The sequence below is a fragment of the Povalibacter sp. genome, assembly GCF_036735925.1.
Lineage (GTDB): Bacteria > Pseudomonadota > Gammaproteobacteria > Steroidobacterales > Steroidobacteraceae > Steroidobacter.
The window spans coordinates 1-50,260 of the sequence record NZ_DAINNK010000038.1 but is presented as its reverse complement, the minus strand read 5'-3'; the positions used below and the strand labels follow the sequence as shown (position 1 = coordinate 50,260).

The window sequence follows — 50,260 nt, the reverse complement described above, 5'->3', positions numbered from 1 at the left end:
CAGAAATTTTCTTTCCCCGTGCTCCCCGTGTTCCCATTCTTCCCCCGTGGAAATTTCTTCTTCCTCCGACCTCTGTGCCCTCTGTGTGAAATCCGAACTCTTCAGATCCCCGCCATGCTCGGCGCACACGATTTCAGGACGCATGAATTCGGCGATTCGGTGCTGCTCGAAAGCAGGCGAATGCGCAATCGCGGGCCTGCGCCGCCGGCCCCGCGTCTTCGATCTCCACGCGCAACCTGAGAGCGAGACAGGAAAAAATTCCCGGGTGCTGCAGCGCGTGACGCGCATCGCCGGCATCGCAGACCCGGCGCGCGATTTCAAGTAGTCGACGGCGCGGCCGGGGTCCGTATACTCGGCCGCTTTTGCGCAGGCCGTCATCTCATGTGGTTCAAGAATCTCATCATCTATCGCCTGCCCGACGGCTGGACCATGCCGCTGGTCGAACTCGAAAGCCGGCTGTCGAATCGTCCGCTGCAGCCCTGCAACAGCTTCGAGATGTTCAGTCGCGGCTGGGTGCATTCGAGCGTGGCGCAGCGCTACGTGCATCACACCAACGGCCAGTACCTGATCGCGCTCGGTGTCGAACAGAAGCTGCTGCCGTCGTCGATCATCAAGCAGGTCGCCGTCGAACGCGCCGAAGAACTGGCGCAGCAGCAGGGATTTCCGGTCGGTCGCCGCCAGATGCGCGAACTGAAGGAAAAGGTGACGGAAGAACTGCGTGCGCGCGCACTGTCACGTCGTCGCATCACGCGTGCGTGGATCGATACCGTCAACGGCTGGTTCATCGTCGACGCGGCCGGCGGCGCGCGCGCCGACGAACTGGTCGAGACGCTGCGCGACACGCTCGGCAGCCTGCCGGTGCAGTTCATGGAAACGCAGCTCGTGCCGCATTCGTCGATGGGCGCCTGGCTCGCGCTCGGCGATGCCCCGCTGCGCTTCGTGCTCGATCACGACCTCGAACTGCAGACGGCCGACAAGACCAAGGCCACCGTGCGCTACGTGCGCCATCCGCTCGAAGGCAAGGAAATCCAGGAGCACGTCGCCGGCGGAAAGTACGTCACGCGCCTCGGCCTCACCTGGAACGATCGCGTCTCCTTCGTGCTGACGGACAAGCTGCAGGTGAAGCGGGTCGAGTTCCTGGAGATCGTGAAGGACAAGTCCGAGAACGAGGGCATCGCGCCGGAGGAACAGTTCGACATCGACTTCCTGCTCATGACCGGCGAACTGTCGCAGCTGCTGACCGATCTGCGCGAGGCGCTGGGCGGCGAGCCGAAGGAACAGAAGCAGGCGGCGTGAGAATTTCTTCCTGTGGGGCCGGCTTCAGCCGGCCTTTTTCCGACCGTCAGGCTAAAGCCTGACCTACAGTCAGACAGCCGGCTTCAGCCGGCCCCACAGTCGGAAGTCATGTGCCGCTCGGTGTCCAGTCCGCCGGCGGCTCCACCGGCTGCTGACCCCAGCGCAGCACGGCGAGGTACACATCCTGTTCGCGGCGCAGGTTGGCCATCAGCTTGATGAGCTCGCGCGAGAATTTTTCCCGATTCTCCTGAATCGCGATGATCTGGCCCGCGGTGTCGCGCTGGTAGCGGGAGCGGCGGATGTCGCGGGCGACCGCAGCTGCGTCCGGCGAACCAGGCGCGGCGAGACTTTCGCGAATGCCAAAACCGAAGCTTTCGGCCACATAGCTGTCGCCGCGCAGCAGGACGTCGGCAATCGCACGGCAGCGCTGTGCGGCGATGGGATTGCTGCCGCGTTCGCGGATGCAGGCGTCGCCCAGGGGGCGGAACACCGGGAGCGACACGGCGGACAGCCAGCCGATGGTGTCATTGAGACTGCTGGTGACCAGGTCCGGCGTCGTCGGGCCGAGCTGTGCGGCCGTGTCGGCGCTCAGCACCACGGCAATGCGTGAGACCAGCGCGTTCCAGTAGATGTCGAAGCGTTCGCTGCGACTCATCGCGTCCAGGACTTCGTTGGCGGCCGCCACGTCGTTGCTGCGCCGCGCACGGTCGAGTGCGCCGAGCCAGGCAGCGGCATTCTTCGGATCGACGCGTCGCAGCCGCGCTTCCGCGGATTCCGGCTGGCAACCCGCGACCCGCGCGCACAGTTGCACATACAACCAGGCGATGTCCGGACGGTCCGGCGCCTTGTCGAGCGCGGCCTTGACCAATGGCAATGCCTGAACCACATCGAAGTGCCCCTGCTGTCGCCGGACGGCGTCAGCCAGCAGCACGTCGGCCGGTTCCGCAGGCTTCCTGGTGCGGGCGGGTTCCTGCGGCGGCGTCGCGCCGCAGGCGACGAGCCCCAGCATCAGGGCGATCCCGAGCAGGCGTGAAGGAATATGTCTGATGTGCATGACGCCGTTCAGTCTAGCAGCGCGCCATTCACTTGGAGTTCACTCGTTCGGATCGATGATGCGCTCGAACCCCGCACTGTCGAAAAGCGTTGAGTCTGCAGCGATACAATCCGGTGAACCATGCGTAGCCTGCTGCTCCTGTGCCTGCTGTCACTGTCCTGCGCGTCCCTTGCCGAAGAGGTGGCGGACGCGCCGGGCCGCGTTGCGCGACTCGGCCTGATCGAGGGTGAGGTGACGCTGGCGCCGGCCGGCACGGAGGAGTGGGCCGAAGCCGTTCTGAACCGGCCGCTCACCAATGGCGATCGCCTGTTCGTCGAGAACGGCGGCCGCGCCGAACTGCAGGTGGGCTCCTCGAAGATCCATCTCGATCAGGGTACCGGCCTGTCCATCATCGAACTCGACGATGACGTGATGCGGCTGGAGCTGTCCGAAGGCAGTGCGGTCGTGCGCGTCCTGCGTCGCCGCGACAACGAACGCATCGAAGTCGAGACACCGAACGCCACCGTCGATCTGCGGCATCCGGGCGAATACCGCATCGATGCGAATCCCGCCGGCGACCGTACCGTCGTTGCCGTGCGCAGCGGCGGCAGCGAAGTGATTGCGGACGGCAAGTCCTGGCGCGTCGATGACGGTGAAGAAGGTACCTTCACCGGCACCGGCCAGCTCGGCGCGAGCATCGTGCCGCTCGGTGCGCGCACCGCGTTCGAAGACTGGGCCAATGATCGCAACCGCGTCGCCGAGAATTCCGAATCGGCGCGCTACGTCTCGAACGAAGTCATCGGCTACGAAGATCTCGACCGCCACGGCCGCTGGATCAACGAGCCGACGTACGGTTACGTGTGGACGCCGAGCTACGTCGCCGCCGGCTGGGCGCCGTATCGCTACGGCCGCTGGGTGTGGGTGTCGCCGTGGGGCTGGAGCTGGGTCGACAACTCACCGTGGGGTTTCGCGCCGTTCCACTATGGCCGCTGGGCCTACGTCAGCAGCCGCTGGTGCTGGGTTCCCGGTCCGCGCCACATCCGCCCGGTATATGCGCCGGCACTCGTGGCCTGGGCGGGCAGCCCCGGCGTGAGCGTGTCCGTCGGCATCGGCCCGGGCGTCGGCTGGTTCCCGCTCGGTCCGCGCGAAGTCTATGTGCCGGGCTATCGCTACTCGCGCCGCTATCTCAACAACGTCAACGTGTCGAACACGGTGATCGTCAACAACACGTTCATCACCCATGTCTACAACGGCCGCAATCGCCATTTCGACTATCGCTACGGGCGCGATCCGCGCGCCGTGACGATCGTCGATCGCGATCGTTTCCGCGGCGGCGGCAATCTCGACGGCCACTGGTCGCGCGTCGATCAGAACGATCTGCGTCGCTGGCATCACGATCCGCGTCCGCCGGCGCTCGCGCCGAATCGCGACAGCGTGTTCGCGGCGCGTACGCTCGGTCGCATTCCGGGCAGCGCCGATCACGTCGTGCGTCAGACATTCGATCAGCGCAATCGCGCTGCCGACACGCGGCGTCCGGCGCGGATTTCCTTCGACGCCGAACAGCGCGCCATCGAAGCAAATGGCGGTCGCCCGATTCCGCGTTCGCAGCTGCGAGCCGGCGCGACCGGCAATCTCGCCGCACCGGGTCGATTGCAGACGCGACCGGACGGCGACGGTCCGCGCGAACAGCAGTGGCGCGCAGATCGCCAGCGCGCCGGCAGTACCGCGAATCCCGCTGCAGTCGATCGTACGCAGCAGCCACGGCCCGAGCGCAGCGACCTGCGCCGCGAACGCGAGGCGGCCATCGATGCGCGTGATCAGTGGCGCAGCTCCGATCGCCCCGCGGTGACGCGACGCGAAACGCCGCAGCGCACGGAAGTGCCCGCCGTGAATTCATTGCAGCAGGGCAGTGCCCCGGCGCGTTCCGTCGAGCGCACGCGCGAACAGCCCCGGCAATGGCGCGGCAATGACGCGCAGGACCGCCTCAGGCGCAATGCCGAACCGCGTGAGCAGCCGCGCTCGTGGCAGTCATCGGGCGATGCCCAGCCGCGCCAGCGCAGCGAATCGCGTGAACCACCGCGAGCACAGCCGCAGCCGCGCGTCGAACAGCCGCGTTCCCAGCAGCGGCAGGAACAGCCGAGCTTGAATCGCGGCAATCAGGAACGTGCCAGCCGGCCGCAGGCCGGCAACGACAACAATGCCGGCCGGTCTTCGCGCCCGGAGTCGGGCGGACGCCCGAATTTCCGTCAGCAGGAACGCTGATCGCCGCCCTGTTCTGCCTGTGGGGCCGGCTTCAGCCGGCCTCCGAAGAAGAGCCGGCTGAAGCCGGCCCCACAAGTGACGGTTCCTTCACCGGTCCGGCCCCGCCGTTTGCCGGTGTTGGCTGGCCTGCACACCTCCCCGCTCGTAAGGTGGCTCCCATGGCGCAGACTGTCTGCCCGGAGTCCTATCTCTTGAGTCCTTCGAAACATCCGTCCCGACGCTCGCCGCTGGCGACGGGCCTATTGCTGATCGTGCTGGGCGGCATGCTGCTGGCCTTCAATCTGGGCTGGAGCCTGCCGCGGTTCATCTGGGATTACTGGCCCGTGGCGCTGATGGTGCCCGGCCTGATCGCGATCGTGGCGCCGTCGCGGCACCTGACCCGCAGCGGCGGCATCTGGCTGCTCGCCACCGGCATCTACTGCCAGATCGGCGTCAGCGATCTGTTCAATCTCGGCTGGTTCAGCGCCTGGCCCATTTTCGTCATCGCCTATGGCGTGGATCTGGTGATCGGCGGAAGTTGCGGGTCGGCCGAGTGCGGCAATCGTGAAGATCGGGTGTCGCATGAAGGATGAATCCTCACGTCGCGATCCGCTGTTCACGACCCGCCTGCTGGTCGGGCTGTGGATCATCGCGCTCGGGCTCGTCTTCCTCGCCGGCAACCTCGGCTGGATCGATACGCGTCACGCGTTCCGGCTGATCTGGCCGATGGTGTTCGTGCTGGTCGGGGCGAGCATGGTGATCCGGCCCACCAACAAGCGCATGAACGGCGTCGGCTGGGTTTTCATCTTCATCGGCTCGTGGATCTTCATCGACAAGCTCGGCTGGATCGATCTCAACTTCTGGCAGGTCGCCTTTCCGCTCGGGCTGCTGGCGCTCGGCGGCACGCTGGTATGGCGCGCCTTCGCCGCGCGCTCCGGCGCCGAGGCGACACCGGTGGTCGACGATCATGCCGAATACATCCGTTGCTTCGCCGTGATGTCGGGTACCGAACTGCGCCCCGTGTCGCGGCCGTTCCGCGGCGCCGATCTCAGCGCCGTGATGGCCGGCATCAAGATCGATCTCGCCGACGCGCGCATGGAAGGCGATGTCGCCACCATCGAAGTGTTCGCCTTCTGGGGCGGCATGGAAATCTACGTGCCGCCGGACTGGACCGTCACCAGCAAGGTCGCCACGCTCATGGGCGGCTTCGTCGACAAGCGCCGGCCCACCAGCACCGTGCCGACGAAGACCCTGATCATCACGGGCTTCATCGTCATGAGCGGCATCGAAGTGAAGAACTAGGCCGCGCGCCGCCATGCATCCCATTCTCATCAGCCGCGGCAGGATGCTGGGATACCTCGCGGTGTGGATCGCCTTCGGTCTGCAGCTGTCCGGCGTGATGTTCTTCGGCGGCGGTGCCGGCGCGCGCTGGTCGGTGCTGTTTGCGGTGCCGCTCGCGGTATTGCTCGGCCTGCAGTCGCTGTCGTTCTGGTACCTGGTGCAGCTCATGCCGCCCGATCGCACGCCGGCGACGCGCATGGCGTGGATGTGGACCGTGGCCGGCCTGATTTCGCTGGCGATCTGGCTGACGATGGCCTACGGCTGGGCGCAGTTCCTGCTGCCGCCCGGCGAGGAATATCCCGCCAGCGCGATGGGCGCGGTGCCCGTGATGATCTTCGCCGGCGGCGTCGCCATCGTGCTCGCCATTCTCGGCCACTATCTTTTATGGGCATTCCAGCGCTCGCGCGAAGCCGAACGCCAGGCGCTGGAATCGCAGGTGCTGGCGCGCGAGGCCGAACTGCGATCGCTGCGTGCGCAGCTCGATCCGCACTTCCTGTTCAACAGCCTGAACTCGGTGGCCGCGCTCATCGGCAACGACACGGCGGCCGCGCGCCACATGTGTTTCCTGATGGCGCAGTTCTTTCGCAAGAGCCTGACGCTCGGACGCGAGCAGGCGATTCCGCTCGCCGAGGAAATCTCGCTGGCGGAAACGTTCCTGGCCATCGAGCGCGTGCGCTTCGGCGAGCGGCTGCGCACGAACTTCAACATCGCCGACGACGTGCGCGAAATCTCCGTGCCGCCGCTGATGCTGCAGCCGCTGGTCGAGAACGCCGTGCATCACGGCGTCGCGCACATGCTCGAAGGCGGTGAAGTGACGGTGCACGCGCGGCGTCGCGACCGCTTCATCGAGCTGATCGTCGAGAATCCCTGCGATCCGGACCGGCCGCCCTCGCGCAGCACCGGCGTCGGCCTGGTGAACGTGCGCTCGCGCGTCGAGAAGCTGTGCGGCCATCGCGCCAGCGTCGACGTCGACGCGGGTGAAACCCACTTTCGCGTGTCCATCCTGCTGCCCGCCGCGGCAGCCGCAAGTTGAGGAGTCAAGCCGTGCGAGTCATGGTCGTCGACGATGAAACCCTGGCGCGATCGCTGATGATCGAGCATCTGACCAAGATGCCGAACGTCGAAGTGATCGGTCAGGCGGCCAACGGTTTCGAAGCCGTGAAGCTGTGCGAGGAACTGAACCCCGAACTCATCTTCCTGGACATCCAGATGCCGAAGCTGTCGGGCTTCGAAGTGCTGGAACTGCTGGCCGACAAGGCGCCCGCGGTGATCTTCTGCACGGCGTTCGACGAGTACGCGCTGCGCGCGTTCGAAGTCCACGCCGTCGACTATCTGCTCAAGCCCGTCGAGCCGGCCCGGCTCGTGGCGGCGGTGGAACGCGCCGGCGAACGCCTGCGGACGCGTGCGCCGCAACCGTCTGCGTCCGAGCTGTCCGTGGCCGCACGTCCGCCCGGCAAGACGCTGGAGCGCGTGCTGATCCGCCACGAGGGCCGCGTGCACGTGCTGCCGGTGGAGAAGATCGACTACATCGAGGCACAGGACGATTACCTGTCGTTCGCGTCCAGCGGCAACCATCTGCGCAAGCAGCAGACCATGAGCGACATGGAGTCGCAGCTCGATCCGACGCGTTTCGTGCGCATCCATCGCTCGTTCATCCTGAACATCGAGCGCCTCGCGCGCATTGATCTGTACGGCAAGGACAGCTGGCTCGCGATCCTCGCCGACGGCAAGAAACTGCCGATGTCGCGCACGGGCCATGCGAAGTTGAAGGAGTTGATTGGTTGAAGGTCACGAGAGTCACGAGAGTCACGAAAGTCACGAAAGTGACGAGGATTTTCATGGACTGCAGGATCTTCCGACCTTCGTGACCTTCATGACCTTCGTGACTTCCCTCACCCATTCCGGAGGAATCATGTCCGAATTCAAATCCGAAGAATTCCAGTTCAGCGGCGAGACGCTGCTCGGCAAGATCAGGGAGATCATCCACGCCGGCAACGTGCGGCGCGTGATCATCAAGAACGAGGAAGGCCGCGTGCTGATCGACATGCCGCTGACGCTCGGCGTGGTCGGCACGCTGCTCGCGCCGCAGCTCGCCGCGCTCGGCGCCATCGCGGCGCTGGTGCTCAAGGGCACCATCGTGATCGAAAAGGACGTGACGCCCGACAAGGAGCCGACGCCGGGACCGTGATGGACCTGCGCAGTCCGCTCGTCGCGCTGCTGGCGATCTGCGCCGGTACGGCGAGCGCCGGATCGTGCATGAGCGAACGCGGCATGCGCCAGCAGTTGAATGCACTGGCGCGGCCGCAGGGCGAACGGATCGTCGCCGCGCTCGACCGCATCGACGGCACGGATCGCCAGTTGCTGGCGCTGCGCTCCTATCTGCGCCTTCGCTCGCTCGATGACCGCTGGAGCTGGACGCAGGCGCAGATCGATGCGTATCGCGAGTCCGACGAATATCGCGCGCTGCTCGCCGAGATCGAGAAGATCAGCGCGCGTTTCGCGGCCGACAATCCCGGCTACACGCTCTATGCCAATACCGAGGTACGCAGCCTCGACACCCAGATCGAGCGCTGGAACGAGAATCGCAGCGTCGGCGCGATCGCGGCCGATCTGTATGCCGCCGTGTGCGACAGCGGCGCGACCAGGCCGCAGGCGTTGCGCAGCTTCCTGCTCGAATGGCAGCCCGAATTCCCGGCGCCGCTGGCGGCGCCCGGTCTGTCGCCGCACGGGCGTGCGCGCGCCATCGATTTCCAGGTCCAGCAGGGCGCGCGGCTGGTGGCCGGGACGAGTACGGCGGCGATCGAAGGCGAGTGGGTGGCCGGCGGCTGGGCGCAGAAGCTGCAGGCGGCGATTGCGGCGGCCAGTTCGAAATTCCACGGGCCGCTGGCCTCGCCGAACGAGCCGTGGCATTACGAATACCGGCCGTAAGGGCGCTGTGTTTCCCTGCTCTCCCTGTAGGTCAGGCTGTAGGTCAGGCTTTAGCCTGACTCCTGAAAGGCCGGCTAAAGCCGGCCCCACAGTAAGAGTCCGAAACCGCTAGAATCGCGCGCCTTTCATCGGCCGACCGCCGTCGCCGAACCCTTCCCGAGGTTTTTCATGTCCGCCCAATCCCCCGCTGACGGTGCGAGCCCGGTCAGTTTCAATGACCTTTCCCTGAGCGCCGCCGTCGTAGCCGCGCTCAACGACGTCGGCTACGAGTCGCCGTCGCCGATCCAGGCCGCGACCATTCCCCACATCCTGAGCGGCGTCGACGTCGTCGGTCAGGCGCAGACCGGCACCGGCAAGACGGCCGCGTTCGCGCTGCCGATCCTGTCGAAAATCGATCTCGAACTGCGCGAGCCGCAGGCGCTGGTGCTGGTGCCGACGCGCGAGCTGGCGATCCAGGTGGCCGAAGCCTTCCAGCGCTATGCCACGCACATGCCGGGCTTTCATGTGCTGCCGATCTATGGCGGCCAGAGCTACACGCCGCAGCTGCACAGCCTGCGGCGCGGCGTGCATGTCGTCGTCGGCACGCCGGGCCGCGTGATGGATCACCTGAAGCGCGAAACGCTGAAGCTGCAGTCCGTGCGCTACTTCGTGCTCGACGAAGCCGATGAAATGCTGCGCATGGGTTTCATCGACGACGTCGAATGGATTCTCGGCCAGGCGCCGCAGTCGCGTCAGATCGCCCTGTTCTCCGCGACCATGCCGGCCGAGGTGCGGCGCATCGCGCAGAACCATCTGCGCAAGCCGGCGGAAGTGACCATCCGCAGCAAGACGAGCACGGCCAGCAGCATCCGCCAGCGCTTCTGGATGGTGAGCGGCGTGCACAAGCTCGACGCGCTGACGCGCATTCTCGAAGCCGAAACCTTCGACGCGATGATCGTCTTCGCGCGCACCAAGCAGGCGACCACGGAACTGGCGGAACGCCTCGAAGCGCGCGGTTTCGCCGTCGAGGCACTGAACGGCGATATCCCGCAGAACCTGCGCGAACGCACGATCTCACGACTCAAGGCAGGCCAGATCGATATCGTGGTCGCCACCGACGTCGCGGCGCGCGGTCTGGACGTCGATCGCATCAGTCACGTCGTGAACTTCGACGTGCCGTACGACCCGGAATCCTACGTGCACCGCATCGGCCGCACCGGACGCGCCGGACGCAGCGGCGAGGCGATCCTGTTCATCGCGCCGCGCGAACGCAACATGCTGCGCGTGATCGAACGCACGACGCGCCAGCCCATCACACAGATGCAGTTGCCGACGGTCGAAGACGTGAACGAACAGCGCGTCATTCGCTTCAATCAGCGCATCACGGATGCGCTCGCTGCCGGCGAGGCCAATGCCTTTCGCGGACTGATCGAGCGCTACGAACAGGAACACAATGTGCCCGCCATCGAGATTGCGGCCGCGCTGGCCAGCATGGCGCAGGGCAAGACGCCGCTGCTGCTGGACGCGCCGCAGCGGGAGAAGCGGGACGAGCGGGAGTCGGCAGGGAAGGTCGAGCGCAAACGCGAATCCGCTGCAGTCGACCATTCGCCGCCGCCAGCCGATCGCCCCGAACGCCGCAGTCGCGACGAGCGTCCGGCGCGCCGCGAGTTCGAACCCGACGGCGAGCGCCTACAGCACGGCAAACGCGAGCGTCACGACGATTCGGACCTGCAGACCTATCGCGTCGAAGTCGGCGCGGTCCACGGTATCAAACCGTCCAACATCGTCGGCGCCATCGCCAATGAAGCTGGCCTCGAAGGCAAGTTCATCGGGCGCGTGGTGATCCGCGAGGATCACAGCTTCGTCGATCTGCCCGGCGGCATGCCCAAGGAGATTTTCCGCGCGCTGCAGAAGGTGCGGGTCGGCGGCCAGCAGTTGCAGATCAGCCTGGCGCTGAAGACGCAGTCGGATCGGTTGAAGCGCGAGCGCGAGTTCGTGCCGGGGAAGAAGCCGGTCGGGAAAAAACCGGGCGGCAAGAAAAAGCCGCACAAGGATCACAAGCGGCGCAAGCCGTAGCGGTCTACTCTTTAATCTCTCCTGTGGGGCCGGCTTTAGCCGGCCTCTGGGAGTCAGGCTAAAGCCTGACCTACAGGAAGAGGCAGCTGCGCTATTCCGCAGTCGCGGATCCTGCAACGCATCTTATTCGTTGAGTTCTCGTCATTCCCGGAGAATCCCATGCCGATGCGAGTCACTGCGAACCCCTGGACCGCCCTGCTGACGACGATGGTGCTCAGCGGTTGCGCGACGTCGTCGGCGCCGGCCGTGCGCGTCGACAGCATCGAAGGCACATTGCCGAACTGCCAGAGCTTCGCGTGGAATCCGTCGCCGGGAACCGACGCAGCATCGTTCACGGATCAGCGCGTGCAGGGCATCGTGATGCAGACGCTGGAGGCCAAGGGCTACACCCAGTCGGCGGACAAGCCCGACTGCCGCATCGCCTATCACCTGTCGACCCATGAGAACCCGCAGTCGAAGCCGCGCGTCGGCGTCGGCATGGGCGGCGGGTCCGGCGGCGTGGGCGGCGGTGTCGGCATCAGCCTGCCGATCGGCAAGAAGAAAGCGCAGAGCGGCACATTCACGCTCGACGTCATCGATGCCAACAAGAACGCGCAGGTGTGGAGCGGCTCGATCGACGCCAGTTTCGATTCGGCTGAACTGAGCGACGCCGACGCCAGGGCGGTCGTCGAGCAGGTGCTGGCGAAATACCCGGACCGCAAGTAGCGCGGCACGGCGACGTCGTCCGGAATCGTCCGGCACGTCGCGAATCTGCGAATTGACACCTCCGCCGGGCCGGCTCACCGTGGCCGCCGGTTGACGTCGCAACGGCCGTCCGTCCGGACGGCAGGAATGACACTGGAGGTTGCTCATGAATGCGCGCATCGGTGCCGCCTTCCTCGCCCTCGTTCTGTCGCTGTCCGCCGTGTCGGCGCGGGCCGAACCCGGCGACTACAACGCCTTCCAGACCCTGCTGAACCTCGCCTTCCCGCCGGGACCCGACAATCCCGTGACGGCGGCGCAGCAGCAGGGCATTTATCCGCTGAAGCCGAATCCCGCGGGCTTTGCCGACGGCTTCAATCGCGGTGCGTACTACCAGTGGCAGACCGTGAAGCTCGCGGCATCCACGCAGGCGGTGTGCGGCAACGGTTCGCAGTACAAGTTCTTCGTGAATCGCGTTCCCAACACGCGCAACACGCTCATCTACATGGAAGGCGGCGGCGCCTGCTGGGACTACGCGAGCTGCAGCGGCCAGTCGGGCATCCGCGGTGCACGCAATCCCAACGGCATTCCCGACGACTACATGAGCCTGGTGAATCCGGGCAGCAGCCTCGTGAGTCCCTTCGTCGTGCGGCTGCATCCCTGGACGTCCGTGAAGACCCGGAACTGGAACCTGGTGTACGTGCCGTACTGCACGGGCGACGTGTACGGCGGCGATCGGGTCGCGGTGTACGGCGATCCATCGGGACAGAACCAGCCGCTCATCTGGCATCACAACGGCGTGCGCAACGTGCGCGCCGTGGTCGCCTGGCTCAAGAACAATCTGCCGCGTCCGACCCAGATGCTGTCGACGGGCTGCAGCGCCGGCGGCACGGGCAGTCTCGACAACTATCCGCATCTGCGCCGCGATCTCGCGCCGACGCGCGGCTTCCTGATCGACGATTCCGGCCCGCTGTTCTTCGCGCCGGAGGGTGCGGATGCGCAGCAGTATCCGTCCGTACGGCTGCACGCGGCGATCCGCCAGGTCTGGGGACTCGATCAGGGACCGCTGCCCTATCTCGAATCGCTGCTGCCCGGTTTCACGCGCGCAAATCTGGGTACCTTCTATGCCGCGCTCGCCGCCAAGCAGCCGACCGATCGGCTCGGTCACGCGCACTTCTGGCAGGACCTCAACTATTCCTCGTACTCGTACGAACGCTTCTTCCCCGAGATCCAGCAGGCGCCGGATCTGGCGACGAAGCAGGCGCTGATCCATGCGAAGTGGGCGACGGACACGACGCGCCTGAAGCAGGCACTGGATACGTTGCCGAACTTCGGCGGCTACTTCCCGCAATATCGCGCGCTGAATGAAAGTCACTGCACGACCATCGTCGACTTCGAGAACGGCGACGTGCAGGAACGCGGCCTGGAGCTCAGCAACTTCATCGACAGCGTGCTCGAAGGCAATGGCCCGGTGCTCGATGCGTCCGAGTCGAGCGATGCGGCCGATCGCGCCAAGCCGCTGAACCTGATCTATGCGCTGGTGGACGGCCTGCTGTGAAACCGAAGCGCGCATGGATGATTGCGGCGGCCACGGGCGCCGCGTCGTTGGCCATCCTCTACTGGCAGGTGCACACGCGTCAGGCGATGACGACGCCGGCCAGCGTACCGGCCACGCAGGAGCTTCCGGTGGCGACGATCGAAGACACGGTCGCGCCGGGCATCGCCGCCGCGGCGGCGGTACCGGACGAACAGCAGGCACGCCTCGCATTCCATGCGCGGACGCGGACATTCTTCGCGCAAGCCGCGGCGCTACCTGCGGAGGAACGCGCCGCGCGTGCGAAAGAGATCGAAGCGGATGTCGAGGAGTACGAACGTCGCGGCGAACTGTCTGCGGGCGAAGCGTTGCTGCTGAAGATCGCGCTGATCCGCGAATCCGTCGCCGAGGCGACACGGCAGACCCAGCAGATCGCCGCGCTCGAAGAACGCTACCGGGTCGATACCGAACGCCGCCAGGCCGCCTACGCCGCGCAGCGCGATCCGATGTTCGAACTCTACAAACTACGTGAGAGCGCCATCGTCACGAACGTGATGGCGATGAGCGAGATTCCCGGGGGACTCAGTCGCGATGAATACCTGCGGCAGCGGCTGCAGTCCGAGCGCGAACTGCTGCTGGGCGGCGGCTGAGTTCAACCCCGGCTGATGTACCAGACGACGATGCCGGCCAGGACCAGGCCGATGAGGAGCTTCGGCCATGACAGGCTGGCGAGCGAAGTCGTCGTTCCGGCGGGGACGTCGCGCTTGCCATGGATCATGGTCGCGATGAGGTTCTGGCGGCGGAACAGCAGGTAGTACAGCACGGCGATGATGTGCAGCCCGATGAGCCCGAGCAGCACGTTGAACAGCGTCTCGTGAATGTCGGCGCAGGCACGGCCGGTGTCGAAGCTCACGAGATGCGACAGCGGGCCCGATTCGATGCCGTCGACATCCACCGCGAACAGCCCGAGCGTCACCTGCGCAATCAGCAGCAACAGCAGCAGGATCACGCTCAGCGCGCCGAGCGGATTGTGGCCCGGCCGGGCAGCGCCTGACGCATCCCGCACGTACGACCAGACTGCCCGCGGACCTTTGACGAAGTTCGCGAAGCGCGCCGTTTCGCTGCCGAAGAATCCCCAGTAGACGCGGAACACCAGCAGTCCCAGCAGCGCATAGCCGCTGTAGCGATGCCACTCGAGGTTGTTGTTCTCCGCGGTCCACCACGACAGCGCGACCAGCGCGACCATCAGCCAGTGAACGAGGCGGATCGGCGCGTCCCAGATGCGGACGCGGGTGAGCGGGGAATCAGGCATGGCGGAATTGGGTCGTCAGGATGAGGGTTTCACACGGAGACTACGGAGACCGGAAGAGAGAAGAAGAATTTTCCACGGGGGACACGGGGAACACGGGGTCTCAGAGAACAAGAGTTTTCTTTCCCCGTGCTCCCCGTGTCCCCATTCTTGCCCCGTGGAAATTCTTCTTGATCGCTGGCTCCGTGATCTCCGTGTGAAATGCCTTTGTCAATCTTCCGGCGTACGGAAGTTGTCGTGGCAGTTCTTGCAGGCCTTGCCGACCTCGCCGAACTGGGCACGTACTGCGGCGACGTCGCCGGCGGCGGCGACCGTGTTGAGCTTGCCCGCCTGTTCCTGGAACAGTTTCTGCGCGGCGTTGAAGTCCTGGGGCTTGCTCCAGATCTCGGCCTTGGCGCGGGTCTTCACGCCCTCTTTCGGACCGGAGTCCGCGGGGAACCAGTTGAACTGTTCGTTGGCCGCGTTGTTCACGACGACGGCCGCATTCTTGATCGCTGCCGCATCGGGCGCGTTGGCCCGGGTCTGGTCGCGGATGACTTTGAAGGCGTCGCCGAGCTTGTGATATTCGTCGTGACGAACCTTGTAGATGCCGGTGGCGTGATCGTCGTGGGCGAGGATGACGCCGAGCGGCGCTGCGACCGCAGCGGTGGCAATCGTCAGCAGGATTCTGCTTCTGAGGCTATTCGACATGGGGGTGTCCGTGGCTTGGGAAGACCGGCCTAGTGTCGACGCAAGCCGCGGATCACCGCAAGCACAAGCGGGTAACGAACCGCAAACGCAGGCGCGCCGTCCCGGAGGGCCGCTTGGCGTATCTTTTCATTCGGGCCGCAAGCAAACGCCGCTGCGACCGTCGGCGCCGGCAGGCATACTTGCCGGCGCCCGGCATCCGATATCGACAACACAGCAGCGCGATGCCCGCTGCGCGACCAACCGATGGGGAACTTCGCATGCGCAAGCTACGTGTAATGGCCTTGGCCGCCGCCGCAATCCTGATCGCGGCCTGCTCGTCCACGCCGTCCAAGCCCAAGGGTCCCGATCTGTCGGGCAACTGGGTGCTGACGACCGAAAGCCCGATGGGCGCACAGGATGCCGACATGACGGTCGCCCAGAGCGGCACCGCCCTGAGCGGCAAGGTGTCGAGCCAGATGGGCTCGGTCGACTACACCGGCACGCTCGAAGGCACGGCGGTGGCCTTCGGCTTCTCGATCGACGTCCAGGGCACCGACCTGCGCATCGATTACACCGGCACCGTCGAAGGCGACACCATGAAGGGCAAGGCCGTGTTCGGCTCCTACGGCGAAGGCACCTTCACGGCGAAGCGCAAGACCTGAGACCGGATTCGGAAGAGAAGAGATTTTCCACGGGGGACACGGGGACCACGGGGATCCAAGAGAGAGAAAATTTTTCTTCCCTGTGTTCCCCGTGTGTCCCCCCTTCCTGCCCCGTGGAAACTCTTCTTCTCCGGCCTCCGGGTGAAACCTTCTCATTCTCCCAGCAGATCGCCGCGAGGCGGCAGCCACGGTGGCAGCGGCGACGAACAGTGCGCCGCATCTTTCTTCAGTTCGATTTCAGCAAATCCCAGCGCCGGTTCGCGGTCGTAACGCAGGTCGCCCACAATCCAGGTGTTCTCGCGCCGCAGCGCCCACGGCACGCGGGCGAAGTGCATCAGGGCGGCGGCGTCGCAGTCGCGAACCGCGAGTGCAGGCAGTTCCGTGCGGCGCATGACCACCTCGCCATGCCAGATCACCGCGGGCGAATCGTTGCCGACCACGCGCGTCATCGGCGCGGTGACATTGCTGAGCAGTTCGTGGCCGGGACAGCGCGCGGCCGGCAGCACCTGCGGCCACAATGACCAGGTGCCGCGCCGGATCACGTAACGGTCCGCGTCGGTCATCGGCAGCATCACGTCCCAGCACACGGGGTTGGCGGGGAATGGTGTGAGCACGTAGTCGAGCACCGTCATCTGCGGCAGCGCTTCCGATACGAAACGACGCACCTGCGTTTCGGCGGCATTGCGACTCAAGGCAAACGTCGCGGTGATCGACAGCCACAGGGCAATGCCGGCGAGCAGCGCCGTGACGGGTTTCGTCCTGCGCGCGATACCGAGCATCGCCAGCGCCAGTCCGGTCGCGAGCACGGCGAAGCCGATCGGCACCAGGCCGCTGCCGAAGCAGGCGGCCAGCGCGGCAGCCAGCAGGGCACCGACCAGCACGCGCGCCAGCGTCGTGCGCAGGATGAAGATCAACGGCGCGGCGGCCGTCCACAGCAGCGGTTCCCAGATGAAGATCGTGTCGCCGTACAGCCAGCGGTTGTCGACCGGCCAGAACGGATGCACGCCGTAGTTGTTGGCGAAATCCATCGTGATGTGCAGCAGCAGTGCGAGCAGCGCCGCGGCGGCGACATGCCAGCGATCGCGTGTCATCAGCGGCCAGTGTCGCCAGCGACACCAGGCCTCGCAGACCAGGTACAGCAATGCCGCGGCGAGGAACGCGCCGATCACGGTATGCGTGTGGCCGCGATGCTCGAGCAGATATTCGAGCTTGTCGCCGCTGATCGCCGACGACAGGAAATCGAGATCGGGCACGTTGCTGCCCACGGCCATCAGCGTCACGAGCAGATTGCGTCGTTGCGGCTGCGACAGTCCCGACGGACTGGGCGACGTCGTGCGTGCCAGGGTTTCGCCGACCAGGACGCCGGCGAGCGTATGAGTGAGATTGTCCAAGCGGCGATTCAGGCGATGAAGTAGGCGAGCACGAAGATGCCGAGCATGGTGAAGGCGATGGCGATCTTGGCGAGCGTGCCGAAGATCAGGCCGATCCAGGTCGCCACGCCGACGCGGCCGGCCTGGTCGAGTCGTCCGTGGACCGTGAGTTCGGCGATCAACGCACCGACGAACGGTCCGAAGATCAGGCCGGGAATGCCGAAGAACAGGCCGACCACGGTGCCGAGCAATGCACCCGTGATCGCCCGTTTGCTCGCGCCGACGTGCCGTGCACCCAGCGCCGAAGCGGCGAACTCGACGATGACGGACAGCAGCGTGAGAAAACCGAGGATGCACAGCGTGACCCAGCCGATGCGCTGGAAGTCATCGATGGCCGCTGCGACCACCATGCCGGCGAACATCAGGGGAATGCCCGGCAATGCCGGCAGCACGATGCCGAGCGCACCGACCAGCATCAGCAGCAGGGCGAGCGTCCAGAGCGCGGCGTTGGTCATGCCGCGACGTTAGCAAAAAAGAAGCGCTCTTGGTTTTCCCCTCCTCCGCGTAGCGGGGGAGGGTTGGGGTGGGGGTTTCTTCAGAGTGCGCACGATGCCGTGAGCGCGCCCACGGCCATCGCTTGGCTTCGTCCCCGGACTGTTGCATCGTTGGGCCGATCCAGTGAGGAGTTCATCATGCGCATTGCAGTCATCATTCTCGCGTCGCTGCTGTCGCTGTCCGCGACTGCCGCGGAATTGCTGGTCCTGAACAAGGGCGATGCGACGCTGTCGTTCGTCGATCCGGCGAGCGGCGTCACGGCGAAGACGATCGCCACGGGCGACGGCCCGCACGAAGTCGAGCTGTCGGACGATGGCAGGCTCGCGTTCGTCAGCAACTACGGAGCAAACGTCGCTGGCAACACGCTGTCGGTGATCGACGTGCCCGGCCGCGTCGAGATCAGGCGAGTGGATCTCGGCGAACTGCGCCGCCCGCACGGCCTGTCGTTCTCCGCGGGTCACGTGTACTTCACATCGGAGGCGAGCAGGCGCATTGCGCGGTTCGATCCAGCAGCGAAACGCGTCGACTGGCAGTTCGACACGGCTCAGGAAGGTACGCACATGGTGCTGGCTGCGCGCGATGGCACGAAGCTGTTTGCGAGCAACATGGGGTCCGACAGCATTGGCATCGTTGCGCGCGATGCGAAGGACGAGTGGCAGCAGACACTGGTATCGGTCGGCGCCGGCCCCGAAGGGCTCGACGAGTCGCCCGACGGCAGGCAGCTCTGGACGGCGCATTCGCGCGATGGCCATGTGTCCGTGATCGACGTGGCGAGCGCGAAGGTCGTTCACACGTTCGATGCCGGAACGAAGCGTTCGAACCGGCTCAAGTTCACGCGCGACGGTGCGCTGGTGCTGATCTCCGATCTCGGCGCGGGCGAACTGGTCGTCATCGATGTCGCCAGCCGCACGCAGCGCGCACGACTGCCGCTGGGCCTGGCGCCGACCGGCATTCTCATTGCACCGGATGGCAAGGAGGCATACGTCGCCGTGTCGGGCGCCAATCGCATCGCGGTGGTGGATCTGGGCGCGCTGAAAGTCAGTCGCACGATCGAGACGGGAAAGAGTCCAGACGGGATGGCGTGGCGCGAGCGCTAAGGATCCCTTCTGCGCACGGCCACCACCTCGAACGTCACGTGCAGCCGATCCTGCACCGTCAATGCACCGAGCGCCGCCGAGAAGGGCTTGATGCCGAAGTCGGACTGCAGCAGATCGAGCTTGCCGCGCACCGTGACGCGGTCGGCTTCGATGCTGATGGCAGGTTGCAGCGACACCTCGCGACTGACATCGCGGATCGTGACTTGCGCCGTGACCTGCGCGTTCGCCGCCGAGCCCGCGATGTTCACGGACTTCAAGCTGATGGTCGGATAGCGCCCGGCATCCAGCACTTCGGCGCGCAGCATGTTCCGGCGCGTGCCGTCGCGATCGGCCTCCGGGACATCGGGCGGAAAATCGCTGCCTGCGGCGCGACGTGCCTCGGGATCGTCGACGATCATCCGTGCGACGGGGAAGGACACGTCGAAACCGGACTTCGTCGTCATGGCATGTACCCAGAGGCGACCCTGCAGTCCGCGCACGCTCATCACGTGATTGTGGCCGAGCCGCGCCAGCGCGCCGCCGCGATAGACCAGGACGTGCAGCGTGGATGTCTCGGGATCGACGTCGTAGACGGTGGCGTCGCGTACTTCGGCGGGCGCCGTCGGCGCCGCGGGCGCGCGTTCCGGCGGACGCACGGGCTTCGGGCACGCGGTGAGCAGCCCGGCGCTCGCCAGGAGCAGCAGTGCGCGGGTAATCATTCTCGTCGACATGGGGATCGCTCCGTCTGGCTGTTGCGGCACAATGCCGTACACTTCCGCCCGCCTTTCCTCGGCACAGGTCGCGCATCATGCAACTCAGGAACAGCACCGAACGTTATGGCGCCGTGGCGCAGCTGCTGCACTGGTCGATCGTCGTGCTCATCATCACGCAGTTCGTGCTCGCGAACCAAGCGGGCGCGCTGTCGCTCGGCCCGGCCAAGATCGCGGTACTGGCCCAGCACAAGTCGGTCGGCATGACGATCTTCGCGCTGGCCGTGGTGCGCCTGCTGTGGCGCTGGGTCAATCCCGTGCCGCCGCTGCCGGCGCAGACGCCGCGCTGGCAGAACGTCGCGGCGCATCTGTCGCACTGGGCGCTGTACGCGCTCATCCTGATCACGCCGCTGCTCGGCTGGACGATGTCGTCGGCGCGCAATTTTCCGGTGAGCTGGTTCGGGCTGTTCACGCTGCCGGACCTGATCCAGCCGGATCGCGCGAAGTACGACCTGCTGCACGAGGCGCATGAAATCTGCGCGCTCACGATGGCGGCGATCGCCGTCCTGCACGCCGCCGCGGCGCTCAAGCATCATTTCTTCGATCGCGACAATGTCCTGCGTCGCATGCTGCCGGTCCGCCTCAAGGCGGATCGGTCCTGAATTTTCTCCGCAAGAGACTGCGTACCATGATCCGACGTCTGCAATACCTCTCCCTGGCGCTCACGCTCGTGCTCGGCCTCGCCTGGGCCGCCACGCAATGGACGATGCAACCGAAAGACAGCACGCTGACGTTCGTCGGTACGCAGGCGGGTGCGCAGTTCCAGGGGGCGTTCGACAAATTCACCGCCGACATCCGCTTCGATCCCAAGGATCTGGCTGCGAGCCGCTTCGATGTGAAGATCGATACCGGGTCGGTGAACACGAAGGACCGCGATCGCGATGACATCATCCGCGGCCCCGACCTTTTCGGTTCGAAGCAGTGGCCAACGGCGCACTACGTGGCGGAGAAATTCACCGACAAGGGTTCGGGAAAATACTCCGCCACCGGCCAGCTGACCCTGCGCGATGCCACGAAGCCAGTACCCATCGATTTCACGTTCGAGATCAAGGACGGCAATGCGTGGCTCAAGGGACAGGCAACACTCAAGCGCCTGGATTTCGGCGTGGGGCAGGGAGAATGGAAGGACACCCGGACCGTGGCGAACGAAGTGCAGATCCGCTTTGCGCTGCTGCTGAAGCAGTGACGTCGCGCGCATCGCCGCGGTCGATGCAGGTCTCATGAATCCCGTACGCTTCACGCAGCCGGACGACTGTGTCGAAGCGACGCTGAGCCGCGTCGGCAGGCACATCGTCATGGGCCTGCCGGTGGCGATCGGCAAGCCCAATCCGCTGGTCAATGCTTTCGTGCGGCGCGCCGTCGGCGATCCCGGCATTCGTCTCACGATCGTCACGGCGCTGTCGCTGCGCGTACCGCGCTGGCACGGCGATCTGGAGCGCCGGCTGCTGCAGCCGTTGACGCAGCGCATCTTCGGCAACACTCCCGAACTGGAATACGTGCGGCTGATCGAGCAGGGCCGGCTGCCGCCGAACATCGAGGTCATCGAGTTCTATCTCGAACCCGGCGCCTGGCTCGGCAACGAACATCTGCAGCGCCACTACCTGAGTTCCAACTACACGCACGTGGCGCGCGATGCCCTGCGTCGCGGCATGAATGTCGTGGCGCAGATCGTGGCGGCGCCACCGGCGGATGAGATGCCCGCGGGCGTGCTGAGTCTCGGTTCGAATCCCGACCTGACGGCGGACCTGCTGCCGCAGATCGCATCGATGCGTGCCAGCGGCCAGCCGTTCGCGCTCATCGGACAGGTGCATCGCGAGCTGCCGTTCATGTACGGCGATGCGCTGGTCGCTTCCGACACGTTCGATTTTCTGGTGGAAGACCCGGCTGCGGACTATCCGCTGTTTGCGCCGCCCAACCTGCCGATCGGGCTCACCGAGCATGTGATCGCGCTGCATGTGAGCACGCTGCTGCGCGACGGCGGCACGCTGCAGCTCGGCATCGGCGAACTGGGCGATGCCATCGTCTACGCGACGCAGCTGCGTCATCGCCAGCCGGCGGTGTATCGCGAAGTGCTGGAGAGCACCGGCATTCTCGAGAAGCATCGGCGCCTGATCGAAACCGAAGGCGGCACGGCGCCGTTCGAGCGCGGCCTGTACGGCTGTTCGGAAATGCTGGTCGACGGCTTTCTCGATCTGTATCGCAGCGGCATCCTCAGGCGTCGCGTGTATCCGAGCGCGCGCATCCAGCGGCTGCTCGACGAAGGACACATCGACGAGACGGTCAGCCGGCGCACGCTGGATGCCCTGAGCGCTGCCGGCATGAACCGCATGTCCTACGTGGATTTCAACGAACTGCGCGAGGTCGGCGTGTTTCGCGACGACGTGCAGTACGAGCGCGGCATGCTGATCGCGCCCGACGGCGCGCTGTTGCCCGCCGGCTTCGACGATCCGGCGCATCGCGAAAGCATCGCGCGGCAATGCCTCGGCGAGCGCCTGCGCAATGGCGTGCTGGTGGATGCGGGATTCTTCTTCGGGCCGAAAGCGTTCTACGCCGGTCTGCGCGAACTGCCCGCGGAACAGCGACGGCTGTTCGCGATGCGCGGCATCAGCTTCGTCAACGAACTCTACGGCCACGAATGGGAACTCAAGACGGCGCAGCGCCGGCATGCGCGCTTCGTCAACACGACCATGATGGTGACGGGACTCGGCGCCGCCGTATCCGATGCACTGGAGGATGGACGCGTCGTCAGCGGCGTGGGCGGCCAGTACAACTTCGTCGCCATGGCGCATGCGCTGGCCGAGGCGCGCTCGATCCTGTGCCTGCGGTCGACGCGCGTGTCGAAAGGCAAGGTCACGTCCAACATCGTCTGGAACTACGGCCATACGACCATCCCGCGGCATCTGCGCGACATCGTCGTCACCGAGTACGGCATTGCCGACCTGCGCGGCCGCACGGATGAAGAGATCGTGCAGGCGCTCGTCGCCGTCATGGATGCGCGCTTCCAGGACGACTTCGTCGCCGCAGCACACCGCGCGAAAAAGCTGCCGGCCGACTATCGCATCCCTGCGCAGGCTCGCGACAACCGTCCTGACATTCTCGCGGCGCGTTTTGCGCGTTGGCGCGACGCGGGCCTGTTCGCGTCGCTGCCGTATGGTTCGGATTTCACCGGCGAGGAACGGGTGCTGATGAAGGCACTGAAGGGCCTGGCAGCGCAGGCAGCGACCTGGGCGGGTCGACTGCGCATTGCGACGGCGATGCTGGCCTCGCCCGACGTACCCGAATTCCGGCCGCTGCTCGAACGCATGGCCCTGGCCGCACCGTCATCCTTTCGCGAACGCATCGGCCGGCGCCTGGTCGCGGCGGCCCTGCGGCTCGATGGTTCTCTGCTGTAGGTCAGGCTTCAGCCTGACTTCCGAAAAAGAGGCCGGCTAAAGCCGGCCCCACAGGAAGAAAAACGGCAGCAATCAGTTCGAGTCGGCTTCCCGCTTTTCCGGGCAACCTTTTCCCGCGCCGCCGCGTCCAACGGCCATCCACGTTCTCTCGCAGAAGGACGCCCCGATGAACAGGCTCATTCCCGCCGTCGCCCTCGCGCTCGGTTCCATCGCCCTCGCACACGCCGATGACTGCCGGCACAGCGCCGAACGGTCGGCCGTTGCGGACGCGGCCGGCATTACCAAGGTCGTCATCGGCGCCGGCGCAGGCGATCTCAAGGTCCGCGGTGCGCCCGCGGCAAGCCGCATCCAGGCCAGCGGTCACGCCTGCGCATCGAACGACGACCTGCTGGCGAAGATCCAGATCGACAGCCGCCGCGAAGGCGACACGCTGTACCTCAAGACGCTGATGCCCGACCTGGAGGACGGCAGCTTCCTGTTCAACGCCTACGCGAGGCTCGACCTGTCAGTGCAGGTGCCCGACACCGTCGCGATCGAACTGGAGGATTCCAGCGGCGACCTCGAACTCAGCCGCGTGAAATCCGCCGTCGTCGCCGACAGCTCCGGTGATATCGAGATCAGGGACATCGCCGGCGATCTGGACGTGAGCGACAGTTCCGGCGACATCGAGATCGACCGCGTCGCTGGCAATCTGCGCGTGAAGGACAGCTCGGGCGACATGGAGATCGAAGAAATCCAGGGTCAGGTCGAGATTCCCATCGACAGCTCGGGTGATATCAGCATTACCCAGGCTGGCAGCGTACACATCCATCAGGACTCGTCGGGCGGCATCGTGATCCGCCGCGTCAATCGCGACGTGCGCATCGACACCGACAGTTCCGGCGACATCGACGTCGCCGAAGTCGGCGGCAACTTCAGCGTCGGCGCCGACGGCAGCGGCAGCATCCGTCAGGCGAAGGTGCTCGGCAGGGTGGAGTTGCCGGAGCGGTAGAACGAGATCGGAAGCGGAGAATGGCCGCAAAAAGGCGCAAAGATCTCAAAGCAAGAATAGAAAAGCTCTGATCCGACTTTGCGATCCTTGCGCCTTTTTGCGGCCATTCTCCTTTCCGGTCTTTGCGGTTACTCCTGTCTCGCCCCGACGATCTCATCCGCGATCTCACCCGCGCCGTACACCTCGCGCAGTGCCGTGATGATGATGCGGGGATGGACGGACACGGCGCGGTTGTTGCGTTCGTCGTACCAGTAGCTGCCGGCGATGGAGTGGATGTTGCCGTCGAAGGCGAGGCCGACGACGCGGCCGCGGGCGTCGACCAGCGGGCTGCCGGAGTTGCCGCCGACGATGTCGTTGGTCGTCACGTAGTTGAAGGGTGTGCTCGGATCGAGCTTGTCGCGCGCGTCGAGCCAGGCCTGCGGCAGGCGGAAAGGATCCTTGCCGGTGGTGCGTTCGTACAGGCGCGCCAGCGTCGTGAAAGGCGCGATGTCTTCGCCTTTCTCCTTCCAGCCCTGCACGGCGCCGTAGCTCACGCGCAGCGTGAAGTTGGCATCGGGATAGATGTTCGTGCCGAGCGCGGCGAAGCGTGCTTTCGCGATGCGCTCCTGGCCCGAGGCGATCGGCGCCTGGACTTCGTCTTCGAAGACCTTGCGCAGCGCGCGCGCTTCGGGATCGATGCTGCGGGCGAGCGCGATCATCGGATCGGTCGAGGCATTCACGGCTGCCGTGCCGCCTTCCCACAGCGCCTTGCGGACGGCCGGGTCGGCGAGCTTCGATTCGGTGAGCAGTTTCTGCGCCAAGGAATCGGGCGATTCGCTGCTCAGGAGCTGGCGCACTACGGGATCGTCCGGTCCGAGATTTTCCCGCAGCTTGTCGAGCGAGAACGACAGCGACACCTGCTCGAAGTCGCTGTGTACCGGCGTCGCTGCGAGAAGACTCGCCTCGATCTTCGGCAGATTCGAGGCCGCGTATTCGCGCAGGCGCAGTTCATTGGGCTTGTCGCGTTCCGCCGCGCCGCGCACCAGCTGGCGCGCGTACATGAAGAGCTTGCTGCTGAAGCCGGCGCCGCTCTCCAGATAGAGGTAGCGATCGTAGATGTCGCGATAGCGGTTTTCGGCCGTATCGATGTCGGTCCATGCGGAGGCCATCGCGGGGCCGGCCTGTGCCTTGAGCTGTTCCTCCTGCCTGCGTTTGGTGTCGAACAGCGCATCGTCGAGCAGGGCCTGCTGGAAGCCGCGATAGACCTTCAGCGAGTTCTCGACGTGCAGCAGCGAATCCTGGCTGATGCGCGCCGGCTCCGCGCCGGTCTTGGCCCATTGCAACAGACGACCGCGATACTCCGTGTTGCGGATCACGTAGGCGGGCACCGAAGTGTCGCGCTGGAACTGCAGTTGCGACACGGTGTACAGCCGGTTGGTGTTGCCGGGATGGCCGACCACGAACACCGGCTCGCCTGCCGACGGACCTTCGGCACGCCAGGTCAGATGTTCTGGCGTGCGCGCCGGCTTGCCGTTCTCGTAAACGCGCAGCAGGCTGAAATCCAGGCACCAGCGCGGGAAATTGAAGTTGTCGGGATCGCCGCCGAACGCGGCGATGGCGTCGTGCGGCGCGAACACGATGCGCACGTCGTCATAACGCTTGTACTTGTACAGGTAGTACTGGCCGCCCTGGTAGAGCGTCACCGATTCGCAGGCCAGGGGACCGGTGCCGCGATTCTTCTTCGCCGCCGCCGTGCACTCGGCTTCCAGCTTGCTGAGCGTCTGCTTGCGCACTTCGTTGGCTTTCGAATCGGCGAGGCCGGCGGTCGCCGCATTCACCTTGTCGGTGACGTTCTCGGTGTCGATGAGGACCGACAGCATTTCGGTCGGACACTTGCGCTCGTCGCTGCGGCGCTGCGCATGGAAGCCGTCGCCGATGAGGTCGCTTTGCGGTGTCGACAGTTCCGCAAGGCATTCGACCACGCAGTGATGGTTGGTCATCACCAGGCCATCGCCGGAAATGAACGATCCGGTGCAGCCGCTTTCGTGCCGGGTCGTGGCGCGCTGGACTTTTTTCAGCCAGGCATCGTCGATGTCGACGTTGTACTTCTGCTTCACCGCGGCCTTCGGGAAATTGAAGGTCGTCCACATGCCTTCGTCGGCATGGGCGATGCCCGTTGCCATCAGGAGGCTGAAAAGGATCTTGAGCCGGTGCATGCAGTGCTCCGCTGGATGAAAGAAGGTCGGGCCGCAGCGCGGCCGACGTATCGGCATAGAAGAAATCAGAATTCCGATTGCATCAATAGCAGCCGGGTTCCTTCCGGCGCTTCCAGGATGGCGTTGGTCGCGTCATCGAGGCTGTCGGGCATTTCGTCGAGCAGCGTGAAGCCGCGTTCGCGCAGGCGCGCGAGCTTTTCGCGCATGTCCGGATCTTCGAAGCTCAGCACCGGCTGGCGCAAGGCGCGGGTGCGGTACAGGCCGAGATTGAGCAAATCGCTGGTCACCGGCGTGCGGGGAAACGGTAGCGGCTCTTCATCCATGGCGACGAAGCCGAGCGGTTCCCAGAAGGCGCGCGCCGCGCTCGCATCGCGCACCGGTACGCCGAACTCGGTGAAATAGCCGCATTCGCTCGCGGCGAGTGCGGCCGGATCCGGCGGCGAAAACGTGCGGGCTTCGATGAGATGAATGCACAGTCCGGACGGATCTTCGAACGCCGCCTGGTTGAAGACGTCGTTGCCCAGGCGCTCCTGATCGAACGAGATTCCCGCGGCGCGCAGCGGTTCGAGGCTCCGCGCCAGCCGCGGCAGCACGAAGGTCAGCGCCGGCGAACGGATGAAGCCGCCGTGCAGGCCGATGAACAGGCGGCCGTCGGTGACCACGGCATAGGGATACGGCCAGGTCTCGCTGACGCTGGCCTGCATGAAGCCGAGCGATTCGTAGAACTCCAGCGACGCCTGGATGTCCGGCGCGTGCAGGCTGATTTCCAGGAAGCGTCCGAGCATCAGGCCGCCTGCCAGCCTTGCGCATTGCGTGCGATCAGTCCGGCGAGCGCGGCCACGTGCGGATCGGTCGCGTTCAGCGCAGGAATGTAGTCGTACGACTCGCCGCCGTTTTCCAGGAACAGCGCGCGATTGCGAATGGCGATTTCTTCCAGCGTTTCCAGGCAGTCGGTGGCGAAGCCGGGGCAGATCACGCTGATGCGTTTGCGGGAGCCTGTTGCGTACTGCACGAGCAGTTCGTCAGTGTAGGGGCGCAGCCACTCCTCTCGCCCGACCTGCGACTGGAAAGCGATGCTCCATTCGTCGCTCGCCAGTCCCAATGCCTGGGCCAGGAGTCGTGCCGTCTCGAGCGATTGCCGATGGTACGGATCGCCGGCCTCGACGTAGCGGCGCGGGATGCCGTGAAACGACAGCAGCAGATGCTGCTGTCCCTGCGTCTGCCAGTGTCGACGGACGCTGTCGGCGAGCGCCTCGATGTAGCCGGGATCGGCGTGATAGTCGGCAATGAAGCGCAGCGCCGGCACGTCGCGAAATCGTCCGAGCGCGCGGCTGACGCGATCGAACACCGACGCCGTCGTCGTCCCCGAATACTGCGGATACAGCGGCAGCACGATGAGCCGGCGTACGCCTTCGCGATGCAGCTTCCCGAGGCTGTCGGCGATCGACGGCGAGCCGTAGCTCATGCCCAGTTCGACCGCGACATCCGTCTGCAGGCGCGCTGCCAGTTCGCCGCGCAGGCGCTGCGTCAGTGCAGTGCTGTGGATCAGCAGCGGCGAGCCCTGCGGCGTCCAGATCTGTTGATACGCATGGGCACTGCGCCGCGGCCGGATGCGCAGGATGACCCCGTGCAATGCCAGCCACCACAGCCAGCGCGGCGCCTCCACGACTCGCGGATCCCAGAGGAATTCGGCAAGAAAGCGCCGGACGGCACCGGGCGCCGACGAATCGGGCGTGCCGAGGTTGACCAGCAGGACCCCAAGGCGGGACGACGATCCGGGTTCGGGGACGGGTTGGCCGAGGTAGTGGGGCATGAAGGGCACGCTGGGGAAGGCGCCGCTAGTCTGTCCGAAGGCGAGTGCTTTTGGAAAGTTCTCTCAAGCAAAACAAGGGTCTGCGAACGATAGCGGCGCATCGACGGCGCGCCCGGAAAAATTTTGCTCGAGGGAGTGAGGGAATCCCCCCGGTTTCGTCGCTTATGCCAGTAAGGGACAGCATGCAAGTGAGTCTGGAATGTCTCACAGGGACCCCGGAGGGGTCGGGGCATGCAAACGGGCTAGGATGCCCTTCGAATTTTCTGGTGCCAGCTGGCGGACGCTCCCGATTCGTACTGCCCCTCCCCGGGATCGCAGTGTCCACCGGCAGGCATGTTGCCGACTCAATGCTGTGAGTCGGCAGCTGCCTCGGATGGCGGTCGGTCGTGATCCGGATGCGCTACCGCCCAAGCGCCTTCCGGAGCGTGCCGACCGCCTCCACTTTCCTGCGACGAAAAATCAGCGTTCGAGAATCGCCGTCACGCCCATGCCGCCGGCCGTGCAGATGGAGATCAGGCCGCGTCCGTTGCCGCGCTGTTCGAGCTGCTTGGCCAGTGTGGCGATGATGCGCGCGCCGGTGGCGCCGAACGGATGACCGATCGCGACGCTGCCGCCCTTCAGGTTCAGTTTGCTGCGATCGATGCTGCCGAGCGGCTCGGCGAGGCCCAGCCGTTCGCGACAGAACTCCGCCGATTCCCACGCCTTCAGCGTGCACAGCACCTGCGCTTCGAACGCTTCGTGGATTTCATAGATGTCGAAGTCCTGCAGCCGGATGCCGGCGTCCGCGAGCATGCGCGGCACGGCATAAGCCGGCGCCATCAGCAGTCCTTCCTTGTGGACGAAGTCGACGGCCGCGACCTTGCCGTAGGTGAGATACGCCTGGATCGGCAGTCCGCGACGCTTTGCCCAGTCTTCACTCGCGAGCAGTACGGCCGCTGCGCCGTCGGTCATCGGCGTCGAATTGCCCGCCGTCAGCGTGCCGTTGCGATCGAATGACGGCTTGAGCTTCGCCAGCTTTTCCAGCGACGTATCGCTGCGGATGTTGTTGTCGCGCTTGAGCCCCTGGTATTCGATGACCAGGTCGTCGTAGAACCCCGCGCTGTATGCCGCTGCGGCCTTCTGATGACTCTGCAACGCGAGTTCATCCTGCGCCTCGCGCGGGATCTGCCAGGTCTTCGCCATCAGTTCGCAGCTCTGGCCCATCGACAGTCCCGTGCGCGGTTCCATGACACCGGGCAATTGCGGTTTGAAATGCTTCGGACGCAGGCCGAACCACGGACCGAGCCGCTCGCCGAAGCGCTTGCCGCGGGCGCTCGCGAGCAGCAGCTTGCGATAGGAATCCGGATACACGATCGGCACGTCGCTCGCCGTATCGACACCGGCCGCGATCGCCGAATCGATCTGTCCTGCCGCGATCTTGAGTCCCAGCACGATGGCCGTTTCGAGACTGGTGCCGCAGGCGCGCTGCAGATCGAAGGCCGGCGTTTCCGGCGCGAGTCCGCTGCCCAGCACGGCTTCGCGCGTCAGATTGAAATCGCGCGAGTGCTTGAGCACTGCGCCCGCGCCGACATCGCCGAGCGTCTGGCCCTGCAGCTGGAAGCGCTCGACCAGTCCGCTCAACGTGGCCGTGAGCATGTCCTGGTTGCTGGCTTCGGCATACACACCCATCGAGCGGGCGAAGGGAATGCGCACGCCGCCGATGATGGCGACGCGCCGCGGCGAAGATCCGACGATCATGGCTGCCTCGCTGTGAGAGAATTCGAGCCGTTCATTTCGCGCCTGTCAGAGGATGCCGCGCCCCCGCGGCGCGGTCAAAGCAGTTTCCCCGTATGTCGTCCATGGTTTCGCGCACACAGATTGCCGCGGACGCCGGCGCTATTGCGCGTTTCGGCGGGCCGTTGCTCGTCAACAATCTCGCGCTCGCCGGCATGGGTTTCGCCGACACGGTGATGGCCGGGCAACTCGGCGCGCGCGATCTCGCCGGGCTCGCCATCGGCACGGCCTGGTACAACCTGTTCATGTTCATGGGACTGGGGGCGCTGATGGCGATTTCACCCGTCGTCGCGCATGCCTATGGCGCGGCCGACAACGCCGCGGTGACGCGCGCCGCGCGACAGTCCTGGTGGGTGGTGCTCGCGCTGTCGGTGCTGCTGGTGCTCGGCATGTGGCAGGCGGGCTGGGCGCTGCCGGCGCTGAACATCGCGCCGGAAATCCTGCCGGTGGCGATCGGCTACGCCGAAGCGATCAGCTGGGGACTGCCGGGGATGATGGGTTTCCTGGCGCTGCGCTTCACGAGCGAGGGCCTCGGTCACACGCGCCCGATCATGTACATCGCCGTCGCTGCGCTGATCTTCAACGTGTTCGCGAACTGGGTGTTCATGTACGGCAAGCTCGGCATGCCGGCGCTGGGTGCGATCGGCTGCGGCGTGGCCTCGGCGCTGGCGATGTGGCTGATGTTTGCGGCGATGCTCGTCTATGTGCATCGGCATCCCGTGTATCGGCCCTTCGATCTTTTCCGCCGCATCGATCGGCCCGACTCGCATGTCATCGGCCAGCTGCTGCGTCTCGGCATCCCGATTTCAGGCAGCATTCTCGCGGAAGGCGGACTCTTCGTTGCCGCGGCCTTGCTGATGGGCGCCATGGGCGCCGTCACCGCCGGTGCGCATCAGGTCGCACTCAACTTCGCCGCCTTCATGTTCATGATGCCGCTGTCGATCAGCTCGGCGACCACCATTCATGTGGGACACACGCTCGGACGCGGCGATGTGGCCCGTGCGCGGGCCGCGGGATTCGTCGGCATCGGCATGTGTGTGGCCGTGATGACCGTGTCAGCGTGCGGCATCGTGCTGTGGAACGATCAGATCGCGGCGATGTACACCCGCGACGAAGCGGTGCGTTCGCTGGCGGCATCGTTGCTGTTTGCCGCGGCCGTCTTCCAGATTTCCGACGGCGTGCAGGTCGGCACGGCTGGTGCGCTGCGCGGCTTCAAGGACACCGCCGTGCCCATGGCGTTGTGCTGGTTCTCGTACTGGGCCGTGGGATTCTCGCTTGCGTATGTCCTCGGCGTGGTGCGCGGTCTCGGTCCGTTCTTTGTGTGGGTCGGACTGATTGCAGGGCTGTCGGTCTGCGCCGTGCTGCTGCTGACGCGCTATCGCTGGGTCAGTCGGCGCGCGGTCTATTCGGCGTCGGGCGCGCGATAGCCATAGCCGAGCGTTTCGATTTCCTCGACGAGCCCATCGACGAACCGCACGCGTCGCATCAGCTTGTAGGGACCGAAGTTGTAGGTCCAGATTTCCACCAGCACTTCGACCATCGCCTCGCCGAAATAATACTCGCGGCCGCCGACATAGTAGGTCGGACGGCGCAGGATGGACCGCGACTGCACGTCGCTCGGTTCGCCGCACAGGTCGCGCACCGCGGTCTGCGTGTCGCCTTCGCGAATGAGGCGGCTGCCGCAGCGCATCGCGTCGGCCGCCGCCGGGTGGGCGCAGAGCAGGAGAAGTGCGGACGACACGATCACGAACAGGCGCATGCGGAAATCCTGGAACCGGTGCGCTGAATTGCGGATGAACTTCAGGCGGCGGAGTCGAGCCGGCCTTCGATGCAGTTGCGATACAGCCGCTCGAATCCTTCGATGTCCATCGCCAGCGGATTGCCGCCGGTCGACGGATCGTTGAATGCCTGCGGCGCGAAGACAGCGGCGTGTTCAGCACGAACGCCGAGATCGGCGAGGGTCGGCGGAATGCCGATCGTCTGGCGCAGTTCGAGGATCCAGTCCATCACGCCGTCAAAAGAGTGCTGGCGCAGTCCGAGGAAGGCGGCGAGCCGCACCATTTTTTCCTCTAGCGCGGCCCGGTTCCACGCCAGCACGTACGGCATCACGACCGCATTCGTGAGTCCATGATGCGTATTGAGATTGGCCGAGCACGGATGACTCAGGCTGTGCATCGCGCCGAGGCCTTTCTGGAAGGCGGTCGCGCCCATCGTGGAGGCGACCATCATGTGAGAACGCGCTTCAAGATTGCCGCCGTCCTTCACCGCAACGGGCAACCATTCCCTGATCAGGCGCATGCCTTCCAGCGCGATGCCTTCGGCCATCGGGTGATAGAAGGGCGAACAGTACGCTTCGAGGTTGTGCGACAGCGCGTCCATGCCGACGGCCGCCGTGACGTGCGGCGGCAGCGCGAGCGTCAGCGCCGGATCAGCGATCACGAGCGCCGGCTGCATCTTCGGATGGAAGATGATCTTCTTGGTGTGATCGCGCACGTCCGTGATGACCGAAGCGCGCCCGACTTCCGATCCCGTGCCCGAGGTCGTCGGCACTGCAACGGTGGGTGCGATGCCCGCTACGTTGACGCGCGTGTACCAGTCCTCGCGATCCTCGAAATCCCAGATCGGCCGCGACTGCCCCGACATCAGTGCAATCGCCTTGCCCGCATCGAGCGCGCTGCCGCCACCGAACGCAATGACACCGTCATAGCCGCGCTGCTTGTACAGCTCGACACCGGCAGTGACATTCGCCTCCACGGGATTCGCCTGTACCGACGAAAACACATCGCACGGCAGCCCCGCTTGCCGGCATGACTCGACCGCATCCGCGATCATCGGCAGCGCCGCGAGGCCCGGATCCGTGACCAGCAACGGCTTGCGAATGCCGAGTGTCTTGCACGCATCCGGCAGTTCAGCGATGCGCCCGGCGCCGAAGCGGATGAGCGTGGGGTAGTTCCAGTTGCCGCGTAGCGTCATGGCGAGATCCGTGAAAAGCAAAGAATGGCCGCAAAAAGGCGCAAAGGTCGCAAATCATTCGTTCCGGACTTTGTGTCCTTTGCGCTTTTTTGCGGCCAATTTCTCTTCATGTTTTCGTCCGCAGATGAAACGACTTCGGGCGCGTCAGATGTTCATAGCCGACGACGGACAGCGTGGCGCCGCGGCCGGAGTCCTTCACGCCGACCCAGGCGAGGGCGGGGTCGAGGTAGTCGCAGCGGTTCATGAACCAGGTGCCGGTCTCGATGCGGTTGCCGATCGACAGCGCCGCTTCCTCGTCCGCCGTCCAGATCGCGGCCGTGAGGCCGTAGACCGTGTCGTTCATCAATGCGACGGCATCTTCGTCGGAGTCCACGCGCATGATGCCGGCGACCGGGCCGAAGATTTCTTCCTTCATGACCGGCATGGAGTGATCGACGTCGAGCAGGATCTGCGGCGCCAGGTACGGCGTGCCGGCCTTGCTGGCCGCGAACTCCGATTCCTCGATGATCGGTGTTGCGCCCGCGCTGACGGAAGCGGCGATCTGTTTCCTGATCGCGTCGGCAGCGGCGGTGCGCACGACCGGTCCGAGCGTCGTCTGCGCATCGAGCGGATTGCCGAGCGCGTACTTGCGGGTCAGCTCCACGTAGCCTTCGACGAATGGCCCGTAAACTTTCTCGTGCACGTAGATGCGTTGCAGTCCGCAGCATGACTGGCCGCTGTTGAAATACGCGCCGTCGACCACGTTCTCGATCGCATGCGCGATATCGGCGTCGTGACGCACGTACACGGGATCGCAGCCGCCGAGTTCGAGTCCGGTGCCGACGAAGCGGTCGGACGCTGCGCGCTGTACCGCGTGCCCGCCGGCGACCGAGCCGGTGAAGGCCACGAAATCGACGCGTGGATCGCGGATGACGCATTCCGTGTCTTCATGGCTCATGTGCAACACCTGGAACACGCCGTCCGGCAAACCGGCGCGCTGCAGGCATTGCGCGAAGCGTTCCGCGCACAGCAGGGTCTGGGCCGAATGCTTGAGGATCACCGCATTGCCGGCCATCAGTGCGGGAATCACGCTGTTCACGGCGATGAGGTACGGATAGTTCCAGGCCGCGATCGTGAGGATCACGCCGAGCGGTTCGCGTCGCAGGAAGCGGCGGAAATTCTCCTTCGGACCGCAATCGATGTCGTCGAGCGCGGCGGGCGCGATGGCGATCATGTGCCGCGCACGTTCGAGCGTGCCTCGCACTTCGTTGGGCGAATACCGGAGCGGACGCCCCATCTGCCAGGTCAGTTCGAGCGCGATCTCGTCGCGCTGCGTCTCGAACAGATCGCAGAAGTGGTTGAGCACGGCGGCGCGTTCGGCCAGAGACGTCGCGCGCCAGCCGCGCTGTGCGGCGCGGGCCTGCGCGAGCACCGCATCGATCTGCGCGGTCGTGGCGAGCGGACGTTCGGCGTAGAGGCGGTTATCGACGGGGGAGATGATCTGGAGCATAAAGAAGGTCACGAAAGTCACGAGGGTCACGAAGGTGACGAAAGCAGCCCTCTGGCGGTCGTGACTTTCGTCACTTCCGTCACTGTTTTCAGATGATCTCGAAATACCGCGCCAGTTCCCAGTCCGTGATGTGCTTGCGGAACTCGCGCTCTTCCCATTCGCGCGTCGCGGCGAAATGGTCGACGAAGGCATCGCCGAACCAGTCGCGCGCCATCTTCGACTTCTTCAGCCGCTGCGCCGCATCCCACAGCGTTCGCGGCAGTGCCAGGCGTTCGGGAAATTTGCGGTCGTAGGCATTGCCCTCGACCAGCGGCTCGGGCTCGATGCGGTTCTCGATGCCCCACAGTCCGGAGGCGAGCGCAGCCGACAGAATGATGTAGGGATTGGCATCGGCCGCCGCGACGCGATATTCGACGCGCTGCGATTTCGCGCCGCCGGGGATGATGCGCAGGGCGCAGGTGCGGTTTTCCACGCCGAGCGTCGAATCGGTCGGCGCCCAGAATCCGGGAATCAGCCGCGTGTAGGAATTGATGGTCGGCGAGACCATCGCCAGCACCTCCGGCATCAGTTTCTGCAGCCCGCCGACGAAGTGCCGCATGGTCTGACTCATGCCGTGCGGCTGCGATTCGTCATGGAATACCGGCTTGCCGTCCGGCCCTTTCAGCGACAGGTGAATGTGCCCGCTCTGACCTGGCCAGTCGCGCGACCATTTCGCCATGAAGGTCGCCATCATGTCGTTGCGCTGCGCGAGCACCTTGATGAAGGTCTTGAACAGCGCGGCCTTGTCCGCGGAGGCCAGCGCCTCGTCGAACGCGATCGCGGCCTCGATGACGCCGGGGCCGGTTTCTTCGTGCAGGCCTTCGAGACCGAAATCCATGGCTTCGCAGGTCGCCAGCATCTGCCGATAGAAATCCGACTCGACGCTGTTGCGGATCACCGAGTAGCCGAACCAGCCCGGCGCCATCGGTTTCAGATTGCGATAGTTCTTCTCGCGCGCCGACTCCGGCGTCTCGTCGAAGAAGAACACTTCGTACTCGAAGCCGGCGCAGGCGGAGAAGCCCATGCGCTGCGCGCGCTCCAGCACCTTGCGCAGCAGGCCGCGCGGACAGAGCTGGTCCGCCGGCGCGACGAACTCGCTCAGGAAGAACAGCTCGTCGTTTTCGAACGGCAGTGCCCGGCAGGTCTCGGGCAGGATGCGCACGGGCGCGTCGGGATAGCCCGTGTGCCAGCCGGTGAACTTCACGTTGTCGTAGAGCTGGTCCTGGCAGTCCCAGCCCAGCACCACGTCGCAGAAGCCGTAGCCGTTGTCGAGCGCCGACAGGAATTTCGCGCGCGACATGTACTTGCCGCGCAGGATGCCATCGATGTCGAACACGCCGACCTTGATGTGCGAAGGCGCGCGTTGCTCGACGAGGGCACGGGCGTCGGCGAGGGTTCTGACCTGGCGGGGTTCGAGCATGTTCTTGTCTTGGTTGGTGTAGGTCAGGCTTCAGCCTGACTTCTGAAGAGGCCGGCTAAAGCCGGCCCCACAGGGGGAGAAGAAGGGACTCACACCTTCGTCGTTCCATACCCTTCCTTCTCCGGATGCCCGTGCTGGCCGCCGGTCAGCGCGAATTCCTCTTCCGGCGACAGCACCAGCTTGTGCCGGCCGATGGCGGCGAAGTAGATGATGCCGAGCACGTACCACGCGAGCGCTGCGTAGACACCCTTCAGGTACACGGGATCCTGCAGCTGGAAGTACAGCGTGACGATCGCAATGATCACCGTCGCCGCGGCGCCGGGAATGCCGAGCGGACTGCGATAGGGCCGCTCGATGTTCGGCATCCGCTTGCGCAGCAGGATGAACGATGCGCCCTGGAAGGCATACGAGATCATCGCGCCGAACACCGCCATGTTGAGCAGCGTGGCGCCGATCACCGCACCGCCCTTCTCGGCGCCGAGCGAGAACCACACCGCCATGATCACGGCGAGCCCGATCGCCGCGCCGGTGAACAGCGCGATGTGCGGGGTCTTGCGTTCGCCATGCGTGATCGACATGACCGAGGGGTAGTACCCGGCGCGCGACAGCGAATAGATCTGGCGACCGAACGCGAAAATGATGGTGTGGAAACTCGCGATCAATCCGATCACGGCGAACAGCGCGAGAAGCTTGGCGATGTCGGCGCCATAGATGACACGGAAGCCGTCGAGCAGCGGTTCGGCCGACGTGGCCATCGAGAACGCGCCGCGCATCTCGCCGTCGGCAAGTCCGCCGATGGATGAATTCAGGAACATGATCATCACGGCGGAGAACATCAGCGTCAGCAGGCCGAAGATCAGTCCCTTCGGCATGTCCTTCTTCGGATCGACGGATTCCTCGGCGGCGAGCGGCAGTTCTTCGATGGCGAGAAACAGCCACACCGCAAAGGGCAGCGCGGCCAGCACGCCGTACCAGCCCTTGGGCAGGAATGCGCCGCCGCCCTCGGGCAGTTCGACGAGCGCGCCGTCCGGTCCGACGCTGATGTTGAGCGCCCAGCGGGTGAAGTCCGCATGCGGAATGGCGCTGATCCAGAAGATCACCAGCACCGCCAGCGCCATCAGCGTCACGACGACCGAGATCTTGAACGACACCGACACGCCCCAGTAGTTGAGCGCCACGAACAGGATGTAGCAGCCGATCCACCACAGCGGTTGATACATCGCATCGGTTTCGAAAATGCCGGTGAGATACGTGCTGATGAAGAACACGATGACGGCCGGCGTCATGATGTATTCGATGCTTTCCGCCAGGCCGGTGATGAATCCGCCCCACGGTCCCATGGCGCTGCGTGCGAATGAATACGCGCCGCCCGTGTGTGGCAATGCCGGCGACATCTCGGCCAGGCTGAAGATCAGGCCGAGATACATGATGGCGATGATGATGGCGGCGATGAACAGGCCGCCCCAGCCGCCGGCGCCGATGCCGAAGTTCCAGCCGGAGAAGTGTCCGGAAATCACCGCGCCGACGCCCAGTGCCCACAGCGACCATACGCGCGCGTGGCGTTTCAGTCCGCGTTTCTCGAAGTAGTCCTTGCCGGCATTCTGATAGGTCACACTGCCGACGGTCTTCTTGTCAGTCATGCGATTCTCCCCGACGTTGTTGTAGTGCCCGACGAACGGAACTTTCTGCGCGGACGAGACTGCGGGATGGATTCGTTGACAACCCCATGGTCACGGCAGCGTTCGCATGGGCGGATGAGAGCCGACGGTCAGGACGCGGCCTGGCTCGCCGCGTGTGCGCTGGCCGCCTCGACCGGCGCGGAGGCGATCTGGTTGCGGCCGAGACACTTCGCGCGATAGAGCGCCTGATCCGCGGCGCGCAGCAATTCATCCGGTGTCGCCGCCATCGGCGGTGCGACCGTCGCGACGCCGGCGCTGATCGTCACGCGTCCGTGAGTCGCGGCGTCGAAGGCGATGGCCTCCTGCCAGATACGGCGACGCAGCCGTTCGGCATACAGCGTGGCGCGACGGGCATCGAGGCCGGGCAGCACGATGGCGAATTCCTCGCCGCCATAACGCGCCACGAAATCGCCGGCGCGGCGGAACGTCTCGTTGAGCGTGCGCGCCACGCTGCGCAGGATCTCGTCGCCGCGCGCATGACCGTACGTGTCGTTGAAGCGCTTGAACTCATCGAGATCGAGAAAGACCAGCGACAGCGGCCGCTCGTCGCGGCGCGAGCGGCGCAGTTCGCGTTCCAGTTCGCGATCGAAATGCCGGCGGTTCGCGACGCCGGTGAGCGCATCGATCGTGACCAGGCGTCGCAGACGCTGATTCGCCGTTTCCAGCGTCAGTCGCAATTCGGAGAGTTCGCGGTTGCGCGCTTCGAGCGAGCGGGTGCGTTCGCGCACGCGTTCCTCGAGTTCTGCCTGCACGGCCTCGAGCTGCGCTTCGATGCGGCGGCGTTCGGCCAGTTCGATCTCGAGTTCCTGCGAGCGCTGCGCGATCCGCGCATTGCTGCGCCACAGATGGAAGATGCCCAGCAGCGCGATGAAGGCGAGCGCGGCCACGGCGACCCAGCCGGAGATCGCCGCCGAGGAGTCGATCAGTGTCGTCACTGCCGATTCCATGTCTGTGTGCAACCTCGATCGATGCTGAAAGGGCTTCGTTCCGGCAGCGCGAACGTCGGTCATTTCTGCGCCGGACGTCCAGGCTGCGCGACTTGCGTCGGGGGAAAGCGGGCCAATCAAACCACACCGTGAGCGCCGCCGCACCCGCGGATATTCCGCACCCTGCGCGATGCAAGCGGGGGGCGTCGTGCGCATTCATGAGGCGATGTCGAGGCCGTTTCTCAAAGTCGGCTTGACGCCCCTGATCTGCCTTAGGAAACTTGCCGCCGCTCCAGCGCAGGTCAGCCGTTTCTGAAGATCGCCAATGAGTCCTCCCGCCATCGATCGCGCTTTCGAGCGACGTCTTGCCTCGCTCGTCAACGCGCGCGAGCGCGGCCTGCTGCAGGGAGGACTGAAAGGCGTCGAGAAGGAATCGCTGCGCGTGCAGCCCGACGGCATGCTGGCAACGACGCCGCATCCGCGCTCGCTCGGCTCGGCGCTGACGCACGAGAACATCACGATGGATTACTCGGAGGCGCTGATCGAACTGGTCACGCCGGCCTTCCGCGAATCGTGGGAGCTGCTGCAGTTCCTGTGCGACCTGCACCAGTTCGTCTACCGCCATCTCGGCGACGAACTGCTCTGGGCGACCAGCATGCCGTGCAACCTGCGCGGCGACGCCAGCATTCCGGTGGCGCACTTCGGCAGTTCCAATGTCGGACGCATGAAAGAGGTGTATCGCGTCGGACTCGGCTATCGCTACGGCCGCATGATGCAGGCGATCTCGGGCGTGCACTTCAACTATTCGTTTCCGACGAAGCTGTGGCCGGTGTTGGCGGATGCGATGCAGGAACGCGATGCCGGTCAGGATTTCGTCTCGGCGCAGTACTTCGGGCTGCTGCGCAACTATCGCCGCCACGGCTGGCTGATCCTGTACCTGTTCGGCAATTCGCCGGCGCTGTGCGGCTCCTTCGTGCGCGGGCGCGAGCATTCGCTGAAGGAATTCGGCCCGGGCACGCTCTATGAGCCGCATGCCACGTCGCTGCGCATGTCGGATCTCGGCTACCGCAACAAGAACCAGGCGGGCGTGCACATTTCGGTGAACGGACTCGACGACTACGTGCGCGATCTGAACGCCGCCGTCAGTACGCCGAATCCCGACTACGAAAAAATCGGCGTGAAAGTGGACGGCGAGTATCGCCAGCTCAACACCAACCTGCTGCAGATCGAGAACGAGTACTACAGCTACATCCGGCCGAAGCGCGTGACGCGCTCGGGCGAACATCCCACGCAGGCGCTGCGGCGCGGCGGCGTGGAATACGTCGAGTTCCGTGCGCTGGACGTGAGTGCGTTCGATCCGGTGGGCGTGAACCAGAACAAGCTGCGCTTCCTCGAAGCGTTCGCCGCGCTGTGTCTGCTGAAAGACAGCTCGCCGATCGATTCCTGCGAGGACGGCACGCTCGATGGCAATCACTCCGTCATCGCGCATCGCGGCCGCGAGCCGGGGCTGCAACTGAACCGCAACGGTCGCGCCGTAGAGTTCCGCGCATGGGCGCTCGAACTCATCGATTCGATGCGGGGAATCTGCGAACTGCTCGACGAGGGCAACGCGCAGCGGCCCTACACCGCGGCGCTGGAACTGCAGGAAGCGAAGATCAGCGATCCGGCACTGACGCCTTCGGCGCGGACGTTGCAGGAGTTGCGCACCAGCGGCGAATCGTTCGCGCAGATGGCGCTGCGCATGTCGGGCGTGCACAAGAACTACTTTCTGGATCTGTATCCGCCGAACGAGCAGCGCCTCGCCGAATTTGCGGCCAGCGCGGAAGAATCGTTGCGGGCACAGGCCGAGATCGAACGCGCCGATACGCTGACGTTCGACCAATATCTTTCGAACTACTTTCGGCGCTGAAATTGTCCCTGAGGAGGGGCAATGACGCCGCCGCACTGCGGGAGCGACATAACGTATCGACGAGCCGGCAGCGCGCCGCGAAACTTGAGTTCCGCGAACGCCGTGATTCGTCATAACCCTCACAGAGGTTCGGAAAGTGAGAACTGCGCACTCCGGGAAAGACGCAATCGACTTCTAGACTGACTCTCCTGATCAACGCTGAGGCGTTCAGGGACGAATCGCACCACCATGAGCACCACCCGAGAAACCATCGATACTCAGATCCAGGGCCTCGCCTCTGCTGCGAATGCCGACGATCTGGGCGATCGCGTCCCGGATGCGAAGGTGACCGACACCGCCAGCGGCTGGGATGCCTACGAAGTATGGCGTCGCTTCATCAAGGAAGCGCGCGACCGTCGAGAAGCTGGCCAGATCCCTCCTCGCAAGTAAGCCGGCACTCACTCGGTCCGAGTCCACCCCCGAACGGTCCGAGTCAAGAACCGGGGATCCGCTTGTCTCACGTCGGGCGTTGCCGGTAACGTCAGGTCACCGGACGCGGAGGACGGGAGAGGTCTCAATCCGCGCATCGCCACAAAAACATGCGCGACGACACGCCATCCAACCCGTTGCATACCCGCATCCCGGCGGGGGCTCCCATCGATTCTCCCCATGCGCTGCAGCTCGAGCGCGGTTTCGCGGGACTGCGCTTCGATGCGCCGCTGGAACGGGAATTCCGCACCGTCTTTCGCGCCGAGTCGCTGCCCCAGATCCGGCGTAACCTCTGGATCGCCCTGGTCATCGTCGTGGGTTTCTCGCTCATGACGCAGCTGGTCCTCGAACCCGAGGTCAACCGGCGCATGAACGAAATCCGGCTGGTCATGTTCGGGCCGATCCTGTTCTTCGGCCTGATGCTGGTGCGCAGCAGCCTCTACCAGCGCTACTGGCCGCTGACCTGCCAGATCCTCGCGCCCGTGTTCGGCGCCGGGGTCGCAGTGCTGGCCGTCATTGCCGCGGGCCACGGCGTCAATCTGATTTCGACGGTCGTCATCATGACGATCTTCATCTACTTCATGCTGGGCATGCTGTTCCATGCCGCGCTGGGGTCGGCGCTGCTGGTCACCGTGGCGTACGTGATCGCCGCCGTGGCGGCCGGGCTGGAGGCTGCCGCGGTGATCGTGGACGTCGGCATCCTGGTGTCGGCGAATGTGATCGGCGCGATGGTCTGCTACTCGCTGGAACGCGCCAATCGCACCAGCTATCTCGAAGAACAGCTGCTGATCGAAACCGCCAGCCGCGATGGCCTGACGGGTATCCACAACCGGCGCTACTTCGACGACCACATGGATCGCATCTGGTTGCAGGCGATCCGCGAGCAGGCGCCGCTCGCGCTGCTGCTGATCGACATCGATCACTTCAAGGCCTACAACGATCACTGCGGACACCAGGCGGGCGATGAATGCCTGCGCCGCGTTGCCCGCTCGCTGAAACGGACGGCGCGACGGCCGCTGGATGTCACGGCGCGCTACGGCGGCGAGGAATTCGCGATCGTGCTGTTCGATACCCGCCGCGATCATGTCGAGGAACTGGCGCGCCGCATCCAGGCGGGCATCGAGTCGCTGGCGATCGACCATCCGGCCTCGCCGCAGGGTGGCCGGCTCACGGTGAGCATCGGCGCCGCCTGCGTGCAGCCGATGAACGGCCGCAGCCATTTCGGCTTCATCCAGCTTGCCGACGAGGCGCTGTACGCGGCCAAGGAGCGCGGCCGCAACTGCGTGGTCGTGATGGACAAGGAATACGAAAAGCTCTCGACCGGCTCGTTCCGCAAGTCGGCGGGCGGCGGCCGCGTCCCGATCTGACGCCTCTCCCGCGTGTAGGTCAGGCTTTGGCCTGACTCCGAGAGGCCGGCTGAAGCCCAACGGCACTGACTTAAGCCGTGCAATCTGTTTCCTCTGTAGGTCAGGCTTTAGCCTGACTCTGAAAAAGGCCGGCTAAAGCCGGCCCCACAGGCAGAGGCGAATCATTCCCGGCGATAACCCGATAAGGGCACTGCTCTTGCAGCAACCCCGTGCCGGTCTATGATCCTTGGGCTCCCACTGCGCGGAACGACCTCCACGCCATCGGGTTCGAGCCCGATGACGTTGCCTGCGGTCGCCTTCGATCTTCGATTCCGAGTCCGACATGCCAGATTTCAGCCCGCTTTCGCCCCGTCCTGCCGCCATCAAGGCCCTGCTCGTCGCCAATCGCGGCGAAATCGCCATTCGCGTCATGCGCGCCGCGGCCGAGCTGGGCATTCGCACGGTGGCGATCTACTCGCAGGAGGACCGCTTCTCCCTGCACCGGATGAAGGCGGACGAGAGTTACCAGGTCGGCGCCGGCAAGAGCCCGGTCGAGGCTTACCTCGACATCGCGGACATCATCCGCATCGCCCGGGCCGCGCAGGTCGATGCGATCCATCCCGGCTACGGCTTCCTGTCCGAGAACCCCGAATTCGCCGAAGCCTGCGCCGCGGCGGGCATCCTCTTCGTGGGCCCGACGCCGGAGATCATGCGTCGCCTCGGCAACAAGGTGATGGCGCGCAATCTCGCCGTGTCGGCCGGCGTGCCGGTGATGCCGGCGACGCCGCCGCTGCCGCGCGACGATGCAGAGATCGTCAGACTCGCGCGCGAAGTCGGCTTCCCCGTGATGCTGAAAGCGAGCTGGGGCGGCGGCGGTCGCGGCATGCGCATCGTCGAACAGGAAAGCGATCTCAAGGAAATGGTCGCCACCGCGCGGCGCGAAGCGAAGGCGGCCTTCGGCAACGACGAGGTGTATCTCGAAAAGCTGGTGCGCCGCGCGCGCCACATCGAAGTGCAGCTGCTGGGCGACTCGCGCGGCAATCTGGTGCATCTGTTCGAACGCGACTGCACGGTGCAGCGTCGCAACCAGAAAGTGATCGAGCGCGCGCCGGCCACGTTCTTCAGCGACGAACAGCGCGCCGCGCTGTGCGAGGAAGCGCTGAAGATCGGCCGCGCCGTGCGCTATCTCAATGCCGGTACCGTCGAATTCCTGCAGGACGCCGACACTGGCAGGTTCTATTTCATCGAAGTCAATCCGCGCGTGCAGGTGGAACACACCGTCACCGAAGCCGTGACGGGCATCGACATCGTGCGTGCGCAGATCCGCATCGCCGAAGGCGCGGTCATCGGCGAGCCCGACAGCGGCGTGCCGGCGCAACCCGGCATCCGCCTCAACGGCTTCGCCATGCAATGCCGCGTGACGACGGAAGATCCGGAAAACAACTTCACGCCGGACTACGGGCGCATCACCGCCTATCGCAGTCCCGCCGGTTTCGGCATCCGCCTCGATGCGGGCACCGCGTATTCCGGCGCGATCATCACGCGCTCCTACGATTCGCTGCTGGTGAAAGTGACCGCCTGGTCGCCGACGCCGCAGGAAACCATCGCCCGCATGCATCGCGCGCTGTGGGAATTCCGCGTGCGCGGCGTCGTGACGAACCTGCGCTTCCTCGATCAGCTCATCCTGCATCCGCAGTTCGCGTCGGCGCAGTACACGACCAAGTTCATCGACCAGACGCCCGAACTGTTCCGCTTCCCGCGCAAGCGCGATCGCGCGACGCGCCTGCTGAACTTCATCGGCGATGTCGTGGTGAACGGCAATCCGGAAGTGAAGGGCCGCGTGCGACCCGCACGGATCGTTGCGCCGAAGGTGCCGGAGATCGACCTGCCCGCGCCGGCGGCCGGCACGAAGCAACGGCTCGATGCGCTCGGCCCGGAAAAATTCGCCGCCTGGATGCTCGAACAGAAGTCCGTGCTGCTGACGGATACGACCATGCGCGATGCGCATCAATCGCTGCTGGCGACACGCTTCCGCACGCGCGACCTCGTGGCCATCGCCCCGCATTACGCGAGCCTGCTGCCGAACCTGTTCTCGATGGAATGCTGGGGCGGCGCGACCTTCGATGTCTCGATGCGCTTTCTCAACGAATGCCCGTGGGAACGCCTGCAGGAACTGCGCGAGGCCATGCCGAACCTGCTGCTGCAGATGCTGCTGCGCTCGGCGAACGCCGTCGGCTACACCAACTATCCCGACAACGTCGTGCAGTACTTCGTCAAACAGGCGGCGACGTCGGGCATCGATCTGTTCCGCGTCTTCGATTCCCTCAACTGGGTGCCGAACATGCGCGTCGCCATGGACGCGGTGCGCGATGCTGGCAAGCTGTGCGAGGCCGCGATCTGCTACACCGGCAATCTGTCCGATCCGCAACAGACCAAGTACGACCTCAGGTACTACCTCGGGCTTGCGCGCGAACTGAAAGCCGCCGGTGCACACATTCTCGGCATCAAGGACATGGCCGGCCTGTGCCAGCCGCGCGCGGCGTTCACGCTGGTCAAGGCATTGAAAGAAGAGATCGGCCTGCCCGTGCACTTCCACACGCACGACACCAGCGGCATCGCCGCAGCGAGCGTGCTGGCGGCGATCGATGCCGGCGCCGATGCCGTGGACGGCGCGATGGATTCCATGAGCGGACTGACGTCGCAGCCCAATCTCGGCTCGATCGTCGAAGCGCTGCGTCACGGCCCGCGCGACAGCGGCATCGATGCCGATCGCCTGCGTCTCATCTCGTCCTACTGGGAACAGGTGCGCCGCTGCTATTCGGCTTTCGAGAGCGATCTGCGCTCGGGCGCCTCCGAGGTGTATGTCCACGGCATGCCTGGTGGTCAATTTACAAACCTGCGAGAACAAGCGCGCTCGCTCGGCATCGACGATGTGCGCTGGCCGGAAGTTGCGCGCGCCTATGCGAAGGTCAATGAAATGTTCGGCGACATCGTCAAGGTGACGCCGACGTCGAAAGTCGTCGGCGACATGGCGCTGATGATGGTGACGAGCGGACTCACGGCTGAGCAGGTGCTCGATCCGCAGGCCGACGTCGCCTTTCCCGAATCGGTCGTCTCGCTGTTCCGCGGCGATCTCGGTCAGCCCTATGGCGGCTTTCCGCCGGCATTGCAGAAGAAGGTATTGCAGGGCGCCGAGCCGCTGACTGTCCGCCCCGGCGAAGTGCTGCCGCCCACCGACCTGGCGAAAGCACGCGCCGAAGCGACGGCGAAGACCTGGCGCGAGATCACGGACGAGGAGTTCGCGTCGTATCTCATGTATCCGAAGGTCTTCCTCGACTACATGCAGGCCCGCCTCGACTACGGACGCGCGAGCGTGCTGCCGACGCCGCTCTTCTTCTACGGCATGGAACCGGGCGACGAAGTGACCGTCGAGATCGAACGCGGCAAGAGTCTCATCGTGCGCTTCGTCGCCGCGAGCGAAAGCCACGAAGACGGCACGCGCACGGTGTTCTTCGAACTCAACGGCCAGCCACGCTCCGTGAAGGTGCCCGATCGCAGCAAGGTCGCGCTCAAGCCGCCGCGCCGCAAGGCGGACCTGGCGAACGCGAGCCACGTCGCCGCGCCGATGCCTGGAACGGTGGCGACCGTCGCCGTCGCGCAGGGCGCACGCGTCGCCCGCGGCGATGTGCTGCTGACCATCGAGGCGATGAAGATGGAAACGTCAGTGCGCGCCGATCGCGACGCCACCGTCGCCGAGATCGTCACGCGCCCGGGCGAGGCGATCGATGCGAAGGATCTGCTGATCGTGCTGGCGTGACTTCTTCCTGTGGGGCCGGCTTCAGCCGGCCTTCTTCCTGTGGGTCAGGCTTTAGCCTGACGAATCAGGCTGGCCGAAGCCGGCCCCACAGGAAGAGAAGAGCGATCAGCCTCTGAACCCTTTCGCCACCACGTAGATCTCGCGCGAGCGCGACCGCGACGCCGCCGGCTTGCGGATCGACACCTTCTCGAACGACTTGCGCAGTTCCTTGAGATACGCGTCCGACCCCGACCCCTGGAACACCTTCGCGACGAAGTTGCCCTTCGGCTTGAGCACCTTGCGCGCCATGTCGAGCGCGAGTTCCACCAGGTACATCGACGATGCCTGATCGGCCGAGTCGATGCCGCTGATGTTGGGCGCGATGTCGGAAATGATCAGGTCGGGCTGCTTGCCGCCGAGGCTGTCGAGGATCTGGTTGAACACCGACTCCTCGGTGAAATCGCCCTGGATGAAATCGACGTTGCGCACCGGATCCATCGGCAGGATGTCGCTGGCGATCACGCGGCCCTTGTCGCCGACGATCTTGCCCGCCACCTGCGACCAGCCGCCGGGCGCCGAACCCAGGTCCATCACCAGCATTCCGGGCCGGATGAGCCGGTCCTTCTCGTTGAGTTCGATCAGTTTGTAGCTGGCGCGCGAGCGATAGCCGTCCTTCTGCGCCTGTTTGACGTAGGGATCGTTGACGTGCTCCTGCATCCAGCGGTGACTGCTTTTGGAACGGGCCATGAAAAAACCGGAAAAGGGTGGGCTGCGGCTACAATGCGCGCCATTCTAACCGCGCTTCCTTTGCCGGAGTCACCGGCCAGGAGATCTCACGTGATCCGCATCACTGAACTGTCGCTGCCGCTGGACCATCCGCCGCCGGCGTTGCGTGCCGCGCTTCTGAAGCGTCTGAATCTGAAAGACGTCGATCTGCTGGATTTCACGGTGTTCAAGCGCAGCTACGATGCGCGCAAGAAGAACAGCACGATCAGCTTCGTCTACATCGTCGATCTTCGGGCCCGCGACGAAGCGGCAATCCTCAAGCGCTTCGCGCACGACCAGAACGTGAAACCGGCGCCGGATACGAACTACACCCCGGTCGCGCAGGCGCCAGCGGGCCTCGTCGAACGGCCGCTCGTGATCGGCTTCGGACCGTGCGGCCTGTTCGCGGCGCTGATCTTGGCGCAGGCCGGGTTCCGGCCCATCGTGCTCGAACGCGGTCGCGACGTGCGTCGTCGCACGCAGGACACGTGGGGCCTGTGGCGCAAGCACACGCTCACGCCGGAATCCAACGTGCAGTTCGGCGAAGGCGGCGCCGGACTGTTCTCCGACGGCAAGCTCTACAGCCAGATCAAGGATCCGAAGTTCTACGGCCGCAAGGTCATGCAGGAGTTCGTCCGCGCCGGCGCGCCCGAAGAGATTCTCTACGTGAGCAAGCCGCACATCGGCACGTTCCGCCTCACCGGCGTCGTCTCGCGCATGCGCGAGGAAATCATCGCGCTCGGCGGCGAAGTGCGCTTCGAACACAAGGTGACGGACGTGCTCATCGATGACGGGCAGATCGAAGGCGTCGTGCTCGAGAGCGGCGAGACGCTGCACAGCCGGCATGTCGTGCCGGCGCTCGGTCACAGCTCGCGCGACACGTTCCGGATGCTGCATCGGCGCGGCGTCTTCCTCGAACCCAAGCCGTTCGCCATCGGCTTTCGCGTCGAGCATCCGCAGTCGATGATCGATCGTGCGCGACTCGGCAAGTATGCGGGTCATCCGGAACTCGGCGCCGCCGACTACAAGCTCGTGCATCACGCGAAAAACGGCCGCTCGGTCTACAGCTTCTGCATGTGCCCGGGCGGCACGGTGGTGGCGGCGACGTCCGAACCGAACCGCGTCGTCACCAATGGCATGAGCCAGTATTCGCGCAACGAGCGCAATGCGAACGCCGGCATCGTCGTCGGCATCAATCCTGCTGAAGATTTTCCCGGCGGTCCGCTCGCAGGCATCGAGCTGCAGGAACGACTCGAATCGCAGGCCTTCGAACTCGGTGGCGGCGACTACAGCGCACCGGCGCAACTCGTCGGCGATTTCCTTCGCAACACGCCTTCTGCCCAGCTGGGCGAAGTCGAGCCGTCCTACAAACCCGGCGTGCGTCTCGGTGATCTGTCCGGCGCGCTGCCGGATTACGCGATCGAAGCGATCCGCGAAGCCATTCCTGCGTTCGGGCGACAGATCCATGGCTTCGATCGCGACGATGCCGTGTTCACCGGCGTCGAGACGCGCACGTCGTCGCCGTTGCGCATCACGCGCGATGCGGACACGCTGCAGAGCCTCAACGTGCGCGGCCTGTATCCGGCGGGCGAGGGCGCGGGCTACGCCGGCGGTATCCTCTCGGCGGGCGTCGATGGCATCAAGGTGGCCGAGGCGGTTGCGAAGTCGATGTTGAATGCTCAGCAGGCAGCCGCATGAAATTCGACGACCTCAAAAAGCTGCATCAGAAGAAATACCGCGAGCAGTTCGGCCACTACCTCGTCGAAGGCGAGCACCTCGTGCTGGAACTGCAGAAGGCCGCCGCCAGGAATCCGCAGCTGCAGGACTGCAAGCTGTACGTGACCGCGGAGAACGAACACTGGCGCGGTCCGTTCGAGAAGCACGTCGTCAGCAATCGCCGCATGGAAGAGCTGTCGGAAACGAAGACGCCGCAGGGACTCGTCGCGCTCGTGCCGATGCCGCGACCGACGCCGGCGTCACGCGGCGAACGCGCGGTGTACCTGCATGAGATCCAGGATCCCGGCAACCTCGGCACCATCCTGCGCACGCTCGCCTGGTTCGGCGGACTGCGCTGCCTGCTGAGTCCGGGCAGCGTCGATCCCTACAACTCCAAGGTGCTGCGTGCGAGCGTCGGCGCAATTTTTCACGTTCCTGTCGAAACGGATGTGCCGCTCGCATCGCTGCCGGCCCGGCTGCCGCGCATCGCCTGTCTCGACATGCAGGGTGAGCCGCTGCGGTCTGCGTCGTTCCGCGAGTTCGACTGCTACCTGTTCGGCAATGAAGCGCGCGGCGTACCGCGCGATCAGCTTCGTACGCTCAACGCCGTCAGCTTCTCGATCGCCGGCAGCGGCGCGATCGAGTCGCTGAACGTGGCGTCGGCCGTGAACATGTGCGTGTATGAACTGAATCGATAGCCATCGCTCTTTTCTGATCCCCTCCTCCGCGAAGCGGGGGAGGGCCAGGGAGGGGGCGCAGGAGGAAATCACATGTCTGAGATCCATCACCGCGAACTCACCCTCAACGGCATCCGCATGCACGTCGCCGAAGCGGGCAGCGGCCCGCTGGTCGTGCTCTGTCACGGCTGGCCCGAACTCTGGTACTCGTGGCGACACCAGTTGCCGGTCCTCGCCGCAGCCGGCTTTCACGCCGTCGCCCCGGACATGCGCGGCTTCGGTGCGACCGATGCACCTGCAGACGCCGAGGCATACGCGATCCTTCACACCGTCGGCGACATCGTGAGTCTCGTCGGCGAGTTGGGCGAGAAACAGGCCTGCGTCATCGGCCATGACTGGGGCGCGCCCGTTGCGTGGCACGCCGCGATGATGCGTCCGGACCTGTTTCGCGCCGTCATCGGCATGAGCGTGCCGCATCGTCCGCGTGCTCCCGATGCGCCGCTGCGCATGCTGCGCAAATCCGGACTCGAGAACTTCTACTGGATCTACTTCCAGCAACCCGGCGTCGCCGAAGCCGAATTCGAGCGCGACGTACCGACGACGATGCGCAAGCTGCTGTACGGCATTTCGGGCGACGTCAGAGTCGATCGCGAGAATCCGCTCATCGTGCCCGAAGGCAAGGGCTTCCTCGATCGCATGGCCGTGCCGGACAAACTGCCGTCATGGCTGCGCGAGAAGGACATCGAGCGCATGGCCGGCGAATATCAACGCACCGGCTTCCGCGGCGGCCTCAACCTCTATCGCAACATCGATCGCAACTGGGAACTCACTGCGCCCTGGCAGGACGCGAAGATCACGCAACCCGCCCTGTTCATCGCCGGCACCCGCGATCCCGTGATCGCTGGCCGACGCGGCGAAGTCGCCATCGAACAGATGACCCAGATCATTCCCGGCGTACAGAAACTAATGATCGAAGGCGCCGGACACTGGATCCAGCAGGAACGACCCGACGAAGTGAACGAAGCGGTACTGCGATTCCTTCGGCAAGTCGTCCAATGAGCCCTTGGGCGCTGATGGTCCTGTTCATGTTGTCCCACGGTGATGCATCCGCAGAAAGCCTGCGGGATTGAATCGTTTGCGTGCGGAGCCGTCGGCAGGTTATCCGTCACCTGCAGGTTGATTCGGCAACTTTCTTTGCCCGCTATCAACATCGCCTGCGGGCACTGCTGGAGTATCCCGAAATTGATGGGGTGTTAGATCGCACTCGGCGACATGAGCTGAAGCGAGCCAGGGCTTTGGCAAGGTCGCGTGTGACAGGTTATTTGGCACGTGGCAGGTTGATTGGGCAGACTAGTGCGGTCTATATCTAAGTT

The 50,260-nt window shown here is 65.1% G+C and carries 44 protein-coding genes; 27 read left to right on the top strand and 17 right to left on the bottom strand.

The features are described from left to right. Both V7D81_RS12975 and V7D81_RS12970 read left to right on the top strand, forming a co-directional pair. Positions 1–325 (top strand): hypothetical protein (locus V7D81_RS12975; protein WP_324316955.1); only part of this gene is annotated, 325 nt, incomplete at its 5' end. Between the two features lie 56 nt (positions 326–381). Continuing rightward, entirely contained in the window at positions 382–1,296 is a 915-nt protein-coding gene (locus V7D81_RS12970; RefSeq protein WP_324316954.1) for a recombination-associated protein RdgC, read from the top strand. Between the two features lie 106 nt (positions 1,297–1,402). Here V7D81_RS12970 and V7D81_RS12965 read toward each other — a convergent pair whose 3' ends face one another. After that, positions 1,403–2,350 (bottom strand): hypothetical protein, encoded by a 948-nt coding sequence (locus tag V7D81_RS12965; RefSeq protein ID WP_324316953.1) that lies wholly within the window; start codon positions 2,348–2,350, stop codon positions 1,403–1,405. Positions 2,351–2,470: 120 nt separating this feature from the next. Between V7D81_RS12965 and V7D81_RS12960 the strand changes: the two genes are divergently transcribed. The 11 genes from V7D81_RS12960 (at position 2,471) to V7D81_RS12910 (ending at position 13,759) form a co-directional block, all read left to right on the top strand. Next, the gene (locus V7D81_RS12960) at positions 2,471–4,591 is read left to right on the top strand and encodes a DUF6600 domain-containing protein (protein WP_324316952.1); all 2,121 of its coding nucleotides are present in this window, start codon (positions 2,471–2,473) and stop codon (positions 4,589–4,591) included. Positions 4,592–4,782: 191 nt separating this feature from the next. After that, positions 4,783–5,163, top strand: a complete 381-nt coding sequence (locus V7D81_RS12955) for a LiaF transmembrane domain-containing protein (protein WP_324316951.1) — start codon at positions 4,783–4,785, stop codon at positions 5,161–5,163. Then, positions 5,153–5,872, top strand: a complete 720-nt coding sequence (locus tag V7D81_RS12950; protein WP_324316950.1) for a LiaF transmembrane domain-containing protein — start codon at positions 5,153–5,155, stop codon at positions 5,870–5,872. The genes V7D81_RS12955 and V7D81_RS12950 overlap by 11 nt, the downstream gene beginning before the upstream one ends. A 13-nt stretch (positions 5,873–5,885) precedes the next feature. Further along, positions 5,886–6,944 (top strand): sensor histidine kinase, encoded by a 1,059-nt coding sequence (locus V7D81_RS12945; RefSeq protein ID WP_324316949.1) that lies wholly within the window; start codon positions 5,886–5,888, stop codon positions 6,942–6,944. 20 nt (positions 6,945–6,964) lie between these two features. Continuing rightward, the gene (locus tag V7D81_RS12940) at positions 6,965–7,696 is read left to right on the top strand and encodes a LytR/AlgR family response regulator transcription factor (RefSeq protein WP_324316956.1); all 732 of its coding nucleotides are present in this window, start codon (positions 6,965–6,967) and stop codon (positions 7,694–7,696) included. A 127-nt stretch (positions 7,697–7,823) separates the two neighbouring features. Beyond that, on the top strand, positions 7,824–8,099 hold the full coding sequence (locus tag V7D81_RS12935; protein ID WP_324316948.1) for a DUF4342 domain-containing protein: 276 nt from the start codon (positions 7,824–7,826) through the stop codon (positions 8,097–8,099). After that, positions 8,099–8,839: a hypothetical protein gene (locus V7D81_RS12930; protein WP_324316947.1), complete on the top strand. Its 741-nt coding sequence runs from the start codon at positions 8,099–8,101 to the stop codon at positions 8,837–8,839. Before V7D81_RS12935 ends, V7D81_RS12930 begins: the two co-directional genes overlap by 1 nt. 168 nt (positions 8,840–9,007) lie before the next feature. After that, a complete protein-coding gene (locus V7D81_RS12925) occupies positions 9,008–10,894 on the top strand; it encodes a DEAD/DEAH box helicase (protein ID WP_324316946.1) in 1,887 nt (628 codons plus the stop codon). A 159-nt stretch (positions 10,895–11,053) separates the two neighbouring features. After that, a complete protein-coding gene (locus tag V7D81_RS12920) occupies positions 11,054–11,599 on the top strand; it encodes a DUF4136 domain-containing protein (protein ID WP_324316945.1) in 546 nt (181 codons plus the stop codon). Between the two features lie 145 nt (positions 11,600–11,744). Further along, positions 11,745–13,133, top strand: a complete 1,389-nt coding sequence (locus V7D81_RS12915; protein ID WP_324316944.1) for a pectin acetylesterase-family hydrolase — start codon at positions 11,745–11,747, stop codon at positions 13,131–13,133. Then, positions 13,130–13,759 carry a hypothetical protein gene (locus V7D81_RS12910; protein ID WP_324316943.1) on the top strand — a complete coding sequence of 210 codons (630 nt, stop codon included), beginning with the start codon at positions 13,130–13,132 and terminating at the stop codon, positions 13,757–13,759. Before V7D81_RS12915 ends, V7D81_RS12910 begins: the two co-directional genes overlap by 4 nt. A 2-nt stretch (positions 13,760–13,761) precedes the next feature. Here the strand turns inward: V7D81_RS12910 and V7D81_RS12905 are convergent, their stop codons facing one another. Both V7D81_RS12905 and V7D81_RS12900 read right to left on the bottom strand, forming a co-directional pair. Further along, positions 13,762–14,421, bottom strand: a complete 660-nt coding sequence (locus V7D81_RS12905; RefSeq protein ID WP_324316942.1) for a cytochrome b/b6 domain-containing protein — start codon at positions 14,419–14,421, stop codon at positions 13,762–13,764. A 207-nt stretch (positions 14,422–14,628) separates the two neighbouring features. After that, positions 14,629–15,108, bottom strand: a complete 480-nt coding sequence (locus V7D81_RS12900) for a c-type cytochrome (protein ID WP_324316941.1) — start codon at positions 15,106–15,108, stop codon at positions 14,629–14,631. Between the two features lie 257 nt (positions 15,109–15,365). On the opposite strand from V7D81_RS12900, the gene V7D81_RS12895 reads away from it, so the two are divergent. Further along, positions 15,366–15,749: a hypothetical protein gene (locus V7D81_RS12895; RefSeq protein WP_324316940.1), complete on the top strand. Its 384-nt coding sequence runs from the start codon at positions 15,366–15,368 to the stop codon at positions 15,747–15,749. A gap of 152 nt (positions 15,750–15,901) precedes the next feature. On the opposite strand, the gene V7D81_RS12890 is transcribed toward V7D81_RS12895, so the two are convergent. After that, positions 15,902–17,140: a metal-dependent hydrolase gene (locus V7D81_RS12890; RefSeq protein WP_324316939.1), complete on the bottom strand. Its 1,239-nt coding sequence runs from the start codon at positions 17,138–17,140 to the stop codon at positions 15,902–15,904. A gap of 8 nt (positions 17,141–17,148) precedes the next feature. Continuing rightward, on the bottom strand, positions 17,149–17,634 hold the full coding sequence (locus V7D81_RS12885) for a DUF456 domain-containing protein (RefSeq protein WP_324316938.1): 486 nt from the start codon (positions 17,632–17,634) through the stop codon (positions 17,149–17,151). A 177-nt stretch (positions 17,635–17,811) separates the two neighbouring features. On the opposite strand from V7D81_RS12885, the gene V7D81_RS12880 reads away from it, so the two are divergent. Next, positions 17,812–18,771, top strand: coding sequence for a YncE family protein (locus V7D81_RS12880; RefSeq protein WP_324316937.1), 960 nt, complete (start codon positions 17,812–17,814; stop codon positions 18,769–18,771). On the opposite strand, the gene V7D81_RS12875 is transcribed toward V7D81_RS12880, so the two are convergent. Beyond that, positions 18,768–19,481, bottom strand: a complete 714-nt coding sequence (locus V7D81_RS12875) for a YceI family protein (RefSeq protein WP_324316936.1) — start codon at positions 19,479–19,481, stop codon at positions 18,768–18,770. The two genes, V7D81_RS12880 and V7D81_RS12875, sit on opposite strands and share 4 nt — an antisense overlap. A 77-nt stretch (positions 19,482–19,558) precedes the next feature. Here V7D81_RS12875 and V7D81_RS12870 point away from each other — a divergent pair, with 77 nt between their 5' ends. The 4 genes from V7D81_RS12870 to V7D81_RS12855 all read left to right on the top strand — a co-directional run bounded on the left by V7D81_RS12870 (position 19,559) and on the right by V7D81_RS12855 (position 23,903). Further along, positions 19,559–20,122: a cytochrome b gene (locus V7D81_RS12870; RefSeq protein ID WP_324316935.1), complete on the top strand. Its 564-nt coding sequence runs from the start codon at positions 19,559–19,561 to the stop codon at positions 20,120–20,122. Between the two features lie 26 nt (positions 20,123–20,148). Further along, positions 20,149–20,706 carry a YceI family protein gene (locus V7D81_RS12865; RefSeq protein ID WP_324316934.1) on the top strand — a complete coding sequence of 186 codons (558 nt, stop codon included), beginning with the start codon at positions 20,149–20,151 and terminating at the stop codon, positions 20,704–20,706. 34 nt (positions 20,707–20,740) lie between these two features. Then, complete coding sequence (locus V7D81_RS12860) at positions 20,741–22,912, top strand: acetyl-CoA hydrolase/transferase C-terminal domain-containing protein (RefSeq protein ID WP_324316933.1); 2,172 nt, start codon at positions 20,741–20,743, stop codon at positions 22,910–22,912. A 166-nt stretch (positions 22,913–23,078) separates the two neighbouring features. Then, positions 23,079–23,903, top strand: coding sequence for a GIN domain-containing protein (locus V7D81_RS12855; protein WP_324316932.1), 825 nt, complete (start codon positions 23,079–23,081; stop codon positions 23,901–23,903). Between the two features lie 128 nt (positions 23,904–24,031). Here V7D81_RS12855 and V7D81_RS12850 read toward each other — a convergent pair whose 3' ends face one another. The 4 genes from V7D81_RS12850 to V7D81_RS12835 form a co-directional block, all read right to left on the bottom strand. Beyond that, positions 24,032–26,098, bottom strand: a complete 2,067-nt coding sequence (locus tag V7D81_RS12850; RefSeq protein WP_324316931.1) for a S46 family peptidase — start codon at positions 26,096–26,098, stop codon at positions 24,032–24,034. A 65-nt stretch (positions 26,099–26,163) separates the two neighbouring features. Then, a complete protein-coding gene (locus V7D81_RS12845; RefSeq protein WP_324316930.1) occupies positions 26,164–26,883 on the bottom strand; it encodes a VOC family protein in 720 nt (239 codons plus the stop codon). After that, positions 26,883–27,911: a ferrochelatase gene (hemH, locus tag V7D81_RS12840; RefSeq protein WP_324316929.1), complete on the bottom strand. Its 1,029-nt coding sequence runs from the start codon at positions 27,909–27,911 to the stop codon at positions 26,883–26,885. Before hemH ends, V7D81_RS12845 begins: the two co-directional genes overlap by 1 nt. A gap of 459 nt (positions 27,912–28,370) precedes the next feature. Next, positions 28,371–29,648, bottom strand: coding sequence for an acetyl-CoA C-acetyltransferase (locus V7D81_RS12835; protein WP_324316928.1), 1,278 nt, complete (start codon positions 29,646–29,648; stop codon positions 28,371–28,373). 92 nt (positions 29,649–29,740) lie between these two features. Between V7D81_RS12835 and V7D81_RS12830 the strand changes: the two genes are divergently transcribed. Further along, a complete protein-coding gene (locus V7D81_RS12830; protein WP_324316927.1) occupies positions 29,741–31,111 on the top strand; it encodes an MATE family efflux transporter in 1,371 nt (456 codons plus the stop codon). On the opposite strand, the gene V7D81_RS12825 is transcribed toward V7D81_RS12830, so the two are convergent. The 6 genes from V7D81_RS12825 to V7D81_RS12800 form a co-directional block, all read right to left on the bottom strand. Next, the gene (locus tag V7D81_RS12825) at positions 31,087–31,443 is read right to left on the bottom strand and encodes a DUF2845 domain-containing protein (RefSeq protein WP_324316926.1); all 357 of its coding nucleotides are present in this window, start codon (positions 31,441–31,443) and stop codon (positions 31,087–31,089) included. The two genes, V7D81_RS12830 and V7D81_RS12825, sit on opposite strands and share 25 nt — an antisense overlap. 41 nt (positions 31,444–31,484) lie before the next feature. After that, complete coding sequence (locus tag V7D81_RS12820; RefSeq protein WP_324316925.1) at positions 31,485–32,657, bottom strand: iron-containing alcohol dehydrogenase; 1,173 nt, start codon at positions 32,655–32,657, stop codon at positions 31,485–31,487. Between the two features lie 106 nt (positions 32,658–32,763). Beyond that, positions 32,764–34,146, bottom strand: a complete 1,383-nt coding sequence (locus V7D81_RS12815) for an aldehyde dehydrogenase family protein (protein ID WP_324316924.1) — start codon at positions 34,144–34,146, stop codon at positions 32,764–32,766. A gap of 88 nt (positions 34,147–34,234) precedes the next feature. Next, entirely contained in the window at positions 34,235–35,605 is a 1,371-nt protein-coding gene (locus V7D81_RS12810; RefSeq protein WP_324316923.1) for a glutamine synthetase family protein, read from the bottom strand. Between the two features lie 89 nt (positions 35,606–35,694). Continuing rightward, entirely contained in the window at positions 35,695–37,245 is a 1,551-nt protein-coding gene (locus tag V7D81_RS12805; RefSeq protein ID WP_324316922.1) for an amino acid permease, read from the bottom strand. Positions 37,246–37,373: 128 nt separating this feature from the next. Beyond that, positions 37,374–38,219, bottom strand: coding sequence for a diguanylate cyclase (locus tag V7D81_RS12800; protein ID WP_324316921.1), 846 nt, complete (start codon positions 38,217–38,219; stop codon positions 37,374–37,376). 316 nt (positions 38,220–38,535) lie between these two features. On the opposite strand from V7D81_RS12800, the gene gshA reads away from it, so the two are divergent. The 4 genes from gshA to V7D81_RS12780 all read left to right on the top strand — a co-directional run bounded on the left by gshA (position 38,536) and on the right by V7D81_RS12780 (position 45,750). Then, entirely contained in the window at positions 38,536–40,119 is a 1,584-nt protein-coding gene (gene gshA / locus V7D81_RS12795; protein WP_324316920.1) for a glutamate--cysteine ligase, read from the top strand. 228 nt (positions 40,120–40,347) lie between these two features. Continuing rightward, on the top strand, positions 40,348–40,548 hold the full coding sequence (locus tag V7D81_RS12790; protein ID WP_324316919.1) for a hypothetical protein: 201 nt from the start codon (positions 40,348–40,350) through the stop codon (positions 40,546–40,548). Between the two features lie 149 nt (positions 40,549–40,697). Beyond that, a complete protein-coding gene (locus tag V7D81_RS12785; RefSeq protein WP_324316918.1) occupies positions 40,698–41,954 on the top strand; it encodes a GGDEF domain-containing protein in 1,257 nt (418 codons plus the stop codon). Between the two features lie 322 nt (positions 41,955–42,276). Beyond that, the gene (locus V7D81_RS12780; protein ID WP_324316917.1) at positions 42,277–45,750 is read left to right on the top strand and encodes a pyruvate carboxylase; all 3,474 of its coding nucleotides are present in this window, start codon (positions 42,277–42,279) and stop codon (positions 45,748–45,750) included. A gap of 105 nt (positions 45,751–45,855) precedes the next feature. Here V7D81_RS12780 and rlmE read toward each other — a convergent pair whose 3' ends face one another. Continuing rightward, positions 45,856–46,476 carry a 23S rRNA (uridine(2552)-2'-O)-methyltransferase RlmE gene (gene rlmE / locus V7D81_RS12775; RefSeq protein WP_324316916.1) on the bottom strand — a complete coding sequence of 207 codons (621 nt, stop codon included), beginning with the start codon at positions 46,474–46,476 and terminating at the stop codon, positions 45,856–45,858. 90 nt (positions 46,477–46,566) lie between these two features. On the opposite strand from rlmE, the gene V7D81_RS12770 reads away from it, so the two are divergent. The 3 genes from V7D81_RS12770 (at position 46,567) to V7D81_RS12760 (ending at position 49,946) form a co-directional block, all read left to right on the top strand. Then, a complete protein-coding gene (locus tag V7D81_RS12770; protein ID WP_324316915.1) occupies positions 46,567–48,192 on the top strand; it encodes an NAD(P)/FAD-dependent oxidoreductase in 1,626 nt (541 codons plus the stop codon). Then, positions 48,189–48,908: a TrmH family RNA methyltransferase gene (locus tag V7D81_RS12765; protein WP_324316914.1), complete on the top strand. Its 720-nt coding sequence runs from the start codon at positions 48,189–48,191 to the stop codon at positions 48,906–48,908. Before V7D81_RS12770 ends, V7D81_RS12765 begins: the two co-directional genes overlap by 4 nt. A gap of 72 nt (positions 48,909–48,980) precedes the next feature. Continuing rightward, positions 48,981–49,946: an alpha/beta fold hydrolase gene (locus tag V7D81_RS12760; protein WP_324316913.1), complete on the top strand. Its 966-nt coding sequence runs from the start codon at positions 48,981–48,983 to the stop codon at positions 49,944–49,946. Positions 49,947–50,260 lie beyond the last annotated feature (314 nt).

Coding starts and splice junctions, on each gene's coding strand:
- V7D81_RS12825 (WP_324316926.1), bottom strand. CDS start 31,443: ATGCGCCTGTTCGTGATCGTGTCGTCCGCACTTCTCCTGCTCTGCGCC.
- V7D81_RS12870 (WP_324316935.1), top strand. CDS start 19,559: ATGCAACTCAGGAACAGCACCGAACGTTATGGCGCCGTGGCGCAGCTG.
- V7D81_RS12905 (WP_324316942.1), bottom strand. CDS start 14,421: ATGCCTGATTCCCCGCTCACCCGCGTCCGCATCTGGGACGCGCCGATC.
- V7D81_RS12915 (WP_324316944.1), top strand. CDS start 11,745: ATGAATGCGCGCATCGGTGCCGCCTTCCTCGCCCTCGTTCTGTCGCTG.
- V7D81_RS12810 (WP_324316923.1), bottom strand. CDS start 35,605: ATGCTCGAACCCCGCCAGGTCAGAACCCTCGCCGACGCCCGTGCCCTC.
- V7D81_RS12760 (WP_324316913.1), top strand. CDS start 48,981: ATGTCTGAGATCCATCACCGCGAACTCACCCTCAACGGCATCCGCATG.
- V7D81_RS12790 (WP_324316919.1), top strand. CDS start 40,348: ATGAGCACCACCCGAGAAACCATCGATACTCAGATCCAGGGCCTCGCC.
- V7D81_RS12815 (WP_324316924.1), bottom strand. CDS start 34,146: ATGCTCCAGATCATCTCCCCCGTCGATAACCGCCTCTACGCCGAACGT.
- rlmE (WP_324316916.1), bottom strand. CDS start 46,476: ATGGCCCGTTCCAAAAGCAGTCACCGCTGGATGCAGGAGCACGTCAAC.
- V7D81_RS12970 (WP_324316954.1), top strand. CDS start 382: ATGTGGTTCAAGAATCTCATCATCTATCGCCTGCCCGACGGCTGGACC.
- V7D81_RS12850 (WP_324316931.1), bottom strand. CDS start 26,098: ATGCACCGGCTCAAGATCCTTTTCAGCCTCCTGATGGCAACGGGCATC.
- V7D81_RS12965 (WP_324316953.1), bottom strand. CDS start 2,350: ATGCACATCAGACATATTCCTTCACGCCTGCTCGGGATCGCCCTGATG.
- V7D81_RS12830 (WP_324316927.1), top strand. CDS start 29,741: ATGTCGTCCATGGTTTCGCGCACACAGATTGCCGCGGACGCCGGCGCT.
- V7D81_RS12880 (WP_324316937.1), top strand. CDS start 17,812: ATGCGCATTGCAGTCATCATTCTCGCGTCGCTGCTGTCGCTGTCCGCG.
- V7D81_RS12925 (WP_324316946.1), top strand. CDS start 9,008: ATGTCCGCCCAATCCCCCGCTGACGGTGCGAGCCCGGTCAGTTTCAAT.
- V7D81_RS12785 (WP_324316918.1), top strand. CDS start 40,698: ATGCGCGACGACACGCCATCCAACCCGTTGCATACCCGCATCCCGGCG.
- hemH (WP_324316929.1), bottom strand. CDS start 27,911: ATGCCCCACTACCTCGGCCAACCCGTCCCCGAACCCGGATCGTCGTCC.
- V7D81_RS12845 (WP_324316930.1), bottom strand. CDS start 26,883: ATGCTCGGACGCTTCCTGGAAATCAGCCTGCACGCGCCGGACATCCAG.
- gshA (WP_324316920.1), top strand. CDS start 38,536: ATGAGTCCTCCCGCCATCGATCGCGCTTTCGAGCGACGTCTTGCCTCG.
- V7D81_RS12950 (WP_324316950.1), top strand. CDS start 5,153: ATGAAGGATGAATCCTCACGTCGCGATCCGCTGTTCACGACCCGCCTG.
- V7D81_RS12900 (WP_324316941.1), bottom strand. CDS start 15,108: ATGTCGAATAGCCTCAGAAGCAGAATCCTGCTGACGATTGCCACCGCT.
- V7D81_RS12895 (WP_324316940.1), top strand. CDS start 15,366: ATGCGCAAGCTACGTGTAATGGCCTTGGCCGCCGCCGCAATCCTGATC.
- V7D81_RS12940 (WP_324316956.1), top strand. CDS start 6,965: ATGGTCGTCGACGATGAAACCCTGGCGCGATCGCTGATGATCGAGCAT.
- V7D81_RS12885 (WP_324316938.1), bottom strand. CDS start 17,634: ATGACCAACGCCGCGCTCTGGACGCTCGCCCTGCTGCTGATGCTGGTC.
- V7D81_RS12780 (WP_324316917.1), top strand. CDS start 42,277: ATGCCAGATTTCAGCCCGCTTTCGCCCCGTCCTGCCGCCATCAAGGCC.
- V7D81_RS12765 (WP_324316914.1), top strand. CDS start 48,189: ATGAAATTCGACGACCTCAAAAAGCTGCATCAGAAGAAATACCGCGAG.
- V7D81_RS12865 (WP_324316934.1), top strand. CDS start 20,149: ATGATCCGACGTCTGCAATACCTCTCCCTGGCGCTCACGCTCGTGCTC.
- V7D81_RS12930 (WP_324316947.1), top strand. CDS start 8,099: ATGGACCTGCGCAGTCCGCTCGTCGCGCTGCTGGCGATCTGCGCCGGT.
- V7D81_RS12960 (WP_324316952.1), top strand. CDS start 2,471: ATGCGTAGCCTGCTGCTCCTGTGCCTGCTGTCACTGTCCTGCGCGTCC.
- V7D81_RS12935 (WP_324316948.1), top strand. CDS start 7,824: ATGTCCGAATTCAAATCCGAAGAATTCCAGTTCAGCGGCGAGACGCTG.
- V7D81_RS12820 (WP_324316925.1), bottom strand. CDS start 32,657: ATGACGCTACGCGGCAACTGGAACTACCCCACGCTCATCCGCTTCGGC.
- V7D81_RS12805 (WP_324316922.1), bottom strand. CDS start 37,245: ATGACTGACAAGAAGACCGTCGGCAGTGTGACCTATCAGAATGCCGGC.
- V7D81_RS12855 (WP_324316932.1), top strand. CDS start 23,079: ATGAACAGGCTCATTCCCGCCGTCGCCCTCGCGCTCGGTTCCATCGCC.
- V7D81_RS12945 (WP_324316949.1), top strand. CDS start 5,886: ATGCATCCCATTCTCATCAGCCGCGGCAGGATGCTGGGATACCTCGCG.
- V7D81_RS12860 (WP_324316933.1), top strand. CDS start 20,741: ATGAATCCCGTACGCTTCACGCAGCCGGACGACTGTGTCGAAGCGACG.
- V7D81_RS12875 (WP_324316936.1), bottom strand. CDS start 19,481: ATGTCGACGAGAATGATTACCCGCGCACTGCTGCTCCTGGCGAGCGCC.
- V7D81_RS12920 (WP_324316945.1), top strand. CDS start 11,054: ATGCCGATGCGAGTCACTGCGAACCCCTGGACCGCCCTGCTGACGACG.
- V7D81_RS12835 (WP_324316928.1), bottom strand. CDS start 29,648: ATGATCGTCGGATCTTCGCCGCGGCGCGTCGCCATCATCGGCGGCGTG.